This window comes from Roseinatronobacter sp. NSM (assembly GCF_052379845.1).
In the GTDB taxonomy this organism is placed as follows: Bacteria; Pseudomonadota; Alphaproteobacteria; order Rhodobacterales; family Rhodobacteraceae; genus Roseinatronobacter.
This window is the reverse complement of sequence record NZ_JBQTCF010000016.1, coordinates 1-55889: the sequence shown is the minus strand read 5'-3', so window position 1 is coordinate 55889 and position 55889 is coordinate 1. Positions and strand designations below refer to the sequence as shown.

The 55889-nt window shown below is 59.9% G+C and carries 59 protein-coding genes and 2 tRNA genes (1 of these 61 running past the window's edge); 30 read left to right on the top strand and 31 right to left on the bottom strand.

Annotated elements, in window-relative coordinates:
* A protein-coding gene (gene gltB, locus ACTZWY_RS10450) for a glutamate synthase large subunit (RefSeq protein WP_444790645.1) crosses the window boundary here: on the top strand, nt 1-843 show its final stretch. It extends 3696 nt beyond the left edge of the window; the window shows 843 of its 4539 coding nt (coding positions 3697-4539); the start codon falls outside the window, past its left edge; its stop codon occupies nt 841-843.
* 202 nt (nt 844-1045) lie between these two features.
* Nucleotides 1046-1130 (top strand) — tRNA-Leu (locus ACTZWY_RS10445).
* Between the two features lie 65 nt (nt 1131-1195).
* On the opposite strand, the gene ACTZWY_RS10440 is transcribed toward ACTZWY_RS10445, so the two are convergent.
* Both ACTZWY_RS10440 and ACTZWY_RS10435 read right to left on the bottom strand, forming a co-directional pair.
* On the bottom strand, nt 1196-1330 hold the full coding sequence (locus ACTZWY_RS10440) for an entericidin A/B family lipoprotein (protein WP_444790644.1): 135 nt from the start codon (nt 1328-1330) through the stop codon (nt 1196-1198).
* 266 nt (nt 1331-1596) lie between these two features.
* Nucleotides 1597-1672, bottom strand: a tRNA-Lys gene (locus ACTZWY_RS10435).
* Nucleotides 1673-1802: 130 nt separating this feature from the next.
* On the opposite strand from ACTZWY_RS10435, the gene dapF reads away from it, so the two are divergent.
* From dapF to ACTZWY_RS10420, 3 genes are all read left to right on the top strand, one after another.
* Complete coding sequence (gene dapF, locus ACTZWY_RS10430) at nt 1803-2636, top strand: diaminopimelate epimerase (RefSeq protein ID WP_444790643.1); 834 nt, start codon at nt 1803-1805, stop codon at nt 2634-2636.
* Nucleotides 2633-3886: a tRNA (N(6)-L-threonylcarbamoyladenosine(37)-C(2))-methylthiotransferase MtaB gene (gene mtaB / locus ACTZWY_RS10425; protein ID WP_444790642.1), complete on the top strand. Its 1254-nt coding sequence runs from the start codon at nt 2633-2635 to the stop codon at nt 3884-3886. Before dapF ends, mtaB begins: the two co-directional genes overlap by 4 nt.
* Before the next feature lie 85 nt (nt 3887-3971).
* Nucleotides 3972-4436: a RidA family protein gene (locus ACTZWY_RS10420; RefSeq protein WP_444790641.1), complete on the top strand. Its 465-nt coding sequence runs from the start codon at nt 3972-3974 to the stop codon at nt 4434-4436.
* Nucleotides 4437-4882: 446 nt separating this feature from the next.
* Here the strand turns inward: ACTZWY_RS10420 and ACTZWY_RS10415 are convergent, their stop codons facing one another.
* A complete protein-coding gene (locus tag ACTZWY_RS10415) occupies nt 4883-7192 on the bottom strand; it encodes a Tex family protein (RefSeq protein WP_444790640.1) in 2310 nt (769 codons plus the stop codon).
* 69 nt (nt 7193-7261) lie between these two features.
* Nucleotides 7262-7879, bottom strand: coding sequence for a TetR/AcrR family transcriptional regulator (locus ACTZWY_RS10410; protein WP_444790639.1), 618 nt, complete (start codon nt 7877-7879; stop codon nt 7262-7264).
* Nucleotides 7880-7982: 103 nt separating this feature from the next.
* On the opposite strand from ACTZWY_RS10410, the gene ACTZWY_RS10405 reads away from it, so the two are divergent.
* From ACTZWY_RS10405 to ACTZWY_RS10380, 6 genes are all read left to right on the top strand, one after another.
* On the top strand, nt 7983-8912 hold the full coding sequence (locus ACTZWY_RS10405; protein WP_444790638.1) for an AEC family transporter: 930 nt from the start codon (nt 7983-7985) through the stop codon (nt 8910-8912).
* Nucleotides 8913-8942: 30 nt separating this feature from the next.
* A complete protein-coding gene (fghA, locus tag ACTZWY_RS10400; protein WP_444790637.1) occupies nt 8943-9773 on the top strand; it encodes an S-formylglutathione hydrolase in 831 nt (276 codons plus the stop codon).
* Nucleotides 9770-10381, top strand: coding sequence for an HAD family hydrolase (locus ACTZWY_RS10395; protein ID WP_444790636.1), 612 nt, complete (start codon nt 9770-9772; stop codon nt 10379-10381). The genes fghA and ACTZWY_RS10395 overlap by 4 nt, the downstream gene beginning before the upstream one ends.
* An 18-nt stretch (nt 10382-10399) precedes the next feature.
* The gene (locus tag ACTZWY_RS10390; protein WP_444790635.1) at nt 10400-11329 is read left to right on the top strand and encodes an ornithine cyclodeaminase family protein; all 930 of its coding nucleotides are present in this window, start codon (nt 10400-10402) and stop codon (nt 11327-11329) included.
* 68 nt (nt 11330-11397) lie between these two features.
* Nucleotides 11398-11709 carry an H-NS histone family protein gene (locus ACTZWY_RS10385; RefSeq protein ID WP_444790673.1) on the top strand — a complete coding sequence of 104 codons (312 nt, stop codon included), beginning with the start codon at nt 11398-11400 and terminating at the stop codon, nt 11707-11709.
* A 60-nt stretch (nt 11710-11769) separates the two neighbouring features.
* Nucleotides 11770-12603 (top strand): YihY/virulence factor BrkB family protein, encoded by an 834-nt coding sequence (locus ACTZWY_RS10380; RefSeq protein ID WP_444790634.1) that lies wholly within the window; start codon nt 11770-11772, stop codon nt 12601-12603.
* Here ACTZWY_RS10380 and map read toward each other — a convergent pair.
* Nucleotides 12560-13408: a type I methionyl aminopeptidase gene (gene map, locus ACTZWY_RS10375; protein WP_444790672.1), complete on the bottom strand. Its 849-nt coding sequence runs from the start codon at nt 13406-13408 to the stop codon at nt 12560-12562. The genes ACTZWY_RS10380 and map overlap by 44 nt on opposite strands.
* 142 nt (nt 13409-13550) lie before the next feature.
* On the opposite strand from map, the gene ACTZWY_RS10370 reads away from it, so the two are divergent.
* The 4 genes from ACTZWY_RS10370 (at nt 13551) to rpsD (ending at nt 19045) form a co-directional block, all read left to right on the top strand.
* Nucleotides 13551-16403, top strand: a complete 2853-nt coding sequence (locus ACTZWY_RS10370) for a PAS domain-containing protein (RefSeq protein WP_444790633.1) — start codon at nt 13551-13553, stop codon at nt 16401-16403.
* Nucleotides 16404-16432: 29 nt separating this feature from the next.
* Nucleotides 16433-17065, top strand: a complete 633-nt coding sequence (locus ACTZWY_RS10365) for a response regulator (protein ID WP_444790632.1) — start codon at nt 16433-16435, stop codon at nt 17063-17065.
* Between the two features lie 112 nt (nt 17066-17177).
* Nucleotides 17178-18236, top strand: coding sequence for a Hint domain-containing protein (locus tag ACTZWY_RS10360; protein ID WP_444790631.1), 1059 nt, complete (start codon nt 17178-17180; stop codon nt 18234-18236).
* A gap of 188 nt (nt 18237-18424) precedes the next feature.
* Nucleotides 18425-19045: a 30S ribosomal protein S4 gene (gene rpsD / locus ACTZWY_RS10355; RefSeq protein ID WP_444790630.1), complete on the top strand. Its 621-nt coding sequence runs from the start codon at nt 18425-18427 to the stop codon at nt 19043-19045.
* 216 nt (nt 19046-19261) lie between these two features.
* On the opposite strand, the gene aspS is transcribed toward rpsD, so the two are convergent.
* Nucleotides 19262-21043, bottom strand: a complete 1782-nt coding sequence (aspS, locus tag ACTZWY_RS10350) for an aspartate--tRNA ligase (protein WP_444790629.1) — start codon at nt 21041-21043, stop codon at nt 19262-19264.
* Between the two features lie 101 nt (nt 21044-21144).
* Nucleotides 21145-21438, bottom strand: a complete 294-nt coding sequence (locus tag ACTZWY_RS10345; RefSeq protein WP_444790628.1) for a DUF3572 domain-containing protein — start codon at nt 21436-21438, stop codon at nt 21145-21147.
* Between the two features lie 93 nt (nt 21439-21531).
* On the opposite strand from ACTZWY_RS10345, the gene ACTZWY_RS10340 reads away from it, so the two are divergent.
* Nucleotides 21532-22929, top strand: a complete 1398-nt coding sequence (locus tag ACTZWY_RS10340) for a diguanylate cyclase (protein WP_444790627.1) — start codon at nt 21532-21534, stop codon at nt 22927-22929.
* 9 nt (nt 22930-22938) lie between these two features.
* Here the strand turns inward: ACTZWY_RS10340 and ACTZWY_RS10335 are convergent, their stop codons facing one another.
* From ACTZWY_RS10335 to ACTZWY_RS10320, 4 genes are read right to left on the bottom strand one after another with little or no spacing between them, the layout of a single operon-like run.
* Nucleotides 22939-23418 (bottom strand): periplasmic heavy metal sensor, encoded by a 480-nt coding sequence (locus ACTZWY_RS10335; protein WP_444790626.1) that lies wholly within the window; start codon nt 23416-23418, stop codon nt 22939-22941.
* A 3-nt stretch (nt 23419-23421) separates the two neighbouring features.
* A complete protein-coding gene (locus tag ACTZWY_RS10330) occupies nt 23422-23808 on the bottom strand; it encodes a hypothetical protein (protein WP_444790625.1) in 387 nt (128 codons plus the stop codon).
* Nucleotides 23792-24358 (bottom strand): RNA polymerase sigma factor, encoded by a 567-nt coding sequence (locus tag ACTZWY_RS10325; RefSeq protein ID WP_444790671.1) that lies wholly within the window; start codon nt 24356-24358, stop codon nt 23792-23794. The genes ACTZWY_RS10330 and ACTZWY_RS10325 overlap by 17 nt, the downstream gene beginning before the upstream one ends.
* Before the next feature lie 60 nt (nt 24359-24418).
* The gene (locus tag ACTZWY_RS10320; RefSeq protein WP_444790624.1) at nt 24419-24925 is read right to left on the bottom strand and encodes a hypothetical protein; all 507 of its coding nucleotides are present in this window, start codon (nt 24923-24925) and stop codon (nt 24419-24421) included.
* Nucleotides 24926-25111: 186 nt separating this feature from the next.
* Here ACTZWY_RS10320 and ACTZWY_RS10315 point away from each other — a divergent pair, with 186 nt between their 5' ends.
* From ACTZWY_RS10315 to ACTZWY_RS10290, 6 genes are all read left to right on the top strand, one after another.
* Nucleotides 25112-25522 (top strand): DUF983 domain-containing protein, encoded by a 411-nt coding sequence (locus ACTZWY_RS10315; RefSeq protein WP_444790623.1) that lies wholly within the window; start codon nt 25112-25114, stop codon nt 25520-25522.
* A complete protein-coding gene (locus ACTZWY_RS10310; RefSeq protein ID WP_444790622.1) occupies nt 25506-26180 on the top strand; it encodes an NUDIX hydrolase in 675 nt (224 codons plus the stop codon). The genes ACTZWY_RS10315 and ACTZWY_RS10310 overlap by 17 nt, the downstream gene beginning before the upstream one ends.
* Nucleotides 26181-26290: 110 nt before the next feature.
* Complete coding sequence (locus tag ACTZWY_RS10305) at nt 26291-29113, top strand: molybdopterin-dependent oxidoreductase (RefSeq protein ID WP_444790621.1); 2823 nt, start codon at nt 26291-26293, stop codon at nt 29111-29113.
* A gap of 76 nt (nt 29114-29189) precedes the next feature.
* Nucleotides 29190-29933: a 4Fe-4S dicluster domain-containing protein gene (locus ACTZWY_RS10300; protein WP_444790620.1), complete on the top strand. Its 744-nt coding sequence runs from the start codon at nt 29190-29192 to the stop codon at nt 29931-29933.
* A 3-nt stretch (nt 29934-29936) separates the two neighbouring features.
* Nucleotides 29937-30821, top strand: a complete 885-nt coding sequence (locus ACTZWY_RS10295; RefSeq protein WP_444790619.1) for a dimethyl sulfoxide reductase anchor subunit family protein — start codon at nt 29937-29939, stop codon at nt 30819-30821.
* A 107-nt stretch (nt 30822-30928) separates the two neighbouring features.
* The gene (locus ACTZWY_RS10290) at nt 30929-31294 is read left to right on the top strand and encodes a Fur family transcriptional regulator (protein ID WP_444790670.1); all 366 of its coding nucleotides are present in this window, start codon (nt 30929-30931) and stop codon (nt 31292-31294) included.
* Nucleotides 31295-31359: 65 nt separating this feature from the next.
* Here ACTZWY_RS10290 and ACTZWY_RS10285 read toward each other — a convergent pair whose 3' ends face one another.
* Complete coding sequence (locus tag ACTZWY_RS10285) at nt 31360-32223, bottom strand: helix-turn-helix domain-containing protein (protein ID WP_444790618.1); 864 nt, start codon at nt 32221-32223, stop codon at nt 31360-31362.
* A gap of 100 nt (nt 32224-32323) precedes the next feature.
* On the opposite strand from ACTZWY_RS10285, the gene pobA reads away from it, so the two are divergent.
* A complete protein-coding gene (gene pobA / locus ACTZWY_RS10280; protein ID WP_444790617.1) occupies nt 32324-33493 on the top strand; it encodes a 4-hydroxybenzoate 3-monooxygenase in 1170 nt (389 codons plus the stop codon).
* Nucleotides 33494-33633: 140 nt separating this feature from the next.
* Here the strand turns inward: pobA and ACTZWY_RS10275 are convergent, their stop codons facing one another.
* Nucleotides 33634-34266 (bottom strand): NrsF family protein, encoded by a 633-nt coding sequence (locus ACTZWY_RS10275; protein ID WP_444790616.1) that lies wholly within the window; start codon nt 34264-34266, stop codon nt 33634-33636.
* Nucleotides 34263-34805: a sigma-70 family RNA polymerase sigma factor gene (locus ACTZWY_RS10270; RefSeq protein WP_444790615.1), complete on the bottom strand. Its 543-nt coding sequence runs from the start codon at nt 34803-34805 to the stop codon at nt 34263-34265. Before ACTZWY_RS10270 ends, ACTZWY_RS10275 begins: the two co-directional genes overlap by 4 nt.
* 184 nt (nt 34806-34989) lie before the next feature.
* Here ACTZWY_RS10270 and ACTZWY_RS10265 point away from each other — a divergent pair, with 184 nt between their 5' ends.
* The 4 genes from ACTZWY_RS10265 to ACTZWY_RS10250 are packed head-to-tail and all read left to right on the top strand — an operon-like array spanning nt 34990 to nt 37438.
* Nucleotides 34990-35301 carry a BufA1 family periplasmic bufferin-type metallophore gene (locus ACTZWY_RS10265; RefSeq protein ID WP_444790614.1) on the top strand — a complete coding sequence of 104 codons (312 nt, stop codon included), beginning with the start codon at nt 34990-34992 and terminating at the stop codon, nt 35299-35301.
* A 58-nt stretch (nt 35302-35359) separates the two neighbouring features.
* Nucleotides 35360-36211 carry an MNIO family bufferin maturase gene (gene bufB / locus ACTZWY_RS10260; RefSeq protein ID WP_444790613.1) on the top strand — a complete coding sequence of 284 codons (852 nt, stop codon included), beginning with the start codon at nt 35360-35362 and terminating at the stop codon, nt 36209-36211.
* Nucleotides 36201-36950 (top strand): HvfC/BufC family peptide modification chaperone, encoded by a 750-nt coding sequence (locus tag ACTZWY_RS10255; RefSeq protein WP_444790612.1) that lies wholly within the window; start codon nt 36201-36203, stop codon nt 36948-36950. Before bufB ends, ACTZWY_RS10255 begins: the two co-directional genes overlap by 11 nt.
* Nucleotides 36947-37438: a DoxX family protein gene (locus ACTZWY_RS10250; RefSeq protein ID WP_444790611.1), complete on the top strand. Its 492-nt coding sequence runs from the start codon at nt 36947-36949 to the stop codon at nt 37436-37438. Before ACTZWY_RS10255 ends, ACTZWY_RS10250 begins: the two co-directional genes overlap by 4 nt.
* Nucleotides 37439-37465: 27 nt before the next feature.
* On the opposite strand, the gene ACTZWY_RS10245 is transcribed toward ACTZWY_RS10250, so the two are convergent.
* The 12 genes from ACTZWY_RS10245 to ACTZWY_RS10190 all read right to left on the bottom strand — a co-directional run bounded on the left by ACTZWY_RS10245 (nt 37466) and on the right by ACTZWY_RS10190 (nt 48696).
* Entirely contained in the window at nt 37466-38068 is a 603-nt protein-coding gene (locus ACTZWY_RS10245) for a DedA family protein (protein ID WP_444790610.1), read from the bottom strand.
* Complete coding sequence (locus ACTZWY_RS10240) at nt 38061-38405, bottom strand: hypothetical protein (RefSeq protein WP_444790609.1); 345 nt, start codon at nt 38403-38405, stop codon at nt 38061-38063. The genes ACTZWY_RS10245 and ACTZWY_RS10240 overlap by 8 nt, the downstream gene beginning before the upstream one ends.
* Before the next feature lie 218 nt (nt 38406-38623).
* Nucleotides 38624-40069: an NAD-dependent succinate-semialdehyde dehydrogenase gene (locus ACTZWY_RS10235; protein WP_444790608.1), complete on the bottom strand. Its 1446-nt coding sequence runs from the start codon at nt 40067-40069 to the stop codon at nt 38624-38626.
* Nucleotide 40070: 1 nt separating this feature from the next.
* Complete coding sequence (locus ACTZWY_RS10230) at nt 40071-41159, bottom strand: ABC transporter ATP-binding protein (RefSeq protein ID WP_444790607.1); 1089 nt, start codon at nt 41157-41159, stop codon at nt 40071-40073.
* Nucleotides 41156-41956, bottom strand: a complete 801-nt coding sequence (locus ACTZWY_RS10225) for an ABC transporter permease (RefSeq protein ID WP_444790606.1) — start codon at nt 41954-41956, stop codon at nt 41156-41158. Before ACTZWY_RS10225 ends, ACTZWY_RS10230 begins: the two co-directional genes overlap by 4 nt.
* Entirely contained in the window at nt 41956-42795 is an 840-nt protein-coding gene (locus ACTZWY_RS10220; RefSeq protein WP_444790605.1) for an ABC transporter permease, read from the bottom strand. The genes ACTZWY_RS10225 and ACTZWY_RS10220 overlap by 1 nt, the downstream gene beginning before the upstream one ends.
* Before the next feature lie 59 nt (nt 42796-42854).
* The gene (locus ACTZWY_RS10215; RefSeq protein WP_444790604.1) at nt 42855-43862 is read right to left on the bottom strand and encodes an ABC transporter substrate-binding protein; all 1008 of its coding nucleotides are present in this window, start codon (nt 43860-43862) and stop codon (nt 42855-42857) included.
* Between the two features lie 30 nt (nt 43863-43892).
* Entirely contained in the window at nt 43893-45356 is a 1464-nt protein-coding gene (locus ACTZWY_RS10210) for an aldehyde dehydrogenase (protein WP_444790603.1), read from the bottom strand.
* Between the two features lie 11 nt (nt 45357-45367).
* A complete protein-coding gene (locus ACTZWY_RS10205; protein WP_444790602.1) occupies nt 45368-46405 on the bottom strand; it encodes an LLM class flavin-dependent oxidoreductase in 1038 nt (345 codons plus the stop codon).
* Nucleotides 46402-47331: a flavin reductase family protein gene (locus ACTZWY_RS10200; protein WP_444790601.1), complete on the bottom strand. Its 930-nt coding sequence runs from the start codon at nt 47329-47331 to the stop codon at nt 46402-46404. Before ACTZWY_RS10200 ends, ACTZWY_RS10205 begins: the two co-directional genes overlap by 4 nt.
* Nucleotides 47328-48122, bottom strand: a complete 795-nt coding sequence (locus tag ACTZWY_RS10195; RefSeq protein ID WP_444790600.1) for an alpha/beta fold hydrolase — start codon at nt 48120-48122, stop codon at nt 47328-47330. Before ACTZWY_RS10195 ends, ACTZWY_RS10200 begins: the two co-directional genes overlap by 4 nt.
* A complete protein-coding gene (locus tag ACTZWY_RS10190; protein WP_444790599.1) occupies nt 48094-48696 on the bottom strand; it encodes an amino acid synthesis family protein in 603 nt (200 codons plus the stop codon). Before ACTZWY_RS10190 ends, ACTZWY_RS10195 begins: the two co-directional genes overlap by 29 nt.
* Nucleotides 48697-48792: 96 nt before the next feature.
* Between ACTZWY_RS10190 and ACTZWY_RS10185 the strand changes: the two genes are divergently transcribed.
* On the top strand, nt 48793-49476 hold the full coding sequence (locus ACTZWY_RS10185) for a GntR family transcriptional regulator (protein WP_444790598.1): 684 nt from the start codon (nt 48793-48795) through the stop codon (nt 49474-49476).
* On the top strand, nt 49473-49760 hold the full coding sequence (locus ACTZWY_RS10180; protein ID WP_444790597.1) for a DUF1330 domain-containing protein: 288 nt from the start codon (nt 49473-49475) through the stop codon (nt 49758-49760). The genes ACTZWY_RS10185 and ACTZWY_RS10180 overlap by 4 nt, the downstream gene beginning before the upstream one ends.
* Before the next feature lie 36 nt (nt 49761-49796).
* Here the strand turns inward: ACTZWY_RS10180 and ACTZWY_RS10175 are convergent, their stop codons facing one another.
* From ACTZWY_RS10175 to ACTZWY_RS10155, 5 genes are all read right to left on the bottom strand, one after another.
* Nucleotides 49797-50012, bottom strand: a complete 216-nt coding sequence (locus ACTZWY_RS10175; RefSeq protein ID WP_444790596.1) for a hypothetical protein — start codon at nt 50010-50012, stop codon at nt 49797-49799.
* Between the two features lie 157 nt (nt 50013-50169).
* Nucleotides 50170-50499, bottom strand: a complete 330-nt coding sequence (locus tag ACTZWY_RS10170; RefSeq protein ID WP_444790595.1) for an AtuA-related protein — start codon at nt 50497-50499, stop codon at nt 50170-50172.
* A gap of 1 nt (nt 50500) precedes the next feature.
* On the bottom strand, nt 50501-51841 hold the full coding sequence (locus ACTZWY_RS10165) for an acyclic terpene utilization AtuA family protein (RefSeq protein ID WP_444790594.1): 1341 nt from the start codon (nt 51839-51841) through the stop codon (nt 50501-50503).
* Nucleotides 51842-51845: 4 nt separating this feature from the next.
* Nucleotides 51846-53723, bottom strand: a complete 1878-nt coding sequence (locus tag ACTZWY_RS10160) for a TRAP transporter permease (protein WP_444790593.1) — start codon at nt 53721-53723, stop codon at nt 51846-51848.
* Between the two features lie 34 nt (nt 53724-53757).
* The gene (locus tag ACTZWY_RS10155; protein ID WP_444790592.1) at nt 53758-54729 is read right to left on the bottom strand and encodes a TAXI family TRAP transporter solute-binding subunit; all 972 of its coding nucleotides are present in this window, start codon (nt 54727-54729) and stop codon (nt 53758-53760) included.
* Nucleotides 54730-54960: 231 nt separating this feature from the next.
* On the opposite strand from ACTZWY_RS10155, the gene ACTZWY_RS10150 reads away from it, so the two are divergent.
* On the top strand, nt 54961-55889 hold a 929-nt coding region (locus ACTZWY_RS10150; RefSeq protein ID WP_444790591.1), incomplete at its 3' end, for a LysR family transcriptional regulator.

The following is a 55889-nucleotide window of genomic DNA, read 5'->3' as shown; positions in this document are numbered from 1 at the left end:
AAGCCGCGCAACGCGGTTCCCGACACGCTGGATGCCGAAATCATCCGCGACGCCGCGCGCTTCTTTGAAGACGGTGAAAAGATGCAGCTGTCCTATGCGGTGGAAAATACCCATCGCACTGTCGGCACGCGCGCGTCCAGTCATATTGTCAAGCGGTTTGGCATGCGCAACAATCTGCAACCCGACCACCTGACCGTCAAACTGGCGGGCAGCGCGGGCCAGTCGCTGGGGGCATTTGCCGCGCCGGGCCTGAAGATTGAAGTGTTCGGTGATGCCAATGACTATGTCGGCAAGGGGCTGTCCGGCGGGCTGGTGGTGGTGCGTCCGCGCATGTCTTCGCCCTTGATTGCGCATGAGAACACGATTATCGGCAACACGGTCCTGTATGGTGCAACCGATGGCCATTTGTTTGCCGCAGGCCGCGCGGGCGAGCGTTTCGCTGTGCGCAATTCCGGTGCAAAAGTCGTGATCGAGGGCTGCGGGTCGAACGGGTGCGAGTATATGACCGGCGGTGTGGCGGTTATCCTTGGCAGCATCGGCGCGAATTTCGGTGCGGGCATGACGGGGGGCATGGCGTATTTGTATGACCCTGACGGCATGGCGCCAGAGTTGATCAACATGGAATCGCTGGTGACCTGCGCCGTCACGGTGGATCATTGGGAAGATCAGCTGAAAAGCCTGATCGAAATGCACGCCAAGGAAACGGAATCGCAGCGCGCGTTGGAAATCCTACGCAACTGGGACCGCGAAAAGGCGCATTTCGTGCAAATCTGCCCCAAGGAAATGCTGGTGCATCTGCCCCACCCCCTAAGCTACGAGGCGGACGCCGTTCCCGCGGAGTAGCCCCCCCACCCGCCAAACCAACATAAAACGCCGCAAGACGCTGTTTTGCGGCGTTTTATGTTGCCAAGGCGCGACGCAGCCCCCCGGCCTGCCGACCTGCGGTCCTTGCGTAAATTTTTCCTGCAATAATCGCAGTATCAGGGCGCAAACAGGTGAAATACCCCTCGCATCCGCTGTTTTCTTTTGGTAGGAAATGCGCAATGCGGGTGTGGCGAAATTGGCAGACGCACCAGATTTAGGTTCTGGCGCCGCAAGGCGTGGGGGTTCAAGTCCCTCCACCCGCACCACCAACCAGCCAACAAACTTGTTTCTGGACCTGCCGCCCTGTCGCGCAATCCGGTCCACAGGCAGCTTACATGCCGGATTGCGCCTGTCGGGCTTCTTGGCTGATGGCTTGACCTGCAGTTTGCATATCACGCCCTGCCCCATCAACTGTTGCACATGCAGCAAGTGCAGACAGGCAGAGCAGCAAGGTAAGGGATTTCATTCTTCATCCTCCTGACAAAAGCATTCGCATATAAACGCGGCAACGCCGATTTCGTTCCATATGCGCGACGAGTGCCCTATGTCAGGCCGGTCCCCGCGTGGAAATACAGCCCCCACCTGCCCCATGCCCCCACAGCTGCAGGCATGAAGCGCGCCCCATTGCGCTGCCCGAATGGCCAAACTCGTTTATGGAAAATCTCCCGAACGGATTGGAATGGCGCATGAACTGCGACCCGGAAGGGACTAAAACACTGTTAAAGGAAATAGTGGTGAGCCGGACAGGATTCGAACCTGTGACCCGCTGATTAAAAGTCAGCTGCTCTACCAACTGAGCTACCGGCCCACACTATGACGCGCTACTTAGAAAAGCGCAGTCACCGGGTCAAGGGCGAAATGCGCTTTTTCGTCCTTAATCCCGATCATTCTTGAAATGATGTCTGGTCAGCGTGCCGCACGCCTCTTATATCGCGCCCATGATGGATAGAAACGCCCCCTTGGCCTTCGTCAAAATGCATGGCGCGGGAAATGATTTTGTGATCATCGACTCGATGCACCTTGCAGGCGGGGTCATGACGGCCGCGCTGGCGGCGGCCATTGGCGACCGTCACCGCGGGGTGGGCTTTGACCAACTGGCGGAATTGCGAACATCCGATGCCGCCGATCTGGACCTTGATTTCTGGAATGCCGACGGATCACGCGCAGGGGCGTGCGGCAACGCAACGCGCTGCGTGGCCCATATGGTCATGGCCGCGCGCGGGCTGGACCAGCTGCGCATTCGCACCACGCGCGGTGTATTGCTGGCGGAAAACCGGCGGGGGCAGATCTGGGTGAATATGGGCGCGCCGCTGTTGGGCTGGCAGGATATTCCGCTGGCGCAGAAATGTGACATTGACCATTTGCCGATTGACGGTAGCCCCGCAGCCGTTGGTATGGGCAACCCGCATTGCGTTTTCTTCGTGGCGGATGCGGACAGCGCGCCCGTGGCCGAACAGGGGCGCAAGACCGAACACCACCCGCTGTTCCCGCAAGCCACCAATGTGGAATTTGCCAGCGTGACGGCCCCGGACCACCTGCGCCTGCGCGTGTGGGAACGCGGCACAGGCATAACGCTTGCCTGCGGGTCAGGGGCCTGCGCGACCGCTGTTGCGGCCCACCGGCGCGGGCTGGTGGGGCGGCAGGTGCGCATTGATGCCGATGGCGGGCAATTGCTGGTCGACTGGCGCGAGGATGGCGTGTGGCTGTCCGGCCCGGTGGCGCATGTGTTTGACGCCACGCTGCCCGCGCAATTCCTTGCGGCCCATAGATGAGCGCGCCTGTCTTCACAACATTGGGCTGCCGCCTGAACGCCTATGAGACTGAGGCGATGAAGGCCCTTGCCGAAGCGGCCGGTGTGCAGGGGGCGGTTGTCGTCAACACCTGCGCGGTCACCGCCGAGGCCGTGCGCAAAGCGCGGCAGGAAATTCGCCGCCTGCGCCGCGAATACCCTGATGCGCCCATCATCGTGACCGGCTGCGCCGCGCAGACCGAACCCGAAACATTCGCGGCAATGCCCGAAGTGACCCGCGTTATCGGCAATACCGAAAAGATGCAGCCCAACACATGGGCGCAACTGACCCCTGACCTGATTGGGGCGACCGAACGTGTGCAGGTCGATGACATCATGTCAGTGCGCGAAACCGCTGGCCATTTGATTGACGGGTTCGGCACGCGCGCGCGGGCCTATGTGCAGGTGCAAAACGGCTGTGACCATCGCTGCACATTTTGCATCATCCCGTTCGGGCGGGGCAATTCGCGGTCTGTGCCTGCGGGCGTGGTGGTGGAACAAGTCAAGCGTCTGGTGGGCCAGGGCTATAACGAGGTGGTGCTGACCGGCGTGGACCTGACAAGCTGGGGCGCGGATTTGCCCGCAACCCCACGGCTGGGCGATCTGGTGCGCCGCATTCTGAAACTGGTGCCCGATCTGGCACGCCTGCGCATATCCTCTATCGATTCCATCGAGGCAGACCCCGCACTGATGGAAGCCATCGCAACCGAACCCCGCCTGATGCCGCATTTGCACCTGTCCTTGCAGGCGGGTGATGACATGATTCTGAAACGCATGAAACGCCGCCATCTGCGCGATGACGCGATCCGCTTTTGCGAAGATGCCCGCAGCCTGCGCCCTGATATGGTGTTTGGCGCGGACATTATTGCGGGTTTCCCCACGGAAACCGACGCGATGTTTGCCAATTCCCTGAAGCTGGTGGACGATTGCGGGCTGACATTCCTGCATGTGTTCCCTTTCAGCCCGCGCAAGGGCACGCCAGCGGCCCGTATGCCGCAACTGGGCGGCAAGACCATTCGTGACCGTGCCGCACGCCTGCGCGATGCGGGCGCGCGCGCCTGCGCCGCGCATCTGGCCGCCCAGCAGGGCAAGCGCCACCGCGTGTTGATGGAAAACCCCCATATGGGCCGCACAGAACAATTCACCGAAGTCGAGTTCGCAGCGCCCCGCCCCGTTGGGGCCATTGTGGATGTTGCCATTACCGGCAAAAGCGCGACCCGCCTTCTGGCCTGACCCCCTTGCGTCTGCGCGACAGGGCTGTAGCGTGCTGCTGTCACTAAGGGCTGATTGCCCATTCCAACCGATAAGGACCAAACCCATGACGAACGCTGTTGAAACCCGCCTGTCCGATCTTGGCCTGACCCTGCCCGACGCGCCTGCGCCTGCCGCCAATTATGTGCCCTTTGTGCAAAGCGGCAATCTGGTGTTCGTCTCTGGCCAGATCAGTTCAGGGGCCGATGGCCTGATTTGTGGCAAGTTGGGTGCTGAACTGGACGTGGCGCAAGGGGCGCTGGCCGCGAAAGCCTGCGCGCTGGCGCTGATTGCGCAGCTGCGTGTTGCCTGTGGCGGGGATTTGTCGCGCCTGAAACGGGTTGTCAAGCTGACGGGGTTTGTCAACAGCACGCCTGATTTCACTGACCAGCCCAAGGTCGTCAATGGCGCGTCAGACCTGATGGTTGCCGTGTTCGGGGATGCAGGCCGCCACGCCCGCGCCGCTGTGGGTGCACCCTCCCTGCCGCTGGGCGTCGCGGTCGAGATTGAGGGCGTTTTTGAAATCGCGTGACAGGGGGCTTTGGCGCGAAGCATGGGGCGCAGGCCCGCCGCACTAGTGGCATGTGCAACGTCCCGTAACGCTGCATCGCCCCGGTCTGCAGCCGCAAAACGGTCTCTTGTCAGGTAGAACGGCACGATTACTGAATTCCGGGCTGTTGCGGACGTCGGCGGTATTCCCCAGTGCGGAGCAAAGGCCGCAGGCCGCCGCACACTCGGCGGGCCGTCCCGCGGCCCGCCGATGACCTGAAGGCGTGCCAAGCGTTTGATGTCAGGAATATGCCGCAGGGATAAACTGCATTCCTATAATGCCGGATCGGCAGACCCCGGCCCGCCGATACTGCGGGCTATATCCAAGGGCCAACACCCCATTCAGGCCAGCCCCAATAGCCACAATGCGCTACCTTGACCGAAGAACGCTAGTGCGTGTTGCGTTCATTCGCATTCACGCGACCCACTCTAGCGTTTCTTCATCGCAGCCTGTAGCGCCGCGCCAAGCCCGCCCATCTGCGCTGCGGTGTCTGGTTTCGCCTGTGGTTTTCCGTGCGATTTCGCGGCGGGTTTGGTGTTGTCGCGGCGCGCATCGCGCGAGGTAGCAGGGCCGGCGGCCGCAGCATCCGACCCGCCATCCTTGCGCATGCTTAGCCCGATGCGTTTGCGCGGCACGTCCACCTCGACCACGCGCACGCGCACCACATCGCCGGTTTTCACCACTTCATGCGGGTCTTTTACAAAACGGTCGGCCAATTGGCTGACATGCACCAACCCGTCCTGATGCACCCCAATATCCACAAACGCCCCGAAAGCCGCAACATTGGTGACTGTGCCTTCCAGTGACATGCCGGGGCGCAGATCGGTAATATTGTCGATCCCGTCGGCAAAACTGGCGGTCTTGAATTCGGGGCGGGGGTCGCGGCCGGGTTTTTCCAGCTCGCTTAAAATATCGCGCACAGTGGGCAGGCCGAAACTGTCATCGACAAAATCCGCCGGTTCCTGTGACCGCAGGACTGATGGCGCGGCCATCAGTGCAGTCAGGTCCTTGCCCGTTGCCTTGACGATGCGCCGCGCCAGCGCATAGGCTTCGGGGTGAACAGACGATGCGTCCAGCGGTTCGGCCCCGTCACGGATACGCAAGAACCCCGCCGCCTGTTCAAATGCTTTGGGGCCAAGGCGGGCAACTTTCAGCAATTCCTTGCGGGTTTTGAACGGGCCTGTTGCATCGCGATGCGCAACAATGGCTTCCGCCAGGGTTTGCCCCAGCCCCGACACGCGCGCCAACAGGGGCGGGGATGCGGTGTTCAGGTCCACGCCAACCGCGTTCACAGCATCCTCGACCACTGCATCCAGCATCCGCGCAAGGCGGGTCTGGTTCACATCATGCTGATACTGGCCAACGCCAATGCTTTTGGGGTCAATCTTGACCAGTTCTGCCAGCGGGTCCTGCAAGCGCCGGGCAATGGACACAGCGCCGCGCAAACTGACATCCAATTCCGGAAATTCCGCCGAGGCCAGCGCGGACGCCGAATAGACAGATGCCCCCGCTTCGGACACCACCACCTTGGTGGGTTTCGCGCTGCCCGGAAGTTGCGCCAGCAAGTCCGCCACCATGCGTTCGCTTTCGCGGCTGGCGGTCCCGTTGCCGATGGCGATCAAGGCCACCTTATGGCGCGCGATCAATGCGGCCAGTGTGGCCTGTGCGCCGCGCAGGTCATTCCTGGGCTGGAAGGGATAGATGGTTGCCGTGTCCAGCAATTTGCCGGTTCCGTCCACCACTGCAACCTTGCAGCCGGTGCGAATGCCCGGATCAATGCCCAATGTCACGCGGTTGCCTGCGGGGGCGGCCAGCAACAGGTCATGCAGGTTGCGCGCGAAGACGCGAATGGCTTCTTCTTCGGCGCGTTCGCGCAATTCGGCCATCAGGTCAATTGTCAGCGACAGTTTCAGCTTGATGCGCCATGTCCAGTCACAGGCCGCGGCCAGCCAGTCATCTGCCGCGCCACCCCCGCCAAGGCCCACAGTTGCGCGCACCATGCGTTCCACGGGCGCGGCGTCTGGCAATGTCAGGTCCAGATGCAGGACGCCTTCGTTCCGGCCGCGCAGCATGGCAAGGGCGCGGTGGCTGGGACAGGTTTTCAGCGCTTCGGAATGCGCGAAATAATCGCTGAACTTCGCGCCCTCGGTTTCCTTGCCCTCCGCAACACTGGCGGCAATGGCCCCGTTGCTGCGCATATGGTCGCGCAAACGGCCCAGCAATGCGGCATCTTCCGACAGGCGTTCGGCCAGAATGTCGCGCGCGCCTGTCAGCGCGGCCTTGGTGTCGGGCACAGCATCAGACACATAGGCGCCAGCCAGCGCCTGCGGATCGCGCCGTTCGGTCAAAATGGCGTCCAGCAGCTGCTCCAGCCCGTTTTCGCGCGCGATCATCGCCTTGGTGCGGCGCTTGGGCTTATAGGGCAGATACAGATCTTCCAGCGTGGCCTTCGTGTCGGCGCTGGCAAGGGCGCGTGCCAGATCGTCACTTAGCTTGCCCTGCTCGGATATGGATTTCACAATCGCCGTGCGGCGGTCTTCCAACTCGCGCAGATAGGTCAGGCGTTCAGCCAGCAGGCGCAGCTGCGCATCGTCCAGCCCGCCGGTCACTTCCTTGCGATAGCGCGCGATGAAGGGCACTGTGGCCCCTTCGTCCAGCAGCGCGATAGCGGCCTGAACCTGTTGGGGGCGGGCGTTGACATCAGTGGCAATGCGGGCGGCGATCTGGGGGGCGGTCATAACACTCCTGAACAGCTATGGATTGGGGAAACACTCGATACAGTTGCGCACAGCGCGCGGCAAGCCCTGTCAGGCCGTCCGACCATAGCGCGCCATAAACATGGCAACCGCCCCGTCCGCAATGCGCGCGATATCTTCTGGCGGGAAACGGGTTTGCACACCGCATAGCATGCGGTCGCAAATGGTGGTCTGGCACAGCTGGAAGAACTGGTCGGCGGCCAGATCAATATCCTCAATCACCAGCGTGCCCCGCGCGATAGCCTGCCTGAAATAGGCCCCAAGGCGCACACGCCCCAGTTCCGGCCCGTTTTCATAAAATGCCTGCCCGATTTCGGGAAATCGCGGCGCTTCGGCCACACAGATGCGAAACATTGCTATCCCGAAATCCGATATCATGTAGTCGATAAGCCGCAATGCCGCGCCATGAAGCGCCTGTTGCGGCGGGGCATCGGGGGCTAGAAATTCCATCGCCGCATCTGCAAGGTTCAGAAGCTCAGTCTGGTATACTTCGATGAAAAGTTGCCGCTTGTCAGGGAAGTAGCTGTATAGCGTCGCTTTTGACACGCCCGCAACGCGCGCGATTTCATCGACATTGGCGCGCTCATATCCCATTTCGATAAAGACCTGCCGCGCCCCGTCCAGGACCTGCGTGAATTTGCGCCCTTGCCTGATTGTCTGTGTTGTCACGACTGCCCTACCCCTTGTGCCCTGCAAGGATAGTGGCTGGCAATCAGCAAGGAAAGCGCACAATATGCCGATATGTCATTTCACATGTTAAATCAGGGCGCTGATGGTTGAAATATTCCTGAAAACACTGCCGTTCTTTGCCTTGATCGGGCTGGGGTTCTGGGCCGGGCGGTCGGGTTTTTTTCCAACGCAGGCCACGGCCTATCTGACGAAATTCGTCTTTTACTTCGCGCTGCCCGCAATGCTGTTCGGGTTTGCCGCCAACCTAAGCTTCGCGGATTTGCTGGATATGCAGGCGGCGGGGGCGTATTTGCTGGCCTGTGGGGGGGTCTATGCGCTTGTCATGGTGGTGGCCTTCGCGCGGGGCGTGCGGCTGGACACCGCCGCCATCGAGGCCCATTGCGCCGTCATCGGCAATACCGGCTTTTTGGGGGTGCCCATGCTGGTTGTGCTGTTGGGGGATGCATCGGTCAAAACCGTGTTGTTGGTGCTGACAATCGACCTGATCATTTTTTCATCGCTGTTTGCCGTGCTTATTACGTTGGCGCGCGGGGGACGGGTGGACCGCGCCTTGCCTGCGCGCCTGCTGGGGGCCGTGTTGCGCAACCCCATGGTGGTGGCCATGGTGCTGGGGCTGGCATGGTCGGCGACAGGGTGGCAGGTGCCGCTGCCCGCCAATGATTTCCTGACCCTTCTGGGCGCGGCTGCGACCCCATGCGCGCTGTTTGCCATTGGCGCATCGCTGGCCGACAAGAGGATTGAACGCCTGCAGATTGTGTCCTGGCTGTCCTTTGCCAAACTGGTGGTGCACCCTGCGGCGGTGGCGGTGGCGGCGCTGGGCTTGTTTGCCGTGGACCCCTATGTGGCGGGGGTGCTGATCGCGGCTGCGGCGCTGCCGGTTGCGGGCAATGTGTTCATTCTGGCGCAGCAATATCAGGCAGGCCCGGCGCGGGTGTCTGCGACGATTCTTGTTTCCACTTTGCTAAGCATTGTCACGGTGCCTGTGGTGATTGCATGGGTCACCAGCTTCTGACACAGTGCCCCAAACTGAACGGAGAGTGGTATGGAAACGGTTTCTGAAAACGCGTGTTTCGGTGGTGTGCAGGGCGTTTTTCGTCACGCGTCAACGGCGCTGGGGTGTGACATGACCTTCGGTTTGTTCCTGCCAGCGGAAGCGCGGCTGCATCCGGTGCCGGTGTTGTGGTATTTGTCGGGGCTGACCTGCACGCATGAAAACGCCATGGTTAAGGCAGGCGCGCAGGCGCATGCGGCGGCGCATGGGCTGGCGCTGGTATTTCCCGACACATCGCCGCGCGGGGACGGGGTGGCCGATGATGACGCCTATGATCTGGGTCAGGGGGCCGGGTTTTATGTGAATGCCACCCAGGACCCTTGGGCCAGCCACTACCGCATGTGGGATTACATCACTGATGAATTGCCCCGCGTTCTGACAGGCAATTTCGCGCTGGAAGAAGACCGCCAGGCCATTACCGGCCATTCCATGGGCGGGCACGGGGCGCTAAGCATGGCGATGCACCTGCCGGGGCGGTTTGCATCCGTGTCGGCCTTTGCGCCCATCGCCAACCCGACAGCCAGCGATTGGGGCCGCAAGCAGTTCGCGGCCTATCTGGGCACGGACGAACACGCATGGGCCGCGCATGATTCCAGCCTGCTGATGCGGGATTGCGGGTTTCAGGGCGATGTGCTGATTGATCAGGGTGCGTCCGACCAGTTTCTGGACCTGCTGCGCCCCGAAGCGCTGGCCCATGCCATGGCCGCGCGCCGCCAGTCCGGCACCTTCCGCATGCAGGCGGGGTATGACCACAGCTATTTCTTTGTGTCCAGTTTCATGGGCGAGCATATCGCCTTTCATGCGAAGGCACTTGCACAATGACACGCGACATTCACGCCGTGGTATTTGACATTGGAAATGTCCTGATCGGCTGGGACCCAGAAGGGTTTTATGATGGCATGATCGGGCAGGACCGGCGCAAGGCATTGTTCGCGGCGGTTGATTTGGACGGAATGAATGCCCGTATCGACCGTGGCGCGCCGTTTCGTGACACCGTTTTGGGAATGCTTGACCATCACCCCGAATGGGAACGCGAAATCATGATCTGGCATGATCATTGGGTGGACATGATTGCGCCCGTTATTGCGCCATCCGTTCAAATGCTGCGTAATTTGCGCGCGCAATCCGTCCCGGTATTTGCCTTGTCGAATTTTGGCGATGACACATTCACACTGGCGCAGGCCAAGTATGATTTCCTGCGTGAATTCGACCGCGCATTTATTTCTGGCCGCCTTGGCGTGATGAAACCGGAAGCCCGCATATATGAGATACTGGAACATGAAACCGGCATCGCGCCGGAAAACCTGTTCTTTATCGACGACCGCACCGAAAATATTGATGCAGCCTTGGCGCGCGGGTGGGCCGGGCATGTGTTCCGGACGACTGACGGGTTGAAAGATACGCTTGCCCAATTCGGGCTGTCAGGCTGACGCAAAAAGAGGGGCAGAATGACATTTCCCATCATTTCCGCTGATATAGAACCACAGCTGAACTGGCTTGAACTTATCGCTGCAATGGAACGGGGCCACCGCCTGCCAAAAGCGGAAATTACTGACAGTTTTCTGTATCGGCGCGGGGATACCCTGTTGTCGCGTGCCGCATGGATTGACGGGTTGGGGGCTTTGGTCAAAACGGCAACGATTTTTCCCGATAATCCGATGCAGGGCCTGCCATCCGTGAATGGGGGCGTGTCGTTGTATTCGGACACAGACGGCACGCTTCAGGCAAGTGTTGATTTTCATCTGGTGACGAAATGGAAAACCGCCGGGGATAGTGCGCTGGCGGCGCGGCACCTTGCGCGCCCTGAAAGCCGCAAGATTACCCTTGTGGGGGCGGGTGCTGTGGCGCGCAGCATGTATTCTGCCTATCGCGCCGTATTTCCAGATGCGGAATTCACGATCTGGAGCCGCCGGTTCAGCGCTGCCACCGAACTGGCCGGCGCATTGACTGGCGCCACAGCAACGGAGGATCTGCAACGCGCTGTTACGCAGGCCGACATCATTTGCACCGCAACCATGAGCACAACGCCGGTCATTCGCGGCGAGTGGCTGTGTCCGGGCCAGCATCTGGACCTGATCGGGGCTTACCGCGCGGATATGCGCGAAGTGGACGACACCGCATTGCAGCGCGCCGCCCTGTTTGTTGACAGCCGCGATACCACGCTGGACCATATAGGCGAATTGAAGGACCCGCTGTCGCGCGGTGTTATTAACCCCAATGATGTTCTGGCGGACTATTATGATATAGACAGCAGCCTGTTTTCCAGACCATCCAATGAAGCAATTACAATTTGCAAGAATGGCGGCGGGGCGCATCTGGATTTGATGACAAGCCGGTATATTCTGTCAAAATGGTATGATTACACGTCTCAGCCCTAATTCAAGCGCCTTGCCAAGTGGTTTTTTTTGGTGCAGGACTTGAATTGAACAAATATTACGAGGACGCCATGTTTGACCTGAACGAACTTTCCCTGCCGGAACTAAAGAAATTGCAAAAAGATGTTACCAAAGCGATCGAGAATTTCCATGAACGCGAACGCAGGGCCGCAATTGCAGAACTGGAAGTCGTTGCAAAAGAGCGGGGCTTTACCTTAGCGGAATTGCTGAATGAAACCGCCGTGAAGCCACGAAAAACCGTCGAACCCAAATACGCCAACCCCGCGAACCGGTCAGAAACATGGTCCGGGCGTGGGCGCAAACCGCGTTGGGTTGTGGCGGCATTGGAATCCGGCAAAAGCCTTGATGATCTGGCAATCTGATTTGTAGTGCTTCACACTGTAAAAACGATATACAGGGTCAGTTCCGATTTCTATGCAGTCATGGTTGATCGCAATATCGGGTTGATATCTGCGGGCGTGGCATTCTTTACATTGCTGGCGGTGTTTCCCGCAATTGCTGCGTTTATTTCGTTGTTCGGGGTTTTTGCCGACCCCGCCGCGTTGCAAAACCAGTTGTCATTGCTTCAGGACCTTGTGCCCCCTGCCGCATTCACCTTGTTGGAAAATCAAGTCATGCGGCTGGTGTGGTCCAATGACGGAACACTGGGTTGGGCGGGTCTGGTGTCCACGCTGACTGCGCTGTTTCTGGCGCGGCAGGGGGTGGATGCCATGCTGCGTGGCATGAACACCATTTACGGCAGTCAACGGCGCACAGGCGTGCGACACTTGCTGACAGTTGCGGTCATTACGCTTGGGATGGTTCTGGCGGGGGTGGTGGCCTTGTTGGCGCTGCTGGTGCTGCCGGTGGCGCTGGCCATCTTTCCGCTGGCGGGGCTGGATGCACTGCTGGTCGAAGTGTCGCGCTGGTCGGTAAGCTTTGGTATGGTCGCGTTGTGGCTATGGGTATTTTACAAAATTGGCCCGGTGCGCGACCGGGGCAGTCCGGCCAGCATTCGTCCGGGGCTGGCACTTGCCATGGTGCTGTGGATACTGGTTTCGGTGGGGTTTTCCTACTTCCTGTCCAATTTCGGCCGCTACAATGAAGTATACGGATCACTTGGGGCGGTGGTGGCCTTGTTGATGTGGTTCTACCTGTCGGCCTATGTCGTGCTGTTGGGGGGGGTCGTCAACGCCATGATTGACAGGGGCCGCCATGTCGCGGCGCGCAAAGCTAGCCCCATGTCGGATGAAAGCGGCCCGCCGGCGACAGGGTAAAGATTTCAAACCCGCTTGCCGTCACCCCGATGGAATGTTCGAACTGCGCTGACAGCATTTTGTCGCGTGTAATGGCGGTCCAGTCATCAGCCAGAACAACTGTTTCCGCCCGCCCCAGATTGACCATGGGTTCAATGGTGAAGAACATGCCCTCTTCCAGCTTCGGGCCGCTGCCCGCGCGCCCGTAATGCAACACGTTGGGCGGCGAATGGAACACCCGCCCCAGTCCGTGCCCGCAGAAATCGCGCACAACGGACATGCGCTGGCTTTCTACATAGGACTGGATGGCCTGCCCGATATCACCGAATGTATTGCCCGGCCGCACCGCTTCGATGCCCAGCATAAGCGCGTCATAGGTTGCCTGAATCAGCTTCTCGGCGCGGCGCGGCAGGGTGCCCGCCACATACATGCGCGAGGTGTCGCCAAACCAGCCATCCACGATGACAGTGACATCAATGTTCAGGATATCGCCATCTTTCAGCGCATCATCGGGGCGGCGCTTTTCCGGGTCCTTGGAGATTGTCTCATCCTTGCTCATGGGGATGGGCGCGCCGGGAATGCCGTGACACACAACATGATTGACCGAAATACAACTGGCGTGCTGATACCCCCGATACCCGATCGTGGCCGAGGTCGCACCCGCTGCGGCAACCTTATCGGTGATGATACGGTCAAGCGTTCCGGTGGTTTGCCCGGGAAAGACATGCTCGGCAATCTCGTCCAGTATTCTGGCAGCAAGCTGACCGGCCTTGTTCATTCCGGCAAAATCTGCCGGTTCATGAAGTCGAATGCCGTCCTTTGTCATGCGGCCAGTGTGTAACTCGTCCAAGAAAGCCTCCGTATGGAACTTGATATGCTTCAGCTTTGCCTAAATAGCGGGAATACGATAATCAAGCAATGCTGCGCATTTTTGTCGGGGTGATTCTGCAAGGAATTTGAGGGGGCCTATGCTTGAAACGCGCAATATAGATGTCAGGTCCGCACCAGACACCCAAAGCCCGCTTGCCACAATGCGTGCTTTTGTCGATGCCCAAAGCCTGCTGCACCGATGCACGCCCGAGCATCTGGAAAATGCCATTGCCATAAGCCTGCAAATGATTGGTCAGGCCATGGGCGCCGACCGCGCCTATATTTTCCGAATCAAGGATGCGGTTAGCGTCGACAATACGCATGAATGGTGCGCCGCAGGCATCACGCCCCTGAAGGCGCAATTGCAGCGCCTGCCCTATGAAATGGGTGACCCGTTCTGGCAGGCATTCCGCACATCCGGCAGGGCGTTCATAGTGGATATCAACAACGTCCCCGCAGGCACTGCTTTTCGCCAATTGCTGGAAGAACAGGAAATCAAATCACTTATTGCGTCGTCATTGTGGTGCAACGGGGACTTGGTCGGTCTTGTCGGTCTGGATTTCGTGCGCGGCCACCGGGTTTTCACGGACCTTGAGGACAGCCAGATGCTGGGCTTCGCAGCGGCCATCGGGCTGGCGCAAAGCCGGGCAGAACAGTCGCGTGTTCTGCTGCGCACCCGGTCCGAATTGCAGCGAGAGCGCGCGCGCGTGGCCGCGATGGTATCGACGCTGCCGGAATTGCTGGTTGAAACCGATAGCGAAGGGACGATCGTCGGATTTAACCAAAGTGATCCGCTTGTATTCGCCCTGAACCCCGACGAAGTGATCGGGCGCGCCCCCGAAGGCGTCCTGCCCCAGCGCGTGGCAAAGATCGTGCGCAAGGCCATGAAACAGGTTGACCATTTTGGCTGGTCCCATAGTTTTTCCTACACTTTGCCATTTCCAGAAGGCGAAAAGCGCTTCACCCTGACCGCCACCCGGCGCCACCGTGATGACCCCTACAAGGCGCATGGCTATCTGTTTGTTGTGCGCGATGTGACCGAAAGCTATGTGCAGGACAGGCAGATCCGGCAGTTGGGACGGGTTGCGGAACTGTCAACCAACCTGATCATGCTGGCCGACAAGGACCGGCTGGTAACATGGATGAACCCCGCCAGCGTGGCGCGCACCGGCTATGCGGTGAAAGCGGCCCTTGGCTGCCGACCCAGCCATATTCTGCACCTGCATGAAACTGCGCCTGATCTGGTTGGTAATTTTTGTCAGATGCTGGACAATGGCCACAGCATCAACGCCGAGGTTCAGGCCCGCAGCCGCCGGGGCGTTTCCTATTGGCTGGATCTGAACATCCAGCCCTTGCGCAGCCCCGAAGGATATGTGCAGGGCTACATGGTCGTGGGTGTGGACATCACATCGCATAAACTGGCCGAAGCGCGCGCCCTGCGCGACAAGGTGCATGCAATGGAAGCCACGCGCGAAGGGATTGCCATTCTGTTTCCGGATGGGCGGTTTTCCTACCTGAACTGTGCCTTTCGCAAGGTGCTGGGTGTCGCGCGAGATACCGATATCTCCACCCTGTATTGGCATGAATTGGTTGCGCCGCAACATATGGAAACATTAAGCGGCATCTGGGCCGACCTGCTGAACGAAGGCTATTGGGCTGATGAAGTCATGCTGCCAGATGCTGACGGGCAAGATGCGTGGTATGATCTGTCGCTATCGGTTCAGGATGATGGCAGTATCTTCGCCTTGGTGCGCAATGTCACGGCCCGCCGCCTTGCCGAGGTTGAGCGCCAACGATTGCGCGAACAGCTGCAAATCGCCCAAAGCAGGCAGCTTACGTCCCAACTGGCAAGCGGGCTGGCCCATGATTTCGCAAATATCCTTGCCACGATTGTGGGATCAGTGGACATTCTGCAACCCAAGGCAGGCACCGACATGGCGCCGGGGCTGGCGCGCATCCATGCGGCCGGGTTGCAGGGGCAGGCGCTTGTTGCCAACCTGATGAAACTTGCCCGCATGAAACCGGCAGCGGGCATGATTAACCTGCCAGAGGTGCTGAATCAATCCGTCGAACTGGTCCGGCCCGGTCTGGGCAAGGAAATCGCGGTCATGGTTGACTGTGGCGCAAAACCTGCCATCGCGCAGGCAGATGGCACCGAAATGATGCAAGTGTTCATAAACCTGATCATGAACGCCGCCGATGCCATCCGCCAGCAAGGTCCAGAGGGCGGGAAAATCACCTTGCGCATTGAAACGCATGACAGCATCCTGCCTGTGCCAGCTGTCGATATCGGCAAGGTTGCGGCGCGAACCCCGTATATTGTCATCGATATTTCAGATACCGGCACGGGCATTTCTCCGGCGAACAGGTCCGACCTGTTCAAACCGTATTTCACAACCAAGGGCGACGCGGGAACCGGCCTTGGGCTTGTTATCGTGGCGCATATTGTCACGGCGCGGAACTGGGGCCTGCAGGTGCTGGATGGCCCCGACGGGGGAACCACGATGCGGCTGTTTCTGCCGGTCCCCACCCCCGCTGGTCAGGATGGGCGGGGCGCTGTGCTTTTGGCGGGGCAACCGCTTCTGGACCGCCATATCCTGCTTGTTGATGCTGATGACCGCGCCTTGCAAGTCATGGCAGAAATTCTGACTGCAGCCGGCGCCGAGGTTGCAAGCAGCACAGACCCCCATGATGCACTGGACGCACTCCGCGAAGACCCCCAAGCGTGGGACACAGTAGTGATCAGTCAGGATCTGGAACCGATATCCGGGATAGAACTTGCAAAAGAATTGAAGGCGGTTAATTGCAAACTGCAAGTATTTGTGACTTTAGCATCACAGGAGTTGCGTTTTGCAAATTATTTTGATAGCGAACTTATCACTGCAGTGGTGTCGCGTTCCGTTTCCGGCGCCGAATTAGTTGCAGCTCTATCTCAGGCACCACAAATTTAAGTGTGCACGGATTTCTGGAAAGTCATCTTATGCGACTATTGATTGCCGATGACCACGCCTTGATTCTGGACATGATGCAGAATTTTCTGCAGCAGGAAACAGACATGGAAATCGTTGCAGCCACCGATATGGAAGATGCGATTGCAGCTGTTGCGGCGCATCCGGGCTTTGACCTGGCCTTGCTGGATTATGACATGCCCGGCATGGACGGGCTGCAGGGGCTGCGCCGCTTCATGGACACCGACACCGCCCCCCCCGTGGTTATCCTTTCAGGCAACGCAACCCGCGATGTTGCCGAACGCGCCATCCAGATGGGCGCGCGGGGCTTCCTGCCCAAATCCATGCCCGCGCGTTCCTTGTTGCGCGCAATACGGTTCATGGCGCTTGGGGAACGGTTTGTTCCTGTGGATTTCCTGTTTCCTGCAGAAGCGCCCGAATTTCACCCGCCCGGGGCAGAAGGGCTGTCCGCCACGGCATTGACAGCGCGCGAACTCGATGTGCTCAAGGCGCTGTGTGACGGGAAAACCAACAAGGAAATTGCCCGCGATCTGGGCTTGCGGGAACCAACGATCAAGCTGCATGTCAAAACCCTGTATCGTCGCCTTGGCGCAGGCAACCGCACACAGGCCGCCATGATTGCCAGATCCTGGGGCGTGTGCTGACAGATTTGCACGCAAGTTTGCCGTCATCCAGATTATCCATCTGGTTTTGAACGCGATTTTCTGCTAGATTTTGCACATAAGCTGCACCAAAGCAGCAGGGGCAAGGGCAGATATGACACGCGCAGCATTTTTGGTCGGGGTTTTTGCCCTTGACTGGAATTCGACACAAACCGACGGTATTGCCGGACTGGAACCGCAATGGCTGCGCGTCGGGTCGTCATGGTGCTGGCGCGGTGAAATCCACTGCCTTGACGGGCAGGGCGATGTGCTGCGTCTGGGGGGCATGCTTGGGGCAACGCGTGACATTCGCGCCCGCGCGCGCCATGTCGCGGCCCGCCTTGGGGGCCATGTGCCCCCAGCCGACGCCCTGCCCCACCGGCCAGAAGCGCCCATGATGGGATTTGTCCTGACCGATGGAACAACGGTGTTCAGTGCCCGTCTTGTCCACGCTGCCGGACGATGGATTGCCGTGTTTGCAGACGGAATGCCGCCGCAGGATCAAACATTATTTGTCATCGAAAGCGCGGTGAACACTGAACAATGCCGCGCCCCCGCTGCCCCCGCCTTGGCACAGCAGCAAGACATCATCTGTTTCGCGGATGACACCTTGATCGCAACCCCGTCAGGCCCGCGCGCCATCCATCAGATACAAGCCGGCGACTTGGTCCTGACGCAGGATGACGGGCCACAGCCGGTCATCTGGACAGGGACCAGCCGCGTATGCGGGATGGCCATGCGCCGTTACCCGCATTTACGCCCGATCCGACTGTGCAGCGGCGTCCTGGGCGCCGCGCAACCCATTGATGATCTGCGCGTTTCGGCCGGACACCGGGTCTTGATACAGGGCGCACGTGCGCGGGCATTGTTTAACAACGACGAAGTGCTGGTGCGCGCTGGCGATTTGCTGGACCATGCCGGGGTCAGCCAGGATATGGCGCTACACGGGGTCACCTATATACATCTTCTGCTGGAACGCCATCAGGTGATCTTCGCAAATAACGTGCCCACCGAAAGCTTCCACCCTGCCTTTGCCGCGCCAGAAGTGCTGCGCCCTCATCTTGCCACGTTGCGCGCAGTGCTGCCCGAACTGGGCGCGGCGGGCGCTGTCAGCTATGGGGACACGGCACGCCGCTGTCTTGGCCGGGCAGAAACGGCCCTTCTGGCCGCATAGCTGGCGCGCGCGGGGGAATGGCAGTTGACACCCGCCAGCGCAGGTGTATAAGCCCCCATCCCCAAGCGCCAGCTTGTGGGCATTCATTGGTGTTGGTGGCCCCCGCAAGGGACAGCCTGTCTCCCCCTCAGGGAAAGGACAACGCCCTTCACAGGCCCACTTGGGCCGATTTCGGAAGGAGATCAGCCGTGACAAAACGCACGTCTGCCAAGTATAAAATTGACCGCCGCATGGGCGAAAACATCTGGGGCCGCCCCAAAAGCCCCGTAAATCGCCGCGATTATGGCCCCGGCCAGCACGGTCAGCGCCGTAAAACCAAACTGTCCGATTTCGGGACACAGTTGCGCGCCAAGCAAAAGCTCAAGGGCTATTACGGCGACCTGACCGAAAAGCAGTTCCGCCGCATCTATGCCGAAGCCGAGCGTATCAAAGGTGATACCGGTGAAAACCTGATCGGCCTGCTTGAACGCCGCTTGGACGCCGTGATCTACCGCGCAAAATTCGTGCCGACCGTGTTTGCCGCGCGCCAGTTCGTGAACCACGGCCATGTCACTGTGAACGGCCAGCGCGTCAATATTCCCAGCTACCGTATCCGCGAAGGCGACGTTATCGCCATCCGTGACAAGTCCAAGCAACTGGCCATCGTTCTGGAGGCTGTTGGTCTGGCCGAACGTGACGTGCCCGATTATCTGGAAGTCGACCATTCCAAAATGACCGCGACTTTCGTGCGCACACCCAGCTTGGGTGATGTGCCGTATCCGGTGCAGATGGAACCCAATCTTGTGGTCGAATTCTACGCGAAGAACTGATTTCTTCGCCCGCAATCACCAAAAAGCCCCACCATTTCTGTGGGGCTTTTTTTGTATCTCGCCCTGCCCCTGTCATGGGCTGCGCTCTTTCATTCTGGCTTAAATATCCACGGGGTTTCCAAAGGGGGCGTGCCCCCTTTGGCCTTCTGGCCCGCACCGCGCCCGCGCGCGAATTTCCGCATTTTGGACGCGCGGGTATCGCGCGCGGCCATCCGTTCAGGATTTCGGCGCCAGCCGCAGCCCAAGGTCGCGCAACTGCTCATTTGTCGGGTCTGATGGCGCGTGCAACAGCAGGTCTTCTGCGCGTTGGTTCATCGGGAACATAATGACCTGCCGGATATTGGCCTCATCTGCCAACAACATCACAATGCGGTCAATGCCCGCTGCACAACCGCCATGCGGGGGGGCGCCGAATTTGAACGCCTTGACCATCCCGCCGAATCGCTTGTCCACTTCGGAATTCGGGTAGCCCGCGATCTCAAACGCGCGATACATGATTTCCGGCTTGTGGTTCCGAATAGCGCCCGACAGCAATTCATAGCCGTTGCAGGCCAGATCATACTGATAGCCCAGCACCTTCAGCGGGTCGCCCGCCAGCGCGTCCATACCACCTTGGGGCATGGAAAACGGGTTATGACTGAAATCAATCTTGCCGGATTCGGCATCTGCTTCATACATCGGGAAATCAACGATCCACGCAAAAGCGAAGCGGTTTTCATCCAGCAGCTTCAATTCGCGGCCAATCTCGTCGCGCGCTTTCGCGGCCACGCTTTCGAATTGCGCAGGCTTGCCGCCAAGGAAGAAAGCAGCGTCGCCTTCGCCAAGGCCCAGTTGTTGACGAATGGTCTCGGTCCGTTCGGGGCCGATATTTTTGGCCAGCGGGCCAGCGGCTTCCAGCCCGTCATCACCGGCACGCCAGAAAATATACCCCATCCCCGGCAGCCCCTGCGCCTGCGCAAAAGCGTTCATCCGGTCGCAGAATTTGCGCGACCCGCCCGTGGGCGCTGGAATGGCGCGAATCTCGGTCCCGTCATTTTCCAGCAGTTTCGCAAAAATCGCAAAACCCGATCCGCGGAAATGGTCAGACACCACCTGCATTTCAATCGGGTTGCGCAAATCGGGCTTGTCGGTGCCGTATTTCAACAGCGATTCGGCATAGGGGATGCGCGGCCAGTCCGCGGCGGGGTCAACCTTTTTGCCGCCCGCAAACTCCTCGAACACGCCTTGCAGAACGGGGCCAACGGTGGAAAACACGTCTTCCTGTTCAACGAAGCTCATTTCCACATCAAGCTGGTAGAAATCCGTGGGCGAGCGGTCGGCGCGCGGGTCTTCATCGCGGAAACAGGGCGCAATCTGGAAATACTTGTCAAACCCCGACACCATGATCAATTGCTTGAACTGCTGCGGCGCTTGCGGCAGGGCGTAGAACTTGCCGGGGTGCAGGCGTGACGGCACCAGAAAATCGCGCGCCCCTTCGGGGCTGGATGCAGTAATGATGGGCGTCTGGAATTCGGTAAATCCCGTGTTCCACATGCGTTGCCGCATGGACCGCACCACATTGGAGCGCAACATCATATTGGCATGCAGGCCGTCGCGGCGCAGGTCCAGAAAGCGGTAGGACAGGCGCGTTTCTTCCGGGTAGTCGGGTTCCCCGAAAACGGGCAGCGGCAAATCATCAGCCGCGCCCAGAACATCCAGCTTGCGGGCGTAAACTTCGATCTCGCCGGTTTTCAGCTTTGTGTTGACCAGCGACGCATCGCGCGCCTTGACCGTGCCTTCGATACAAACGCAATATTCCGCGCGCAGTTTTTCGATATCGGCGAAGGCGGGGCTGTCGCTGTCGGCCAGAATCTGCGTGATGCCATAATGGTCGCGCAGGTCAATGAACAACACGCCGCCATGGTCGCGGATGCGGTGCACCCAGCCGGACAGGCGCACAGTTTCACCCACTTGGGCGGCGGTCAGGTCGGCGCAGGTATGGCTGCGATAGGCGTGCATGGGCTGTTCCCTTGATTACATAGGTGCAGGCTTGTCGCGCGATACACAATCTGGCGGGGCGGAAGTCAAGGGCAAGTCTGCCAATCAGGGGCATTCATGCGTCATGTCCAATGCATTCCCGCATGACCGGCCAGCACCGCCTGTGCCCGCGCCACTGCGTCATTTGGCAAATTCTGTGCCGCGCAGCAGGCGATCACCGTGTCGTCGCGCATTGCAATGAAATCCAGCACAGCCCCAAGCAGGGCCACATCCGGCCCCCCGGCCGCGCTGATGGCCGCGCGCAGGTCGTCAACCGAAGCACCACTGGCATTCAGGAAAACCGGCAAAAGCTCCTCTTGGGTGCAAAGCCATGTGAAAGCGTCCAGTGCAATTTGCTCGGCGGTGCTTTGGTTCATGCAAACAATCCTGTGATGGGGGGCTTGCGGGATTAAAGGGTTTGTTAACGAATGCAGCGTAACTTGTGGTTAACCTTGCATAGGATGAAACGTATGTCAGGACGCATACTTATTGTCGATGACCTTTCGATTAACAGAACAATCTTGCGCGCGAAGCTGCAGGCGGCGTGCTATGACTGCCTTTTGGCCGATTGCGGGCAGCAGGCCATCGCGCTTGCGCAAAATGAACGCCCCGACCTGATTTTGCTGGATTACCGCCTGCCGGATATGGACGGGATCGATGTGTGTCAGGTGCTGCGCGCGAATACTGCGACACGGGACATCCCTGTGTTGTTGTTTTCCGCAACCGCCGATCGCCAGCAGCGCCTTAGGGCGCTGCAAATGGGCGCTGATGATTTTCTGTCCAAGCCGCTGGATGATTCCTACCTTATGGGGCGCATTCGCAGTTTGCTGCGCGCGCAGACCCACAGGGCAGGCGCGGCCTTGCCTGTGGGTCTGCCATCGGTTTCAGGCATGGCCGACGGGGCGCGCCCCTTCATGCAACAATCGCGCCTGACCGTGATTTGCAACAGCGCAACGACCTGCGCGGGATTTTGCACCGAATTGCGGCAAGCCATGCCGGATATGTCCTGTACCTGCCTCAGCTTGCAACAGGCGCTGCGTCTGGACTCTGGCGCGGCCATGCCGGACATGTTTCTGGTGTCGCCTGACGTGATTTTGCAAAAGGGGTTGCAGGTTATCCCGGATTTATTGTCGCGCAACCAGACCCGGCAGGCAGAGCTGTGTGTCATGCTGCCCGAAGGGCAGGAATTGCTGGGTGCAATGGCGCTGGATCTGGGCGCAAGGGAAGTGTTACATCAACCGCTGGACGCCGAAGAAGCGCATCTGCGACTTGCCAAGATCCTGCATCAGAAACAGGGCCGGGACGCGCTGCAACAGGCCTTTGAAACACAACTGGATCAGGCCGTGCGCGACCCGCTGACGGGGTTGTTCAACCGGCGGTATCTGGGCGCACAGATGGCCCGTGTCGCGGCAGACCTGCAGTCGGGCGTCCTGTCGGATTGCGCGGTTCTGGTCATCGATCTGGACCATTTCAAGACGGTCAATGACCGCTTTGGGCATAATGCCGGCGATGATGTCCTGACCGAAGTGGCGCGGCGCATGCGCGCGGCCCTGCGCAACACGGACATCCTGGCCAGATATGGCGGCGAGGAATTTGTCGTGGTGATGCCCGGTGCGGATAGTGCTGCGGCCCGGCGTGTGGCCTTACGGATTTGCAGGGTCGTGCATGCGCGCCCCTATGTGGTTGCGGGCAGCGATGTTGCGCTGCAATTATCCGTGTCCATCGGGGTGGCGGTACAACATGCCGCGTTCAAGGGCGGGATGTCGGATTTTGCGAAAGCGATCGTCGGCAAGGCCGATGATGCCCTGCGCGCCGCCAAGCGAGGGGGGCGCAACCGCGTTGTGACCGGCCAGATCGCTGCGGCCTGACGGCGCTGCTCAGTCTTGGGGACGCGCGCGCCCCCAATCCCGGCCGCCCCGGTCCTGCAGGCGGCGCTGCAATTGCGCGGCATAGGTCTGGCGTTCCTGCGGGGTCATTGACGCCACACGCGCCACAAGACGGGTCTGGATGCGGTTGCCCATGTCGATAAGGTCTTGTTGCGCCGCATTCAGCGCAGCGGTGAACTGGTCTGAGTCAAACTCATCAGCTTGCAGGCTGTCGATCATCTGTTGTGTTGCCATGGGCCTGTGCGGGCGTTGCCGGTTTTCGCGCAAATCCCGCTGGCTGTCGCGGCGAAAGGCGCGCTTGTCATCAACGGGCAGGGCGGAAATTGCCGCGCGCAGGGGGGTTCCGTCAAACCCTGCCCGCGCGGCCACCCCCCCGATCAGGCCCGCAAAGGCCAGATTCAGGATAACTGACAGCGTCAGGGCAACTTTGCCCCAGCGCGGCATACGCGGTTTTTGGTCGGTCTGTGCCATATCTCAAAACCCCAACAGAAGCGGATCATCCAGCCCGACAATCGGGGTGCTGATTACATCAAGATAACTTAGCGTGTCTTGCAGCCACACAGGCGCATCCAGCGCCGCAACAGGCATGGGCGCGGCCACCCCGAACCAGAACCCGGCGGCGGCGGCAGTCAGCCCCCCCGCAAGCGATGGCGCGGTCCAGCCACCAAACCACATGCGAAGCCGCTGCCATGGTGAGGCGCGGTGCGGCCTGCATGCCCCCGCCTGCACGCGGCTGGCATCTGCCAGAATGCGGGCGCGCAACTGCGGCGACACCGCAGGGGGATCGGCGCGCGCGGCATCAAAGAACATGTCCAGCGGGTCGGTGGCGTGGTTTTTATGCGTGTCATTGGTCATCTTCATACCCCAATTCATCCTTTTGCCCTGACAAAAGCGCAGCCAGATTGCGTTTGCCGCGGGCTGTCAGGCTTTCGACGGCCTCGACCCCGATCATCATGATGGCCGCGATTTCCGGATTGGACAGTCCTTCCAGATGGCGCAAAATGACGGCTTGTCGTTGCCGCTCTGGCAATGCTGCAAGGGCTGCGTCCAGTGCCGCCGCGCGGGCGGTTTGCATCATCCGGGCGTCCATGCCGGGGGTGTCATCGGGCAGGTCGGGCATTTCCGTCGGACCGGGCCGACGGCGGCGCAACCTGTCAGTGCACAGGTTGGCCGCAACCCTGAACGCCCATGCAGCAGGCGCAATGCCGCTGTCCTGCCAGTCGGGTGCGATGCGCCACAGGCGCAGCATTGTCTCTTGGGTGACATCCTCGGCCTCGGTCCGGTCGCCCAGCATGCGCGCCGCAAACCGCAGGATGCGCGGGGCCAATCTGTCCGTCAGGGTTTGCGCGGCCAGCCGGTCGCCTTGCGCGAATTGCGCAAGAAGGCCGGCGTCGTGATTGGCCGCGTCCATATCGCGTGGCACTATGCGTTTCCCTGTCTAGCCAGCGCGTCCCCGCGCAGTCAGGCGCATTCAGTTATGCGCGCGGTTCTTTGGCCCGTAGCCCCGGTGACTACCCTGATTGCGGCCCGCTTGGCGTGTCATACGCGTTTGCATGCGGTCAGTGAATGCCTCGTATTCCTGCGCATCGACAACGCCATCATCATTGGCATCAATGCGCCCGAACATGCGCTGCGCAACATCTGCGCGATCCCCTGCCCCCGGCCCCCGGCGCTGGCCGGTCATGGCAGCGCGTCGGCCCTGGGCCAGGGCCTCCAACCCGGCACGCAGCGCGGATTCGTCCAGCAGCCCGTCAGCGTTCGCCTGTTCCATCAGCTTTTCAACTATCTGGTCGGACTGCCCACTGCGCTGGGTTCCCAGATGGGTCTGGAAATCTTCCAGCGTGATGGTGCCACTTTGGTTCTGGTCCAGCTGTTCGAACCCAGGCAGGGCCGGGCGTTCGGTGCCGCGGGCATCGGCCGCCAGCGCGGCAAGGCCAAGTGTGGTGACCCCGATCATCAGCATAAGAGGTGTTTTCATCGGTTCGGTCCTTTCGGTATATACACGGCGGTTTGTGCCGCTTGATGTCCTGAAAACGGGGCAAGGCCGTGTTTCCGTCGCGCACCTACGCATTTTATTGCGACATGGTGCCGCAAAACCGGAATCCCTGATGCAATATATGTCACCGTAATTTATATGGAAACACTCACACAGAAAAGGCGGCCCATGATGCAGGCGACCCAGACAGACCAGATTGATGACGACAGGCCCCTGTCCCCTGCGGTGCTGCGCGGCCTGCAGTGCAAATGTCCCGCCTGCGGGGCCGCCCCCTTGCTGCGCGGATACCTGAAGGTGCGCGACACCTGCCCCGCTTGCGGCGAGGATCTGTCCCACCAGCGCGCCGATGACGGCCCCGCTTATTTGACGATGCTTGTCACGCTGAAACTTGTCACCCCCGCCATGGTGGCGGTGATGTTCCGCTGGGACCCGAACCCCGTCCTTCTGTTTACGGGGTTTTCCTTGCTGTTGGTGGCACTTTCGCTATTCCTTCTTCCCCGGTTCAAGGGCATGATCGTGGCCATCCAGTGGTCGCGCCGTATGCACGGCTTCGGGGGGGTGGATGACCGGAACGGGTGACAAAACAGCCATTCGGCACGCAGCAACCGTGGTTCTGGTGCGCACAGGCAATGACGGGCCACAGGTCCTGATGGGGCAACGCGGCGCAACAGCGGCTTTTATGCCCGACAAATTCGTGTTCCCCGGCGGGGCAGTCGACACCACAGATGCCGAAATTCCGCTGGCGCGCCCGTTGGCGGGGCGATGCGCGGCGCGTTTGTCGCATGATGCGCCCGGCCCGAATGCGCTTGCCGCGGCGGCAATCCGCGAATTGTGGGAAGAAACCGGCCTGATGCTGGGGCGCGCGGGCGACTGGCCCAACCCGCCCGCAGATTGGGCGCGCTTTTCGGCGCATGGGCTTGTGCCTGATGCATCGGGCCTGCGCTATATTTTCCGTGCAATTACACCGCCGGGCCGGCCACGCCGGTTTGACGCACGGTTCTTTCTGGCAGATGCGCAGCATGTCACGGGTGATCTGGATGATTTTTCATCCGCCTGCGATGAACTGGCACATCTGCATTGGGTGCCCTTTGCGCAGGCCCGCAAACTGAACTTGCCCTTCATCACCGAAGTGGTGCTGGCTGAAGCCCATGCCCTTGTCACCGGCGAGGACATTTCCGGCAGCGTCCCGTTTTTCGACAATTCTACCAACCTGTCGTGTTTTCGTCGGATCGCGTAAGGATGTTCCAATAAATCTGCCCTCTGGACAAAATGGTTCTGATAATGCTTCCTTGCGGATGAAACTGTTTCGCATATTGCCCTTGTGGCGGAACAAAATCAGGAAACACAATGCCGGTCCAGCCAGATGCAACATTGTCGCCCAACCCGTCAGACGAGGTGCGCAAGACCACCTGTTACATGTGCGCCTGCCGTTGCGGAATAAATGTCCATATGAAGGGCGGGCGCGTTGCCTATATTGAAGGAAACCGCGACCATCCCGTGAACAAGGGCGTTCTGTGTGCCAAGGGTTCGGCCGGGATCATGCAGCACCTGTCCCCTGCCCGGCTGCGCGCGCCCCTCAAACGCGTCGGGCCGCGCGGATCGGGGGAATTTCAGGAAATTTCATGGGATGAAGCGCTTGCCCTGGCCACGGATTGGCTGAAACCGCTGCGTGATACTGCCCCTGAGAAGCTGGCCTTTTTCACCGGGCGCGACCAGTCACAAAGTTTCACGGGGTGGTGGGCGCAATCCTTCGGCACCCCGAACTGGGCCGCGCATGGCGGCTTTTGTTCGGTCAACATGGCGGCAGCGGGCATTTATACAATGGGCGGCGCATTTTGGGAATTCGGCCAACCCGACTGGGACCGCACCAAGCTGTTTTTGTTGTTCGGCGTGGCCGAGGATCACGATTCCAACCCCATCAAGATGGGCCTTGGCAAACTGAAGGCGCGCGGCGCGCGGGTCATTGGCATAAATCCCATACGGTCGGGTTATAACGCCATTGCAGATGACTGGGTGGGCATCACGCCGGGGACAGATGGTTTGTTCATCCTGTCGCTGGTGCATGAATTGCTGCGCGCCGGGCAGATCGACCTGAATTACCTGATCCGCTATACCAATGCGCCCTATCTGGTCAATGCCCATGACGGGCCGCAAAAGGGCCTGTTCCTGCGCGACAAGGACGGCAAACCCATGGTGCGCGACCGCCGCACGGGGCAGGCGCTGGCATGGGACACGCCCGGTATTGCGCCCGATCTGGCGGCGGGCGTGGTGCTTGGCGGGGGGGAACATCTGCCCGTCTTCCGCCATCTGGCGGACAGATACCTGTCGCCCGACTATGCGCCTGACGCTGTGGCCGAACGCTGCGGCATTCCAGCGTCGCGCATCCGCGCCATCGCCACCGAGATTGCGCGCGTGGCGTTTGAAGAAGAAATCACCCTGCACCAGCCATGGACGGACTTTCGCGGCCAGCGTCATGAAACAATGGTGGGCCGGCCCGTGGCCATGCATGCCATGCGCGGCATCTCCGCGCATTCCAACGGGTTCCAGACTGCGCGCGCCCTGCATATGCTGCAAATCCTGATTGGCAGCGTGGAAACGCCGGGCGGGTTCCGCTTCAAGCCCCCCTATCCCAAACCACCCGAGGCACATCCAAGACCCCATGCCCGCCACGCCCCCGGCCAGCCGCTGGACGGCCCGCATCTGGGCTATCCGCTGGGACCGGAACACCTGCTGATCCATGACGATGGCAGCCCAAAGCGCATTGACAAGGCGTTTTCATGGGACGCGCCACTGTCAGCGCATGGGCTGATGCATATGGTCATCAGCAATGCCCATGCAGGCGATCCCTATCCCATCGACACGCTGTTTTTGTATATGGCAAACATGGCATGGAATTCCTCCATGAATACCAGCGCGGTCATGGATATGCTGACCGACCAGAACGCCGATGGCAGCTATAAAATTCCGCGCATCATCTATTCTGACGCCTACAGCTCAGAAATGGTGGCCTTCGCGGATCTGGTCCTGCCCGACACCACCTATCTGGAACGCCATGACTGCATTTCGCTGCTGGACCGCCCCATCTGCGAGGCCGACGCGCTGGCCGATTCCATTCGCTGGCCTGTCGTGCACCCTGACCGCGATGTGCGCCCGTTCCAATCCGTGCTCCTGGACCTTGGCGCGCGCCTTGGTCTGCCCGGCATGGTCACCGCTGATGGCACGCCGAAATTCAGGGATTATGCTGATTACATCACCAATCATGAACGCCGCCCCGGTGTCGGTCCACTGGCGGGCTGGCGCAATGACGATGGCACAGGGCGCGGGCGCGGCACCCCCAACCCTGCCCAGATCGACCGCTATATCGAAAACGGCGGCTTCTGGATCGACCATATCCCCGAAGCTGCGCAATTCTTCAAACCTTGGAACGCGGCCTATCAGGATTGGGCAGTTGCGCGCGGGCTTTATGACAGCCCGCAACCCTATCTGTTCAACCTGTATCTCGAACCCTTGCGCAAGTTCCAGTTGGCAGCAGAAGGGCATGGCCACCGCCAGCCGCCCGACCATCTGCGCGCGCGCCTGATCCGGACCATGGACCCGCTGCCAATCTGGTATCCCACTTTCACCGATACCGAAACCGCCCCTGCCACCTACCCCCTGCATGCCCTGACCCAACGCCCTATGGCGCATTATCATTCATGGGGCAGCCAGAACGCATGGTTGCGGCAAATCCACGGGACCACACCACTCTATGTCTCGGGCGACATATGGGCGCGCCACCACTTCACGCCGGGCGACTGGGCCACGCTCACCTCGCCCCATGGCCAGATCACCCTGCCTGTGGTGCGCATGGACGCGCTCAACCCGCACACCGTCTGGACATGGAACGCCGTTGCAAAACGGCGCGGGGCATGGGCGCTAACCCCCACCGCACCAGAGGCCACGAAATCCAGCCTGCTCAATCACCTGATTCACGAATTGCTCCCGCCCAAGGGGGACGGGCTGCGCTGGGCCAATTCCGACCCCGTCACCGGACAGGCCGCTTGGTATGACCTGCGCGTGCGCATTGAAAAAGCCCCCGCCACACAGACACTCAGCGCCCCCGCCCATCGGGCGCAAACCTCCCCCGTGCCGCCCGCGCCGCGTGATCTGGCGCATCAGGTCAAGGAATGACTGTCATGCAGCTTCATCTTGCAAAAAATACTCATGCAACGCTGCGGCGCCGCCAAACCCAGAAGGGGTGCGCCCTATGACAACCCTTCCCGCATCAACCGACCGCAAACTGGGCCTGGTCATCGATCTGGACACCTGTGTGGGGTGCCATGCTTGCGTGATTTCATGCAAGGGCTGGAATACCGAAAATTACGGAGCGCCACTCTCGGATATAGACGCCTATGGCGCCACCCCCGAAGGCACCTTCCTGAACCGCGTCCACACATTCGAGGTTGCGCGCGCGGAAGCCCCGCCCATGGTGGTGCATTTTCCCAAATCCTGCCTGCATTGCGATGACGCCCCTTGCGTGACGGTCTGCCCCACAGGGGCCAGTTACAAGCGCATGAAGGACGGCATTGTTCTGGTTAACGAAACCGACTGTATCGGCTGCGGGCTTTGTGCCTGGGCCTGTCCTTATGGCGCGCGGGAAATGGACGGGGCCGCGAAAGTGATGAAGAAATGCACCCTGTGCGTGGACCGCATCTATAATGAAAACCTGCCCGAGAAAGACCGCGAACCTGCCTGCGTGCGCACCTGCCCCGCTGGCGCACGCCATTTCGGTGATCTGGGCGATCCCGACAGCGACGTGTCGCGCCTTGTCGCCACGCGTGGCGGGTTTGACCTGATGCCCGAACAGGGCACAAACCCCGTTAACAAATACCTGCCCCCGCGTGGCCGCGACACATTGCAGGCCCCCGATCTTGCCAGCCTGTGCGACCCTGGGACAGGCAGCGCCACGGGGTTTCTTGGCTGGCTTGACCGCGCTTTGGAAAGGCTGTGATCCATGCATCCTGCACCGTCGCTTATTATGTTTACTGTGCTGTCCGGGCTTGGCTTCGGGCTTCTGGTCTGGCTGGGTCTGGGCCTGCGCGCGCCTTCAGGGCTGGTGGCGTTTGTGCTGTTCGGGCTGGGATACGGTCTGTCAGGGGCCGGGCTTGTGGCAGCGGCCTTCCATCTGGGGCACCCTGAACGCGCGCTCAAGGCGTTTTCGCAATGGCGGTCCAGTTGGCTGTCGCGCGAAGCGGTGCTGGCCGCTGCCACATTCCTGGTGATGGCCCCGCATGCCGCGGCCTCGGTTTTTGCCGGGTATGGCCTGCCGCTGTTCGGTGTTCTGGGGGCCGTGCTGGCGCTGGCCACAATTTTTGCGACTGCCATGATCTATGCCCAGATCAAGGCCGTTCCGCGCTGGCATCATGTCAGCACACCAGCTGTTTTTGGGGTGGCCGCGCTGGCGGGGGGCGCTTTGCTGGCAGGGCTGGGCACGCTGGCCCTGTGGGGCATGCTGGCGCTGGCGGTGGCCATGGCTGCGCATTGGGTTGCGGGCGACCGGCAGTTTGCGCAATCAGGGACCGACGCGGGAACGGCCACGGGCCTGGGGTATCTGGGACGTGTGCGCTTGCTGGAACCGCCGCATTCGGGGCAAAACTACCTGTTGCGCGAAATGGTGCATGTGGTGGGGCGCAAACATGCCCATAAGCTGCGCCTGATTGCGCTGGCCCTTGGTGCCCTTCTGCCCGCCCTGCTGCTGTTGATGGTGCCCGTCAGTTCCCTGACGGTCGCACTGGCTGTTGTTGCGTATGTCGCGGGAATGGGTGTTCAGCGCTGGCTGTTCTTCGCACAGGCGGAACATGTGGTGGGGCTGTATTATGGCAGGCCGTCACAGGATTGACGGTTTTCAGCGGGCGCCCTTGCGGCTAGACTGGCACAACCGACCGAAGCAGGACAGCACGCGTGAGCAAGACCATCCTTGACCGACTGGAAGCGCAGGGGCTGCGCATGACCGACCAGCGCCGCACGATTGCGCAGGTGATCGAACAGGCCAAGGACCACCCCGATGTCGAGGAATTGCACGCCCGCGCCAATGCGCTGGACGCCCGCATTTCACTGGCGACTGTGTATCGCACAGTCAAATTGCTGGAAGAAGTGGGCATTCTGGACCGTCTGGAATTCGGCGATGGCCGTGCGCGGTTCGAAGACAGCCAGCGTGACCATCACGACCACCTGATTGATATGGACACTGGCGATGTCATCGAATTCTGCGACCCCGAGATCGAGGCATTGCAGGAAAAAATCGCGCGCCGCTTAGGGTATCGGTTGCACGGCCACAGGCTGGAACTTCTGGGGCGCAAGATCAGGAAATGACAGCGGGGCATGGCGCGCCGCCAAAATGTCGCCTTTGGCCCGAAGGCAAGGCTGCGCGGCGGCCCTTACTGGTCCAGCCGGCGACGATAAGCCCCCGGTGACATATTGGCAAACGCGCGGAACCGCCGGTTGAAATAGCTTGGATCCTCATATCCCAACCTGTGCGCAATCGTTTGCGCGTTCATCCGGGTATAGGCCAGCAGGCGGGCGGCTTCGCGCATCAGATGGGCTTCGATCATGGCTTGGGGGGCAAGTCCGGTTTGTTGTTTGCACAGCCGCGCCAGATTGCGCGTCGACATGCCCAATGCACTGGCATAGCGCGACACAGGCCAATGCCCCTGCGCCTGTGCCGCAATCAGCGCCTGAAAGCGCGGAATTCTGGGATCATGGCGCGTTGGCTCCGCGCCTGATGACAGGCCATGATCCTTGAACAACGCGCACAGGATCTGGCCCAGCACACAGCGCAATTCGGTGTTGCGAAAGCGCGTGTTCCCCGACCAGATGTCAAACAACCGCGTGAAACTGTCCTGAACAGTGGGGTCCGGGGACAGCACAGCCGGTTTATGCGCAATAAAGGCCAGTTCTGCCCCGTCGGCCAGAAATTCCGCGAAGTGATGCACCGGCAGGCTTAGCACCCACCCCTCGGTCCCCGCCGAGAAGTCGAAGCCATGCACCGCAGTCGGCGGCAGACACAGCGCAACAGGGGGGGCAAGGTCGCGCTGCTGCCCTTCGGCATGGAAGGTGATCTGGCCGGATAGCAACAGAAAAATCTGCAACAGATGGGTGTGGCGATGCGGCTTTATCTGCCAGTCAAGCCCGGCGGCACGGTCAATTATCCGTTCCATATGCGCTATATCAGGGAAAGGCGCATGTTCCCCATACAGGTGCCATGCAGGAATGTCATAGACGGGCTGTGTTTGGTCGCTCATGTCCGAATAATACCATAATTGGCCTTAGTAGTCCATTCCCGTTCAGGCGGCAGCGCTTAATATGCCCATCAGATACAGATATTATGGGAAGGAACACCGCATGCGGACACAGGTTGCCATTATCGGGGGCGGGCCGTCAGGACTTTTGCTGTCGCAATTGTTGAACAAGGCAGGCATTCAAACAGTTGTTCTGGAACGCCAAAGCCGCGAACATGTGCTGTCGCGCATTCGCGCAGGGGTGCTGGAAAGCGGCACTGTCGCGTTGCTGAAGCAGGCCGGCGCCGGGGACCGCATGGACCGTGAGGGGCAGCCACATCATGGCTGTTACCTAAGCAGTGACCAGCAAATGATCCGCGTCGATTTTCAGGAAGCCTGCGGGCAGACAGTCATGGTCTATGGCCAGACCGAGGTTACACGCGACCTGTACGAAGCCCAGGACGCCCTGGGCGCGACCCATATTCACGGCGTGGAAAACGTGGTGTTGCACGACCTGAAAACCGACAGCCCCTATGTGACATGGGACAAGGACGGGGCATCCCACCGGCTGGAATGCGAGTTCATTGCGGGATGCGACGGGTTTCATGGCGTAAGCCGCCGGTCCATCCCCGATGACGTGCGGCGCGAATATGAAAAGGTCTATCCCTTCGGCTGGCTGGGGGTGCTGTCCGAAACACCGCCCGTGCGCGAGGAGTTGATCTACGCAAACCACCCGCGCGGTTTCGCGCTGGCATCCATGCGCAACCCGATGCTTTCGCGCTACTACATTCAGGTGCCTTTGACCGACAAGGTCGAAGACTGGTCCGATGATGCGTTCTGGGCCGAGTTGAAAGCACGCCTGCCCGCCGATGTTGCCGCCGATCTGGTCACCGGGCCATCCATCGAAAAATCAATCGCGCCGCTGCGCAGCTTCGTGTCTGAACCACTGCGCTGGGGGGCATTGTTCCTGTGTGGCGATGCGGCCCATATTGTCCCCCCCACCGGCGCAAAGGGCCTGAACCTTGCAGCATCGGATGTGCATTACCTGTCACAGGCGTTTCTTGCCTATTACGGCACAAACGACGCCAGCGGGTTGGACGGGTATTCACAACAGGCCTTGGCCCGTATCTGGAAAGCGATGCGGTTTTCGTGGTCGGTCACCACAATGATGCACAGGTTCCCGGAGCATTCGGACTATGACCAGCAAATGCAGCGCGTTGAGCTGGATTTGCTGTCCGCAGACCCCACGGCACGCGCGCTGTTTGCGCAAAATTACACTGGTGTGCCGCTATAACACGGGCCTTGCGCATCACGCGCACCGCCATCTTTTGGGCATGATGCAGCCCCCCCCGGTCAGCGCGCTTGCGCGGGGGGGCTGTGAACGGGCCGCTATTTGCACGCCCCCCCCCCCGCTGTCGCAGCGGGCGCAAAGGCCTACCATTTCAGCACGCGCGGACCAAGAAGGGCGCCAATGGCCGCAATGAATGCGATTGCGGCAAAATACGCAGGCACGACAAACAGGATCATGTCCTTGTCGCAATAAAGCGAATACACCGATGCCGCCAGACCACCTGCAACCACCCCTGCCACGGCCCCCGTCAGCCGGGGTCGCAACGCGGCACCCGATGACAGTGCCCATAACACCGCCAGCAGAATCGGCACCCCAAGGGCCGGGATCGACAACAGACATGTTACAAGACTGGGCGTGGACAATGCCATCACCAGCCCTGCAAGGCCCGCGTTCAACAGGGCCGCACCAAAGCCACACAGCACCACCACGACAAACAGCCCAAGCGCTGCACCGCGGACGCGATGCCGCATGCCCGGATGTGTCAGCGACAACGCCAGCCCCGCCGCCATAACAACAAGGCCCAGCGGCAGGAGTGTTTTCAACACAGCCACAGACCCCATTGCCGTCCATATATCTGGCCGTGGCCCCCAGAATGCCACAAAGGCGGCAATGGATATTCCCATGGCCACAGGCAGCGCCCGCGCAAGTTGTTGTCCCACTGTTTTCTGCGGCAAGGTGTCTGCCGATAGCGCGGCAATAAGGTCTTCGGTTTTCATTCGATCATCCTTTCGCGCAGCCGGGCAATGGTTTTCAGCGCCCGGTGCAGGGCCACGCGCACAGCGCCCTCGGTCATGTCCAGCCGCGCCGCCGTCTCGGCGGTCGTCTCTCCGTTCAGGCCGAAAGCGCGGACAATCTCTGCGGCGCGTGGGTCCAGCTGTCCAAGCACCTTTTCCATGTCGCGCCCGTCCATCGGGTCTGGGCCCGCAGCCGCAGGCAGCCCCTCGGCAAAGTCATCAATGGACAGTTCGACATGTCTGCCGCGCGCCCGAAACGCATCAATTACCTTGTGCCGTGCAATGGCATAAAGCCATGGCCGCAAGGGGGCGTCCTCGCGCCATGTATGGCGCTTGCGGTGGATTGCCAGCAGCACATCTTGCAACACATCTTCACACCCCGCCTGCCCCAACGTCGCCCCACGGGCGCGCACGACCTTGCGCAAAACTGGCGTGATTGCTGTAAACAGGCGCTGATATGCGACAGAGTCGCCGCGATTTGCCGCGCGCATGAGGTCCTCCAGGGCATCAGGATCTGCCAAGCTTTCAGTCCTCTTTTCGGTTTGCGCTGGGTGTTTGTTACATAGAACGCCCTTCGCTTTTTCAGGAACACTTATTTTCAGTCCGCATGGTAACGTCCGCGTGATCGACGTAACGCGACCGCAACCTGTCGCGTAACGCCATGTGGGACAGCGCTGATGCCCCCTTCAACAGGAGTTTGATTTCATGACACCCAAAACCAACACGCTTTCGCTTGCCGCGTCGCTGGCCACTGCACTGACGCTTGCGGGCGGTCACGCACAGGCGCAATCCGCCAACATGGAAAAATGCTTTGGCATTTCGCTTGCTGGTGCGAATGACTGCGCCGCTGGCCCCGGCACCACCTGCTCGGGCACATCAACTGTCGATTATCAAGGCAACGCCTGGACATTGGTTGCAGCAGGCACCTGCACTGACATCGAATTGCCCGCTATGGCCGATGGCACAGCGCGCATGGGGTCGCTGGAAGAACTGGATCGTGACCTGCCCCCCGCGTGAACTGCGTTCGGGGTGCGGGGCCTGGTCCCGCACCCCTGTCATTTTTTAGGAGCGCCGCATGACCCAACTTCCGCGCACAACCGGGCTTGGCTTCAAGCCGGAGCATTTTCATAGCATCATGGCGCACCCCGGCGCAGTGGGCTTTTTTGAAGTCCATGCCGAGAATTACATGGGCGATGGTGGCGCGCCGCATGCCATGCTAACCGCCTTGCGGGCAGATCACGAGCTATCGATTCACGGTGTCGGGCTTTCCATCGGTGGCGCGGGGGGGCTGAACCTTGCCCATCTTGACAGGTTGCGGAAACTGATAGACCGCTATCAGCCTGCCAGTTTTTCCGAACATCTGGCATGGTCCAGCCACGGGGCCGCGTGGCTGAATGACCTGCTGCCCTTGCCCTATACCCACGAAACACTGGCCACGATCTGCGCCCATATCAATCAGGTGCAGGACAGGCTTGGCTGCCAGATGCTGCTGGAAAACCCGGCTACCTATGTCACATTCGAGCAGTCCACATGGTCCGAGACGGATTTTCTGACCGAAATTACCCGCCGCACCGGCTGCGGACTGCTACTGGACATCAACAATGTCTTTGTGTCGGCCACCAACCACCGATTTGACGCGCGCACCTATCTGGCGGCTTTCCCGCTGGCGGCCGTGGGTGAAATTCATCTGGCCGGGCATGATACCGAAGAATTGCCTTCAGGCCCGCTGCTGATCGACAGCCATGGCGCGCCGGTTGCTGACCCTGTGTGGGCGCTTTACGCGCATGTGCTGGAACAGACCGGCCCGCTGCCGACACTGATAGAATGGGATACTGACGTGCCCGCGTTTTCGGTGCTGCTGCGCGAGGCTGCCCGCGCCGATACCGTTCTTGCACATGTCAAAAGGGGGAAGCCCTGTGCCGCATGACCTGCCCCATGCCCGCATAGAAGCCGCCTTTCATGACGCCCTTTGGGGGCTTGATGCGCCTGCCGGGATCACCGCGCCTGATGCAAGCGAGGTTGCGCAGCGCTTCAAGGTCTATCGCAACAATGTCCAGCATAGCCTGACCCGCGCCCTGGCCGCGCGTTTTCCCGTGATCGAACAGCTTGTCGGGGCCACTTTCTTTACGGCGATGGCGCGCGCCTATATCGCCCAGTCCCCGCCCCAAGACCCTGTCATGTTGCGCTGGGGCAATAGCTTTGCGGGGTTTCTGGATGGCTTCCCGCCAGTCGCGCATCTGCCCTTTATTGGCGATGTTGCACGGCTGGAATACGCCCGTGGCCGCGCCTGCCATGCCGCGGATGCAGCGCCGGTTGCCCCGGACGCGCTTGCGGTTGCGGAACTTGACGCATTGCGGTTCATCCTGCACCCGTCTGTTGCTTTGTTCACGTCGTTTTTTCCGGCTGTGCAAATCTGGCAAGCCCATCAGCCTGGCGCTGCGCGTGTCCCGCTTCTGTCCGGCCCGGACCATGCGCTGATCGCGCGGCAACCAGATTTCACCGTCATCGTTGCGCGCATTGAACCGGAAACATTTTCTGTGCTCGCAGCGCTATTGAACGGCACGCCCCTTGGCAGGGCCGCTGACAACGCCGACCCGACCCCAGCCCTGACCTTATTGCTACGTCACGGGCTGATCATAGACATAGATACAGGAGTTCCCGCATGACCCATTCTATACAGGCAACACCCAAGCATCGCATCGCTGCGCGCAGCCGTGATATCATCGCGCAGATAAACGCGCTGGGGGGTTATCTGCCGCATGATGTGGTCGCCGTTGCTGCGCGGGTATTTCCTGCCATTGTCTTCTGGCAATCCGCACGCACCAAGGTTGATGGCTTTTCGATCAAGGATTCAACCTATTTCCTGTTCGAGCATGTCTATGCGCTGCCCCTGATCCCGCCTACCCGCGCCGCTGTGTTGGCGACAGTCGCAGAGCATATATTGCCGATCCTGCTGATATTGGGGGTGTTTGCACGGTTTTCGGCGCTGGGGTTGCTGATTATGACCGCCGTGATCCAGGTCTTTGTGTTTCCGGATGCATGGATCACACATGGGCTGTGGGTGGCCGCCCTTTTGGTGGTTGTTGCGCAGGGGCCGGGGCGGCTGTCGCTGGATCACCTGCTTGGTCTGGATGTCGACAAGTCAAAACGCTGATCTGCGCATAGAGCCGCTTTTTGGGTATCAGCGCAAGCGCTGGCGCCGGATGAGGGCGCGCATCAGGATGATGCCAAGCGCAACAGTCACACCAGCCGAGGATATCAGCCCGGCCCAGTCCCCAACCAGATCCACCAGTTCAGGAAGGCGCGAACCAAACAAGAAGCCAAGCAACACATACCCCGTGACCCAAATAGCCTCGCCGGCGGCATCCCACAAAAAGAAGCGGATCCGCGGCATGCCCGCTGCACCCGCCGCAAGGTTCACCCACGGCCCCAGATGCGCAAAAAGCCAGGTTGAGAAGAAAACGCCTGTCCCGCCCCACCTGTCGACCGAGGTTTCAGCCTTGGCAATCATGGCTGCCCTTGACGGCGACGTTTCCAGCGCGCCAATCACGGCCTGACCGCCCCAGCGACCAATCTGAAACCCCGAATGGTCCCCGGCAATCGCGGCAAGATAGGCGCATACCAGAACTTGCCAAAGCACCAAATCACCCGACGCCGCGAACGCCCCGGCCGACAACATGACGGCAAAGGTCGGAATGGGCACGGCAAGGCAGGACAGAAACGCCGAAATGGCAACGACCGGCAGACCATATGTCGACACATAACCAAACAGCGTTTCAGTCATCAGTGCCGCCCCGAACAGCCACAAGTGCGGTGTCAAGCTCCAGTATCAGTGTGTCAAGCCCACGCCCCTGCGCGGCGGCGATTTCCTCGATTGTCATTTGCCGCGCGGCGCGGTCCATTTCGATCTGCAGGACCTGTGCGACAACCTCCAGTTCAACGCCCCACGATCTGGACACATAGCGCGGGGTCATCCAGCCCGCGATCGGCTGTTCGTAACGGTCCGGGTCCGACCATATAATCGTCGAGACGGTAAGTCTGACAGTGAAGAAAAGGGTCAGCGCCAGCGCCGCAGCAAACGCCACGCTTATAATTATATGTTGCTTCACAAACTGAAACACGGGCACTTTTCCTTTCGCTCCGGGGCGGATGGGACCAGATACCTTGCGCAATGGCGACCTTTAGGGTTGAACATTCATGATTGAATGTCCACCTCATCCGCGGCGGTGGCACCGGGCGTGAAGGGTATGTCTGGCAGTGCGTCCCGCTGAGGGCCACAGACCATCACATACTGGGGCGAAACATCAGCCCCCCCCTTGGTTAAAGCATCACGCACGGACTATTGGGGATCAATCCGCATGCACGCATATTTCAGGTCGACATAATCCTCAATTCCATGTCGGCTGCCTTCGCGTCCCAATCCCGATTGCTTGATCCCGCCAAAAGGGGCCACTTCCGTCGAGATCAGGCCCGTATTCACACCCACCATGCCATGCTCCAGCGCTTCCATCATCCGCCATATCCGGTTCATGTCCTTGGTGTAGACATAGGACGCAAGGCCAAACTCCGTGTCATTGGACGCGGCCACGACTTCTTTCTCGGTCGAAAACCGGAAGACTGCGGCCAATGGTCCGAAACTTTCCTGCGAAGACATGTCCATCAATCCGGTCATTTCGGTCAGCACAGTTGGCGCGAAAAACTGACCCTCAAGGCGCGTGCCACCGCAGCGAAGCTGTGCACCTTTCGCACAGGCATCAGCGACATGGGCCTGCACTTTGGCAATGGCCGCTTCAGATATAAGCGGCCCTATTTCATAATCGGGCACATCGCCTGTACGCAGTTTTTTAACAGCCGTGACCAGCTTGTTCACGAAGGCATCATGGATACTGTCCTGAACATAGATGCGGTTCGTGCAAACGCAGGTCTGCCCGGCATTGCGAAATTTTGACTGGATGCAGCCTTGCACAGCGGCGTCCAGATCGGCATCGTCAAAAACGATAAAGGGGGCGTTTCCGCCAAGTTCCAGCGAAAGCTTTTTGATCTGCCCTGCCGCTTGCGCCATCAGGATACGCCCGACATTCGTTGATCCAGTGAAACTGATCTTGCGCAGCTTCGGGTTTTGACAGAATTCCTGACCAATCCCCTGTGCATCGGTTGATGGCAGGATCGACAGCACGCCCGCAGGCAGGCCCGCGCGCATTGCCAACATACCAAGCGCCAGCGATGAAAGCGGCGTCTCTGCTGCGGGCTTTGCGACCACTGCGCAGCCCGCAGCCAAGGCAGGGGCCAGTTTGCGTGCAATCATTGCGTTGGGAAAATTCCAAGGGGTAATCGCCCCCACAACCCCAACGGGCTGGCGCAACACAAGCAGGCGCATATCTGAACGGTGGGGGGGCAGTATCTCGCCATAAATGCGGCGCGCCTCCTCGGCATACCACGCGATATAGCCAGCACCATACAGTATTTCACTGCGGGCTTCCGCCAAAGGCTTGCCCATTTCCGCTGTCAGAATAAGGGCAAGGTCATCGGCATTTTGCACAACCAGATCATGCCAGCGGCGCAGGAAATCCGCGCGTTCCCCTGCCGTTAGGGCAGCCCAGACGGGCTGGGCGGCATATGCCAGATCAATCGCAAGGGTGGCGTCAGCTGCAGCGCAATCTGACACCTGCGCAATGACACGCCCTGACACAGGATTGCGCACATCAATTTGCGTATCGCGCGCAATCCACGCCCCGCCGATGAAGGCGCGGGTTTCCAATAGTGAGGGATCCTGCAACTGGAGCATTTCAAGCTTTCACGAAAGCATGCGCTGCGTCAGGTTCCCAAGTGACATAAAGCGTGTCGCCACGCGAAATGCGATCTGTCATGGGATGGCCGAAGTTCAGGCGCACTGTAAGGGTTTCGCCCCAGCCTGTGCGCGCAGTCACAGTGGTGGCATTGCCAAGGAATGTCAGGTTTTCAATTGTTACGGGCAGCGTTGCGCATTCTGGCCCCTTGACCGCAGACAGGGCAATGCGTTCAGGCCGCAACATAAGTTCGGCCCGCTTGCCCACCTGCCCTTTTGCATGCAGGGGAATATTGCGGACAATGCTGCCATCCGCAAAGGACAATCCAGCCCGATTATCGGTGATATCTGTCAATGTTCCACTAAGAAAGGCACTATCGCCGATAAACTCGGCCACAAAATGCGTGGCAGGATGGGCATATAGTTCAGGCCCGGTTCCGACCTGCTCAATCTTTCCCTGATTGAAAATTGCGATCCTGTCGGACAGGCGCAAAGCTTCTTCCTGATCATGGGTAACATACAGGATCGTTACACCTGTTTCCTGATGAATACGTCGGATTTCGTGCTGGATTTCTTCCCGCAGCTTCTTGTCCAGCGCAGATAGGGGCTCATCCATCAGCAATACTGGCGGATCATAGACAAGCGCGCGCGCAAGCGCGACACGCTGCTGTTGACCGCCGGACATTTTCGCAGGCATGCGATCCTCGAACCCGTCAAGCCGCACCAGTTTAAGGGCGCGCTGAACCTTCTCGGCGATGTCGGCCTGTCCCATCCGCCGGATGCGCAAAGGAAAGGCGACATTCTCGCCCACGCTAAGATGCGGGAAAAGCGTATACCGTTGAAATACCATGCCGATATTGCGTTTGTGGGATGGCGTGGACAGGATAGAGCGGCCCCGTAGCAGGATGTCCCCTGCCGTCGGGTCCTGAAATCCCGCCAGAATATAAAGCGTGGTCGATTTTCCAGAGCCGGAGGGACCAAGAAAGGTCATGAACTCACCTTCCCCGATGGTCAGATCAACATGCTCGGTGGCCACAACCGGCCCGAAAACCTTGCGGATTCCATGGATGTGCAAAAAGGGCGTTGTCATCGTTTCGTGCCTTTGCGGATCAGGACGACAAGAATCATCAGAAGGATGGTCAGGCCAACCAACAACGAGGAGGCCGCAGCTATTACCGGCGTCAGGTCCTGCCGCAGGGTTGTCCAGATGCGAACCGGCAATGTCTGCAGGGTGGGCGAGGCCATGAAGATGGCAAGCACCACTTCATCCCAGGAAATCAGGAAGGAAAAGACGGCCGCAGAGAAGAGCCCATGGCTGATGCCCGGCACCGTAACGCGCAAGCGCGCTTCCCACGGGCTTGCGCCGCACAGGATGGCCGCATCCTCTATCGCGGGATCGAAAGTTTCCAGGGCTGATGAAATCGTGATGATCGAAAACGGAAGCGCCACGATCAGATGTGCCAACACGAAGCCCAGCAATGTTCCATTGATCCCCAGCCGCAGAAAGAAGGCATAAAGCGCCACAGCCAGAATGATGACCGGCAGCACCATCGGCGTCAGGAAAAAGGCGCGCAGAACCGCGCGACCGCGAAATTCGCCCCGCACCAAAGCAAGCGAGGCCAGAAACCCCAGCACAACCGACGCAATCATGACAATCACACCGATTTTGGCAGAAACCAGCGCCGACATGATCCAGCGCGGGTCTGCAAACAGGTCTTGATACCAACGCAGCGTCCAGCCCGGTGGCGGGAAAATCAACCAGCGAGAGTCCCCGAACGACAGCGCGACGATAAAGATGATCGGCAAAAGCAGGAACAGGCTTAGCAAAAGCGTAATCGCGTATAGCCCCCAGCGCCACGCGCCAAGTTTGTCGAAGTCCAGTAGCATCAGCGCGCCCCCTTCGGTTCGAGATAGCGCAGTTGCAACGCATAAAGGCACAGGGTCACAACCAGCAACACGAAAGCCGCAGCGCCCCCCATCCCCCAATTCACAAGGCTTTGCACCTGTTGCGCAATCAGTTCGGCCAGCATCATGTTGGCCGTCCCACCAAGAAGCGCTGGCGTGATGTAATACCCAAGCGACATGACGAAAACCATCAACGCCCCCGACGCAATACCGGGCGCGGCAAGGGGCAGCAGCACATGCCGAAGGGCCTGCCATTTGCTTGCACCGCACAACGCCGCCGCCTGCAGGATTGCCGGGTCAATCTTGCGGATCACCCCCAGCAACGGCAGGATCATGAAAGGCAGCATGATATAAACCATCCCGATGGTGACCCCGATCAGGTTGTTGGTCAGTTGCAAGGGACGTTCAATCAGACCGATCGCCAGCAGGGCCCGGTTTATCAGCCCGGTTTGCTGCAACAGCACCATCCAAGCATAACTCCGCGCAAGCAGGTTGGTCCACATCGACAACAAAATAATGGCAAAGACAATCGCGGCCCAAAACCGCGGCATGATTGCCAACGCCCACGCAACAGGAAAGGCGACCAGAAGTGTGATCAGCGTGACCAGACCAGACACAAGGAAGGTATTGAAGAAAACCCGCGCATAAGTCGAATTTCCCAGAAGGGCGCGGTAATTCTGCAGCCCCAGTTCCGGTTCTGTGACCGAACGGGTCAACAGCAGCACCACGGGCAACACAAAGAAGCCGATCAGCAACACAACCGCGGGCAAACCTAGCTTTAGCCCCGATCTGCGTCTGGCAGCGACAATGGCGGAAATCATGTCCAGCTCCCTGTAACATAGGCCCCGGCCCGCGAAGGGGCCGGGATCAGCCGTTATGGCTATTGTGCTTGCCAGGAATACCAGCGGTTGCCAATCTCGTCGCGGTGTTCGGCCCAATAGGCCATATCTGCATTGACCTGTGTGCCTGTTTGCGCATCTGGCAGGGTGGCACGGATTGCAGGGTCCATCAGGTCAGCCGATCCAAGATTGATAGGTGCATAGCCCGTCGCGGTGGCGAAATCCGCCTGTGCCTGCGCACCCGTCGCGGCCGCGATGAATTGCATCGCGGCGTCAAGGTTGCGTGTCCCTTTTGGCACGACCAGCGCATCAGCCGCAGTGATGTTGTTTTCCCAGCTTATACCGATGGGCAAACCATCCGCCTGAAGTGCGGCCAGCCTTCCGTTCCAGAACAAACCGAAGGGGGCTTCGCCCGATGCCAGAAGTTGCTGCGACTGCGCGCCCCCTTCCCACCAGATGATGTCGGATTTGATGGTGTCAAGCTTGGCAAAGGCGCGGTCCAGGTCCAGCGGATACAGGTCTTCCGGCCCAACCCCATCCGCCAGCAAAGCGGCCTCGATCACGCCGGGCGCGGCCCATTTGTAGAAGGTGCGCTTGCCGGGAAAGGCGTCCGTATCGAACAGATCTGCCATCGTCGCAGGTGCGTTCGCGCCAAAAGCCGCAGGATTCCAGCCCAGCACGAACGAATAGTAGAACGACCCTACTGCATAATCCGAGATGAACCGGGGATCGAGTGCGTCGCGGTCAATGATCGAGAAATCAAGCGGTTCCAGCAGTCCTTGTGCCCCGGCCTGAAGGGCATAGTCGAATTCCACATCGACCACATCCCATTCGACCGAGTTTGCCTCGACCATCGCGCGGATGCGTCCGTAATTGGTGGGGCCATCCTGCACGACATTGATATTGGTCGCCGCTGTAAAGGGTGCGGCCCAGAATTCGGTTTGTGCATCCTGTGTGGTGCCGCCCCAGGATGAAAAGACGATCGTTTGTGCCTGCGCCACAGGGGCGAGGCAGGTTGTGGCCGCGAGGACAAGTAGCGTGCGATGCATGGCAGGTCTCCGAAAGGTTGAGGGGTAAGGTCAGCGCATGATAAAGGGATCAGGGATCGGCGCGTCAGACGTGCGCAGCCAGACAGTTTTTACAGTGGTGTAATCCAGCGCCGCCGCCAGACCGCCTTCGCGGCCATGGCCCGACAGGCCATGCCCGCCAAAGGGCGCAAGGGGGGACACCGCGCGATATGTGTTCACCCAGACAATCCCGGCGCGGATGCCACGGATCATCCGATGTGCGCGCGTCAGCGAATTCGTAAACACGCCGGAAGCCAGCCCATAGGCGGTATCATTGGCCAAGTGCAGCGCCTCTGCCTCGTCGGTGAAGGTCTGGACCGACAGGACAGGGCCAAAGAATTCTTCGCGCAGGCAGGGCGCATCGGGGGCTGCCGTGCAATCAAGGATTGTTGGCGGGAAATAGTAGCCCGGCCCCTCAGGCACTTCGCCGCCAGCCACCAGCCGCGCGCCCATAGCTGTAGAGCGTGCGATCAGATCAAGGATGCGTCCGCGCTGGCGGTCCGTGCAAAGGGGGCCGATTTCGGTATCCATGCGGTCCGGCGCACCCATCTTGACCGACTGCGCGCGCGCGCCCAGACGTGCAAGAAAATCCTGCTTGATGCTGGCCTGAACCAGCAACCGCGACCCGGCAACGCAGCTTTGCCCCGAGGCAGCAAAAATACCCGCAACCTGCGCATTCACGGCGCTGTCCAGATCGGCGTCATCAAACACGATGAAAGGCGACTTCCCGCCGAGTTCCAAAGACGTGCGCGACAGGTTTTCAGCGCTTGCGCGCACGATATGGCGCGCTGTCTCGGGGCCGCCGGTAAACGCGATATGCGCAACTTTTGGATGCGCGCACAGCGCTTGCCCTGTTGCGGGGCCGCCTGTCAGGATATTGACAACACCCGCAGGAAACCCGGCCGCCTGCACAAGGCGCGCAAAATGCAGCAAGGGTGCGGGGGCGTCTTCCGATGCCTTCAGAACCACAGTGCAGCCCGCCGCAAGTGCAGGCCCAAGTTTGACCGCAGAAAGGAAAAGCTGGCTGTTCCATGGCACGATGGCCGCAACCACGCCGACGGGTTCGCGCCGCAGCCAAACTTCCATATCCGGCTTGTCGATGGGCAGATGCGCACCTTCTATCTTGTCGGCAAGACCCGCATAATAGCGGTAATATTCCGCGACATAGGCAATCTGTGCGCGGGTTTCACGGATGATCTTGCCAGTGTCGCGGGTCTCTATTTCTGCCAGCGTCTGGGCTTCAGCCTCGACCAGATCAGCAAGCTTCAACAGCAACTTGCCACGGGCGCTGGCGGTCAGACGCGGCCACTCTCCCAGTCGAAAAGCGCGGTCTGCGGCCGCAACAGCGCGCTGAACATCAGCGGCTTTGGCCATCGGGATCAAGGCCCATGCCGCCCCGGTTGCAGGATCAAGGCTGCCGCTCTGGCATGACCCGGACTCGAATGCGCCATCAATGTAGTGCTGAAAGACCTGCATACCTGCTGCCATCATACAAAAGCCGGCATGACATCACGGATCAACCGCTCGAGTGAGGCTTTCTTGCGCTCGAAACTCATTCCTGTGTCAATCCAGAAGCTGAATTCGTCATAGCCAAGCGCTTCATAGGTTTTCAGTCGCTCTATCACTTCGCTGGCCTGCCCGATGATCTGGTTGCGGCGCATCGCCTGCGCCGAATAGAAAGGGTGCGCGGCAATTTCTGCATCGCTGAGTGTTTCGATCAATCCCTGCGACACGGGGCGCTCATTCTTGAACCATGCACCGAAATAACAGTAAAACCTGTTAATCTCGTCAGCGGCGCGGTCGGCATCGGCTTCGCTGTCAGCGACATAGGCATGACGCAAGACCATGATCTTTGGCCGTGGCACCTGCGGGTGGGCCGCACAGGCCGCGTTGAAACGCGCCATCAGGCTGACCACTTCCTCATCGCCCATATGCAAGGGTGTTACCTGCACGTTGCACCCATTGGCCACGGCAAAATCATGGCTGCTGGGGTCGCGTGCGGCAACCCAGATCGGTGGGCCGGGCTGTTGCAACGGCTTGGGCGAGGCGGTTGTGGAAGGAAACTGCCAATATTCGCCCTGATGGGCGTAATCGCCCTGCCACAGCGCCTTGATGGCGGGGACCAGTTCGCGCAACCGGCCACCCGCGCCCCATGCATCCAGCCCCGGCATCAGGCGCTCATATTCATAGCTGTAGGCCCCGCGCGCAATGCCAAGTTCCAGACGGCCATCGGTGATGATGTCGGCCATCGCGGCCTCGCCCGCCAGGCGGATCGGGTGCCAGAAGGGCGCGATCACAGTGCCCGTGCCAAGCCTGACGCGGCTGGTGCGCCTGGCGATATCAACCAGATTAAGAAGGGGATTGGGCGCGATGGTAAAATTCATTCCATGATGCTCGCCTGTCCAGATGGCGTGCATGCCACCTTCGTCAGCGATGTGACACAGTTCGATCATTTCGTCATAAAGACGCTTCTGATCGTCCTGCGCGCTGACCCGCTCCATGTGGATAAACAAAGAGAATTTCATGCAGCACCTGCCTGTGTGACCGCGCTTACACGGCCGTCTTGTTGGTTTCCGAAATAAATCCCGTAGCGCCCCAGCCGCGCCTCGCTTGCGAGTCGCGCCAGCATCTTGCGCAACGCAGGATCGGTGATTTCCGTGTCGCCCTCGGACGAGAGGGGGACGAATTTTCCCTTCTGCGCCGCCATGTCCGCAGTCGGGCAACGCAAGGCTATATGTTGCGTGCCTGTGCCACTGTCTTCATAGATGGCATAAATCTGTCCCGGTTCTGCCGTGATCCCATGCGTGCGCATCAACGTGGCAAGACTGTCTTGCATGCCTGCGCGCCCGACCCGCACCATAGGCACCGTCACCCCGCCCCGTCCATCATCGACCATAAGCACGCATTCCCCTGCTTGAAAAATCGCCGAGATCACCACATCAGGGCCAGTGGGCATTTCATCTGCAGTGGTCGCGGGGGTAATATACCCGCCCCGGTAATACCCCAGCCCCGGCGCCGGGGTCGCGGCAAAGCCCCCGATCTGTCCAATCAGAATTGTGTGGTCACCTGCTGGAATGGCCGCATGCAAGCTGCAGTCAAACCACGCCGCAACCCCGCCAATCAAGGGCGACCCAACCGGTCCGCGCCGCCAGAAAACTTCGGCAAAGCGGTCATTCATCTGGCGCGCGAATGTGGCAGAAATGTCTTTCTGATCTTCTGCAAGGATATTGACCGCGAAGCCATTGCCTTGGGTGAACTGCGCAAGATTTGCAGACCTGTTCGCAATCGATACAGACAACAGCGGCGGATCAAGCGAGACCGAGGCGAATGAATTGGCGGTGAAGCCAAGCGGGTTGCCCTGCATGTCCAGCGTCGTGACGACAGTTACCCCTGTCATGAAGCAACCGAAAGCATCGCGCAAGGCACGCGGGTCAGGGGCGTTGCCACTCATGACGATACCTCCGCAGGGACAAGCCAATTGCGCAATTCTTGCGAAACCACATCAGGTGCGGTCAAATGCACCATGTGACGGTGCCCATCTATGATCACGGCACGCCCGAAAGGCGCGGCATCTGCCAAAGCCGTGGCCATTGCGGGCGTAGAGTTCAGGTCATTTGCCCCTGTCAGCGCAAGAAGCGGGCAACTGATCTGCGCGATGCGGCCTGCATACACGCTGTCACCTGCGGCAAAGGCACGGTAGGCGGCCCCGTATCCTTCGGGGCTGTTCTGACGCAGCCATTGACTGGTCAGCATGCGCAGTTCCCCTTCTTCGGGGTCAAACCAGCGATCAAGCGGCGCTTCCGGGTCGAAATCTGCTGCTGCAATTTGCGCCGCCCGTTCCATAACGGCCGCGCGGGCCGCTGCGCTTCGCTGATAGACCGGGTTCAGAAGGGCTGCACAGGACACCAGCTGGGGATGCTCGACTGCAAGCCCTGTTGCAATCAATGCGCCCATGGAATGGCCGACGACTGCAACGGGGCCGCAATCCAGCGCCATGATCACCTGCGCGGCCCACGCCACGAAATCAGCCAGAACCGGCGTTCCGGGCAAGCGGTCACTTGCGCCATGGCCCGGCATATCCACGGCAATCACACGGTGATCGGCAGCGAAAGCATCGAATTGCGGCGCCCAGGCTTCGGCGCATAGGCCCACGCCATGTATCAACAAGACCGGGGTTCCCTGCCCGGCCACCAAGGCGCGGACGGCCAGTCCTTCAGATAGATGCAGGATTGTTGAGATCATGGCCCAAATCCCTTAGATCCTGATAGCGGTCGCCGATACGGTGATGGGGCCGCCCCCCGGTTGATGCGCCAAGCGCGACCACAATCTCATCTGCGGCAGGCGCATCCGGGATGGCGAAATGCACCGTAAGGTAATGCGACCGCCGCCCTTCATCATGCTTGTCCATCAGCGGGATCATGACGGGGGTATTCGCCGCGCCCCGAATATTGGTGAACGCAAGATAGGTTTTCGCGCCCAGCGCCTGACGGTAGTGATTGCCAAAGCGCAAGGTGTGGATCAGCGCGCTTGCGTGTTCAACTTCGCCCTCCAATCCGACGATTGCGGCTTTGCCATAGGCTTCAACCTTTTCGGCCCCGCCCGCCGCGTCAAGGATCATGCCCGTCAGCAATTCGCCAAGACCGGGTGCAGCATCGTGAATTGCGGGCTTCAGATCTTCGACAAAGCCCTGCCCGGCCCATGGGTTGCGAATGACTGCTGCCGCGCCAATCAAGGTCAGCGGCACTGGCGCGGCCTTGCCGCCTTCAATGAACGTGGTTTCAACGAATGTAAGGGTTTTGCGAATCAGTGCCGGCATCCAAAGCTCCTTCTCTCTGCTGGTATGTTGGTATACCATATGACCATCTGTCAAACATTTCTTGCAACATTGCCAAACACTGCGTAGAAAAATCATATGAGCGCGCCAGAACACACTGATCTAAGAATCGACTTCGCGGCCACGACATTGCGTGAACTGGCCGTCGAGCGGCTACGAAAAGCGGTCATTTCCGGCCATTTCGCCAGTGGGGCACGACTGGTGGAACGGACATTATGCGACCAGCTTGGTGTGTCGCGCTCTGTCATCCGCGAGGCGATCCGCGTGCTTGAAGCCGAAGGGCTGGTCGAGACCCAGCCGCGCAGCGGCCCGGTCGTTGCAACGCTGAACTGGCCTGTTGCTGCACAGATCTACAACATCCGCGCCTTGCTGGAGGCAGACGCCGCCGCCGCCTGCGCCAAGTCTGCAACGCCAGATTTGATCGCCGAACTGACAGCGGCACTTGCGCAGCTGCGCAGCGCATATGACAGCGCACATCCCCAAACATTGCTGGACGCCACGACACATTTCTACGAAGTGATCTTCACATCGGCCGGCCAACAGGTCGCGTGGGAAATTGTGCAGCGTCTGAACGGGCGTATTTCCCGGTTGCGCGCGATTACGCTTGGCGCGAAGGGCCGAAGCATCTCTGGCTATGCGCATATGCAGCGCATCTATCACGCGATCTGCGCACATGACCCGGACGCAGCGCGCAGCGCTGTGCAAAACCACCTGCGCGACGCCGCAGAAATCGCGCATCACGCACTGGAGCAGAAAGAATGACTGCATATTGGATCGCGCATGTTACTGTGCATGACCCGGTCGCCTATTCAGATTATCAGGCGCTGGCCCCTGCCGCATTTGCAAGATTTGGCGCGCGCTTCTTGGCGCGTGGCGGGGATGCCGAAACCTTGGAAGGCCCCCGCTTCGAAAGGCATGTCATCATAGAATTCCCCAGCTTGGCCGATGCGCGCGCCTGTTACCACAGCCCGGAATACACAGCCGCAAGACTGCGCCGCGTCGGGGGCAGCGCGGCACATGTCGTGATTGTCGAGGGGGTCTTGTAAACCCGTGTCGTGCCTGCCACGTTGCACGCAGCCGTCTTAAGTGGTGACCCCATGCAGGGGCATCACTCCAAGCTTACCCGGCGACAAATGCAGCTGTTCCACCCGCTGGAACGTGTCATGCGCCAGAAGCGCAACATCCTTGCGCGTCAATGATAGAAGTATTGCGGGCATATTCTGCAAGGGCGTGACTGTTGTGCACCGCACGCGCCAGACCCGCTGCGCCCCGGCCAGTGCAGTTGCGATTTTACGCACCAGTGTGGGGTTCAGTATCGGCAGCGTTGCCTACAGCACGCCCTTCTTCGGCCAGACGCGCGGAAACCAGTTGTTTAGAGTATCCGTCTTGATCAAGCTGTTTTTGGCGTCCAGGCGCGTCGTGTTCGGCCGGCTCCTTGCCTGTCAGAACGGCACTCTACCCGGTCAGGTGTTCTGCGGCTGCGTCATGCACTTCAAGGTCCAGTATCGCAGAGCCAAGGCATTTGCCATGGGCGTCAAGCGCCAAGGACCGGGTCACCCCGCCGCGCAAAGCGCCGCGCATAACGAAATTCAGCGCGCCTAATTGGGGCAACTCATAGCGCAGCACCTCGCCGGTGACCAAACCCTTGAAATGCTCGCGCACACGTTCCGCGGTCACTTCGCGGGCAATCAGCGCAAAATCTTTCTGATCGAACGCGATGACCGAAATATTGGACGTATCGCCCTTGTCCCCCGTGCGGGAATGGGCAATTTCACGCAAGCGCATGTCAGGCCTCCTGAATGTGAATGCTTGGGGTGACCCGGTTTTCCGGCACAAATGTCGACACTATACCAACAATTTCACGCGTGGATTTTGCCGCACCACCGCCGCCCGCAGGTCCGTTAAGATACAGCGATTCCACTTCGTTTCCGACACGTTCGGCATCTGCGCGGCAATCTGTCCGACCAACAAAGCGCACGCGCACTTCCCGCGGTGCAGTGCAATTGCCCGAAAGCCGTGCGCCAAGGATGGAATCCACGCCAATCAATTCGCCGCGTGTTTCTGCGCAGGGGACACCGGTAATCTTCAGGCGTTCCGCGACAATTTCGATGGCCAGACGCCCCCGCTCCATCGCGCCGGGTCCTGCATAGGAAATCTGCCCCTCGCCGACATAGGAATCGATATAGCCCACCGAAACTTTCAGAAGCCCGGTTCTTGCGCAGCCATCCCCCCCCGTCACGCGGACTGTATCGGGGCCTGTTTCTTCAATCCTGACGCCGGAAAAATCTGCGATTACATCAGGCTGAAGGTATCGGCGGGGGTCATGAATTTCATACAACAGCTGTTCTTTCACTGTTGCCGGGGTGACCGCCCCCCCTGTTCCGGGCAGTTTGGTCACTGTCATATTTCCGTCCTCGTCAACCTCTCCGATGGGGAAACCAAGGCGTGCCAGATCGGGGATATCCTTGTAACCGGGGTCTGCGAAATAGCCGCCCGTTATCTGGCCAGCGCATTCCAGCAGATGGCCGACAATCGTGCCCCGCCCAAGGCGGCCCCAGTCGTTCATGGACCACCCGAACGCATGCACAAGCGGACCAAGGAAAAGGGCAGGATCAGCGGCACGGCCGGTGATCACAATATCGGCGCCCCTGTCCAACGCCTGCGCAATCGGGGCCGCGCCAAGATAGGCATTTGCCGAAATCAGCTTGCTGCCAAGCGCAGATACAGGCTGGCCCGTCTCATCCAGCCGGTAATCGCCGGATTTGACTTCTGCCAGCACGTCATCGCCGCTTATGGCGGCAACCCGCATCCCATGAAGGCCAAGGTCCTGCACCACTGCGCGCACGGCTTGCGCTGCGGCAAAAGGGTTGGCGGCGCCCATATTGGTAATAATCCGCACCCCATGCTTATGGCAGGCGGGCAGAACTGCGCGCATCCGCGCAACCAGCATGGGGTCATACCCGGCATTGGGATCACGCAGCAACGCCTGTTGGGCAAGCGCGATTGTGCGTTCTGCCAGACATTCAAAAACAAGAAAGTCCAGATCCCCTTTTTCTGCAAGGTCAACAGCCGGTTCAATCCGATCCCCGGAAAAGCCAGCCCCTGCACCAATTCGGACCGTTCTCATGATACTAACCTTCCTGTGCATTGGCGGCCTGAACTTGCCGTAGGTGCACACGGCGCTGCCAAAACCCGACAGCAAGCACCCCAAGCGCCAGCGGCGGCCCAATCCAGTGCGGCATAATCGCAAGCACGACGGCCAACAGATAGGCCAGCGCATCACCATAGCGGTTCCCGAAAAGTGGCTGACCACTTAGCAAACCGGGGATCGCAATGACAAGCACCAGCCCGGACATGGCGGCTTCAGTAATGGCAAGCGCCCCGCCCTGACCAACCATGCCCGGATACAGCAAGATCATAAAGGGCACGACATATACGACGGCGGCAAGGCGCACGGCCTCTATGGCGGCTGGCAGCCAGTTTGTCCCGGCAATACCCGCCCCCACGAAAACCGCGACGCAAACAGGCGGCGTGATGACTGATAAGGTTGCGAAATAGAACACGAACATATGCGCGGCCAGCGGGTCCACACCCACCGCTGTCATCGCTGGCGCAAGGACCGCCGCCACCAGCACATAGGCCGCAGTTGTTGGCAGGCCCATCCCCATAATCAGGCAAACGCCCGCCACAATCAGCGCGACAAAAAAGGTGCGGTCCCCCGCAAGACTGACAATCATCGAACTTAGCGTCACGCCTATTCCCGTCAGGTTGATCATGGACACAAGGATTTGCGCCCCTGCCAGCAAGACCCCGATGATAACCAACCCGCGCCCCGCATCGCCAAACCCGTCCAGAACGCGCGCCACCATGTCCCGCCAGGGCATTTGCCCCGCCCGCGTTACAACGAAGGCAATCAGTAGCCCCATGATGCCCCAAAATGCCGCTGTGGCGATGGACCTGCCAAGGAAGATTCCGGCGAACAAAAGGCCAAGCGCGGCAATGATTGGCAGCACGCGTCTGGGCGCGACAATCTCGCGCCATGCGGGCAGTTCATGTTCGGGCACAATGCGCAGACCGCGGCGAATGGCCGTAATATGAACGGTGACAAACACGGATACATAGAACAACATCGCCGGTAGAATTGCTGCAATCATCACTGTCAGGTAGCTGACGCCAAGGATCTCGGCCATCACAAAAGCGGCGGCCCCCATGATGGGCGGCGCGATCTGCCCCCCGGTAGAGGCCACAGCCTCCACTGCGGCAGCAAAGGGGCGGGGGTAACCAAGCCGTTTCATCATCGGAATAGTGAAATTGCCAGTGGTGGCGACATTTGCAACCGCACTGCCGCTGACCATACCAAACAACCCAGATGAAATTGTGGCAATCTTGGCCGCGCCACCGGGACTTTTGCCGCCAAGGCGCATGGCCAGATCCATGAAAGCCTGCCCCCCGCCAGTATGCAGCAACAGCGCCCCGAACAGGACAAACGCGGCGATAACAGTGGAGGCAATGCCCACCAACATACCCCAGACCCCCAGATCACCCAGAAAGATGGTCTCGGTCACAAAATCCGCGTCAAAGCCTCGATGCCCCAGCGCACCGGGCAAATGATGACCCAGCAACGCATAGGCAAGCCCCGTCAAAACAAGGACTGGAAAGATGAGCCCGACCGCACGTCGGCCAATTTCCAAAAGCGTGATCACCAGACCCAATGTCAGGAATTTGTCGCTCGCCGTTGCCCATGGCAAAGATGTCATTATCGTATCGTAGTTCACAACAATATAGCCACAGGCCGCAATTGTTACGCTGGCAAGGGCCAGATCAATTGCCAACCCGATGCGCTGCCACGATTTGCCTGCGCCAAGCGGGTAGATCGTCAAACCAAGCGCGACAACAAGCCCGACAAACAAAGCGCGCTGGATCAGGCTTTCGAATGGCCCGGTGGCGGCAGTATAAAAAACAAAAAAGCCAATGATCAGGGCAAGGCCCTTGGAAAGCGTTTCACGCATGACAATCCCTTCCATGGTCCTTGCCCGGCATTTCTTATTGCGCTGACACTGGCATCAAATGCGCGGGAACATCTATGCCCTGCTCGCTGAACCAGCGATATGCGCCCGGATGCAACGGGATTGTGCCATATGTGACTGTCAGTTCAGCAAGGTTCGCGCCGCGCAATTCCGCCATTGCATTGGCTTGTGCGGTGTCATCTTCCATGATGGTGCGCACGATCTGATACGCGGTTTCCTCGCTCAGGTCGGGGCTGGCCGCGACGCCCACCCCGAAACTCCAGGTTGTGTAGGCGGGCATGCCATCATCCGGGCTTGCAGGAATATCGACAACAGAAATATCCGGCATTTCGGCGCGCAAGATCTGCTGTTGTTCGTTGGTCAGGCTGAGCACGTTGATGGATGTGAATGTCGCAATATCAAGTGTTGAGGCGTCAAGCCGTGTGCCCGCGCCGGATTTCACATAGCCAATCACGCGATTGTCCTTGATCATATCCACCACGTCGGTGGTGGACCCGCGCACATGTGCAGGCGCTATTCCAAGCGCTTCAAATACCGCCTCGGATGTCTGCTCGGTTGCGGAACCGCGGATACCGGGGTTGAAACGCATGCCTTGCAGGTCTGCCATGCTGGAAACCCCCGCATCCTGGCGCACAACCACATTTTGGGGCGCGGCTGTGTAAACCCACAGCAGTTGGGTTTCGACAGGCTGCCCGTCAAACTCGTTCGTGCCCGCAAGCGCGTGATGCGCAACATTGGTGGTGACAAGGCCCAAGTCAACCTGACCGCGCTGAATGCGGCGCAGATTGTCCAAGGTGGCGCCAGTTTCAACAACCGATGTTTCCACATCGGGAACGCGCTCGTTTACAAGCTGGGCCACGGCAACAAAGTAGCCGTAATGGCTGGATGACGCCGATGTGGACCCGATCAAAAGCCTTTCGGACGCCTGTGTTGGCAATGTCAGCGCGAAGACGGCAGCACCGCCAAGTAGAATATTGCGAAGGGACATGAAGCACTCCTGGGTTGCTGTCATAGAATAATATTCAGGCTGCGCGACTGCGCTGCACCACGGAAATTTCGGCATTCGGAATTCAGGGTCCGTTTGCAATCAGGTTCAAGGGAAATACGGTTCCGGGGCCTCCCTCCCCGTGTGATCGTCTGCCCCCTCCCAAAGGCCGTGGCACAGATCATGCCGATTTTGGACTGGTGATAGAAGTGAAAGTATATCATTATTCAGTGCATGAAACGCATCAATCTGGACTTGTTCGAACTTCAGGCTTTTGTCCGACTGGCAGAGTATAAGAACTTCCGCAGCGCCGCCGAGGCCGTGGGCCTGTCCAGTTCTGCCCTAAGCCGGTTGATCGCCCGCATAGAGGTTAAGTTGGATGTCCGGTTGTTTGACCGCGACACGCGCAATGTGGAATTGACGCCGCAAGGCCACCGACTGCTGGAACTGGGCGGGCGCATTCTTGCAGAAACCGAAACCGCACTGGACGAATTCGACGTTTTTCTGGCAGCGCGCCGCGGGCAACTGACACTTGCCGGGTTACCCTCGGTGACCGCCGGATTACTGCCGTCAATCATCGCGCGCTTTGCTGCGGACCGGCCCGAAGTTGATGTTCGGATTTTCGACGCGCTTTCTGATGGCGTTGTCGCAGCCCTGCTGGAACGGCGCGCCGATCTTGGCTTTACGGCGGGCGCAGTCACGGCCTCTGACCGGCTGGCGTTCAAACCTCTGCTGGAGGAACCCTTCATGGCGGTCGCCTGGGCGGGTGGCCCCCTTGACGAAGTCAGAAGCTACACTTGGGAAGAGCTGGTCTCTATGCCGTTCATCGCCATGTCGCCCGGCACAAGTGTCCGCGCCCTTATCGACTCTGCGATGGCGCATGAAGGCCTGACCCTGCGACCGCGTTTCGAGGTGTCACATCTTGCAACAGCGGGTGCGCTTGTCGCAGAAGCCCTGGGCGTGACCGCGCTGCCATCACTTACCCTGCCTGTGCTGGGCGCGAAGGGATTGGTCGTGCGCCCCCTTGAACGCCCCGCGATGTTCCGACGCATTGGGCTTGCCTATCTGGCCGGACGGACCCTTTCGCCGTCGGCACGCACATTTCGTGATTTGCTGCTTGCCACTGATTTTCGTCGCCTGCTGACAAAGGCCGGTGTCGGAAG

Bases quoted from the DNA above. Each gene is read 5' to 3' on its own strand.
- ACTZWY_RS10440 (WP_444790644.1), bottom strand. From the start codon at position 1,330: ATGAAATCCCTTACCTTGCTGCTCTGCCTGTCTGCACTTGCTGCATGT.
- dapF (WP_444790643.1), top strand. From the start codon at position 1,803: ATGATGGATAGAAACGCCCCCTTGGCCTTCGTCAAAATGCATGGCGCG.
- mtaB (WP_444790642.1), top strand. From the start codon at position 2,633: ATGAGCGCGCCTGTCTTCACAACATTGGGCTGCCGCCTGAACGCCTAT.
- ACTZWY_RS10420 (WP_444790641.1), top strand. From the start codon at position 3,972: ATGACGAACGCTGTTGAAACCCGCCTGTCCGATCTTGGCCTGACCCTG.
- ACTZWY_RS10415 (WP_444790640.1), bottom strand. From the start codon at position 7,192: ATGACCGCCCCCCAGATCGCCGCCCGCATTGCCACTGATGTCAACGCC.
- ACTZWY_RS10405 (WP_444790638.1), top strand. From the start codon at position 7,983: ATGGTTGAAATATTCCTGAAAACACTGCCGTTCTTTGCCTTGATCGGG.
- fghA (WP_444790637.1), top strand. From the start codon at position 8,943: ATGGAAACGGTTTCTGAAAACGCGTGTTTCGGTGGTGTGCAGGGCGTT.
- ACTZWY_RS10395 (WP_444790636.1), top strand. From the start codon at position 9,770: ATGACACGCGACATTCACGCCGTGGTATTTGACATTGGAAATGTCCTG.
- ACTZWY_RS10390 (WP_444790635.1), top strand. From the start codon at position 10,400: ATGACATTTCCCATCATTTCCGCTGATATAGAACCACAGCTGAACTGG.
- ACTZWY_RS10385 (WP_444790673.1), top strand. From the start codon at position 11,398: ATGTTTGACCTGAACGAACTTTCCCTGCCGGAACTAAAGAAATTGCAA.
- ACTZWY_RS10380 (WP_444790634.1), top strand. From the start codon at position 11,770: ATGGTTGATCGCAATATCGGGTTGATATCTGCGGGCGTGGCATTCTTT.
- map (WP_444790672.1), bottom strand. From the start codon at position 13,408: ATGACAAAGGACGGCATTCGACTTCATGAACCGGCAGATTTTGCCGGA.
- ACTZWY_RS10370 (WP_444790633.1), top strand. From the start codon at position 13,551: ATGCTTGAAACGCGCAATATAGATGTCAGGTCCGCACCAGACACCCAA.
- ACTZWY_RS10365 (WP_444790632.1), top strand. From the start codon at position 16,433: ATGCGACTATTGATTGCCGATGACCACGCCTTGATTCTGGACATGATG.
- ACTZWY_RS10360 (WP_444790631.1), top strand. From the start codon at position 17,178: ATGACACGCGCAGCATTTTTGGTCGGGGTTTTTGCCCTTGACTGGAAT.
- aspS (WP_444790629.1), bottom strand. From the start codon at position 21,043: ATGCACGCCTATCGCAGCCATACCTGCGCCGACCTGACCGCCGCCCAA.
- ACTZWY_RS10345 (WP_444790628.1), bottom strand. From the start codon at position 21,438: ATGAACCAAAGCACCGCCGAGCAAATTGCACTGGACGCTTTCACATGG.
- ACTZWY_RS10340 (WP_444790627.1), top strand. From the start codon at position 21,532: ATGTCAGGACGCATACTTATTGTCGATGACCTTTCGATTAACAGAACA.
- ACTZWY_RS10335 (WP_444790626.1), bottom strand. From the start codon at position 23,418: ATGGCACAGACCGACCAAAAACCGCGTATGCCGCGCTGGGGCAAAGTT.
- ACTZWY_RS10330 (WP_444790625.1), bottom strand. From the start codon at position 23,808: ATGAAGATGACCAATGACACGCATAAAAACCACGCCACCGACCCGCTG.
- ACTZWY_RS10325 (WP_444790671.1), bottom strand. From the start codon at position 24,358: ATGGACGCGGCCAATCACGACGCCGGCCTTCTTGCGCAATTCGCGCAA.
- ACTZWY_RS10320 (WP_444790624.1), bottom strand. From the start codon at position 24,925: ATGAAAACACCTCTTATGCTGATGATCGGGGTCACCACACTTGGCCTT.
- ACTZWY_RS10315 (WP_444790623.1), top strand. From the start codon at position 25,112: ATGATGCAGGCGACCCAGACAGACCAGATTGATGACGACAGGCCCCTG.
- ACTZWY_RS10310 (WP_444790622.1), top strand. From the start codon at position 25,506: ATGACCGGAACGGGTGACAAAACAGCCATTCGGCACGCAGCAACCGTG.
- ACTZWY_RS10305 (WP_444790621.1), top strand. From the start codon at position 26,291: ATGCCGGTCCAGCCAGATGCAACATTGTCGCCCAACCCGTCAGACGAG.
- ACTZWY_RS10300 (WP_444790620.1), top strand. From the start codon at position 29,190: ATGACAACCCTTCCCGCATCAACCGACCGCAAACTGGGCCTGGTCATC.
- ACTZWY_RS10295 (WP_444790619.1), top strand. From the start codon at position 29,937: ATGCATCCTGCACCGTCGCTTATTATGTTTACTGTGCTGTCCGGGCTT.
- ACTZWY_RS10290 (WP_444790670.1), top strand. From the start codon at position 30,929: ATGACCGACCAGCGCCGCACGATTGCGCAGGTGATCGAACAGGCCAAG.
- ACTZWY_RS10285 (WP_444790618.1), bottom strand. From the start codon at position 32,223: ATGAGCGACCAAACACAGCCCGTCTATGACATTCCTGCATGGCACCTG.
- pobA (WP_444790617.1), top strand. From the start codon at position 32,324: ATGCGGACACAGGTTGCCATTATCGGGGGCGGGCCGTCAGGACTTTTG.
- ACTZWY_RS10275 (WP_444790616.1), bottom strand. From the start codon at position 34,266: ATGAAAACCGAAGACCTTATTGCCGCGCTATCGGCAGACACCTTGCCG.
- ACTZWY_RS10265 (WP_444790614.1), top strand. From the start codon at position 34,990: ATGACACCCAAAACCAACACGCTTTCGCTTGCCGCGTCGCTGGCCACT.
- bufB (WP_444790613.1), top strand. From the start codon at position 35,360: ATGACCCAACTTCCGCGCACAACCGGGCTTGGCTTCAAGCCGGAGCAT.
- ACTZWY_RS10250 (WP_444790611.1), top strand. From the start codon at position 36,947: ATGACCCATTCTATACAGGCAACACCCAAGCATCGCATCGCTGCGCGC.
- ACTZWY_RS10245 (WP_444790610.1), bottom strand. From the start codon at position 38,068: ATGACTGAAACGCTGTTTGGTTATGTGTCGACATATGGTCTGCCGGTC.
- ACTZWY_RS10235 (WP_444790608.1), bottom strand. From the start codon at position 40,069: ATGCTCCAGTTGCAGGATCCCTCACTATTGGAAACCCGCGCCTTCATC.
- ACTZWY_RS10230 (WP_444790607.1), bottom strand. From the start codon at position 41,159: ATGACAACGCCCTTTTTGCACATCCATGGAATCCGCAAGGTTTTCGGG.
- ACTZWY_RS10225 (WP_444790606.1), bottom strand. From the start codon at position 41,956: ATGCTACTGGACTTCGACAAACTTGGCGCGTGGCGCTGGGGGCTATAC.
- ACTZWY_RS10220 (WP_444790605.1), bottom strand. From the start codon at position 42,795: ATGATTTCCGCCATTGTCGCTGCCAGACGCAGATCGGGGCTAAAGCTA.
- ACTZWY_RS10215 (WP_444790604.1), bottom strand. From the start codon at position 43,862: ATGCATCGCACGCTACTTGTCCTCGCGGCCACAACCTGCCTCGCCCCT.
- ACTZWY_RS10210 (WP_444790603.1), bottom strand. From the start codon at position 45,356: ATGCAGGTCTTTCAGCACTACATTGATGGCGCATTCGAGTCCGGGTCA.
- ACTZWY_RS10205 (WP_444790602.1), bottom strand. From the start codon at position 46,405: ATGAAATTCTCTTTGTTTATCCACATGGAGCGGGTCAGCGCGCAGGAC.
- ACTZWY_RS10200 (WP_444790601.1), bottom strand. From the start codon at position 47,331: ATGAGTGGCAACGCCCCTGACCCGCGTGCCTTGCGCGATGCTTTCGGT.
- ACTZWY_RS10195 (WP_444790600.1), bottom strand. From the start codon at position 48,122: ATGATCTCAACAATCCTGCATCTATCTGAAGGACTGGCCGTCCGCGCC.
- ACTZWY_RS10190 (WP_444790599.1), bottom strand. From the start codon at position 48,696: ATGCCGGCACTGATTCGCAAAACCCTTACATTCGTTGAAACCACGTTC.
- ACTZWY_RS10185 (WP_444790598.1), top strand. From the start codon at position 48,793: ATGAGCGCGCCAGAACACACTGATCTAAGAATCGACTTCGCGGCCACG.
- ACTZWY_RS10180 (WP_444790597.1), top strand. From the start codon at position 49,473: ATGACTGCATATTGGATCGCGCATGTTACTGTGCATGACCCGGTCGCC.
- ACTZWY_RS10170 (WP_444790595.1), bottom strand. From the start codon at position 50,499: ATGCGCTTGCGTGAAATTGCCCATTCCCGCACGGGGGACAAGGGCGAT.
- ACTZWY_RS10165 (WP_444790594.1), bottom strand. From the start codon at position 51,841: ATGAGAACGGTCCGAATTGGTGCAGGGGCTGGCTTTTCCGGGGATCGG.
- ACTZWY_RS10160 (WP_444790593.1), bottom strand. From the start codon at position 53,723: ATGCGTGAAACGCTTTCCAAGGGCCTTGCCCTGATCATTGGCTTTTTT.
- ACTZWY_RS10155 (WP_444790592.1), bottom strand. From the start codon at position 54,729: ATGTCCCTTCGCAATATTCTACTTGGCGGTGCTGCCGTCTTCGCGCTG.